The 56,093-nt window shown below is 64.4% G+C and carries 54 protein-coding genes, 1 tRNA gene and 1 pseudogene (2 of these 56 cut by a window edge); 43 read left to right on the top strand and 13 right to left on the bottom strand.

The window, feature by feature from the left end; genetic code table 11:
• Together ihpA and JQ572_RS27775 are read right to left on the bottom strand one after the other, a co-directional pair.
• Positions 1-483: the start of a divalent metal ion exporter subunit IhpA gene (ihpA, locus tag JQ572_RS27770; RefSeq protein ID WP_211386017.1), read on the bottom strand. The gene continues 792 nt to the left of window position 1, outside the view; the window shows 483 of its 1,275 coding nt (coding positions 1-483); the start codon lies at positions 481-483; the stop codon falls past the left edge of the window.
• Between the two features lie 55 nt (positions 484-538).
• Positions 539-904, bottom strand: coding sequence for a hypothetical protein (locus JQ572_RS27775; protein WP_433996207.1), 366 nt, complete (start codon positions 902-904; stop codon positions 539-541).
• Positions 905-1,275: 371 nt separating this feature from the next.
• Between JQ572_RS27775 and JQ572_RS27780 the strand changes: the two genes are divergently transcribed.
• Positions 1,276-2,169, top strand: a complete 894-nt coding sequence (locus tag JQ572_RS27780) for a hypothetical protein (protein WP_211386018.1) — start codon at positions 1,276-1,278, stop codon at positions 2,167-2,169.
• A 54-nt stretch (positions 2,170-2,223) separates the two neighbouring features.
• Here JQ572_RS27780 and pepT read toward each other — a convergent pair whose 3' ends face one another.
• The 4 genes from pepT to JQ572_RS27800 form a co-directional block, all read right to left on the bottom strand.
• Positions 2,224-3,474 (bottom strand): peptidase T, encoded by a 1,251-nt coding sequence (gene pepT, locus JQ572_RS27785; RefSeq protein ID WP_211386019.1) that lies wholly within the window; start codon positions 3,472-3,474, stop codon positions 2,224-2,226.
• A 104-nt stretch (positions 3,475-3,578) separates the two neighbouring features.
• Entirely contained in the window at positions 3,579-3,893 is a 315-nt protein-coding gene (locus JQ572_RS27790) for an HU family DNA-binding protein (RefSeq protein WP_211386020.1), read from the bottom strand.
• Positions 3,894-4,096: 203 nt separating this feature from the next.
• Positions 4,097-4,173 (bottom strand) — tRNA-Asp (locus JQ572_RS27795).
• 159 nt (positions 4,174-4,332) lie between these two features.
• Positions 4,333-4,536 (bottom strand): hypothetical protein, encoded by a 204-nt coding sequence (locus tag JQ572_RS27800; protein WP_211386021.1) that lies wholly within the window; start codon positions 4,534-4,536, stop codon positions 4,333-4,335.
• 258 nt (positions 4,537-4,794) lie between these two features.
• Between JQ572_RS27800 and JQ572_RS27805 the strand changes: the two genes are divergently transcribed.
• On the top strand, positions 4,795-5,703 hold the full coding sequence (locus JQ572_RS27805; RefSeq protein WP_249129428.1) for an alpha/beta fold hydrolase: 909 nt from the start codon (positions 4,795-4,797) through the stop codon (positions 5,701-5,703).
• On the opposite strand, the gene JQ572_RS27810 is transcribed toward JQ572_RS27805, so the two are convergent.
• Together JQ572_RS27810 and JQ572_RS35460 are read right to left on the bottom strand one after the other, a co-directional pair.
• On the bottom strand, positions 5,700-6,992 hold the full coding sequence (locus tag JQ572_RS27810) for a spinster family MFS transporter (protein ID WP_211386022.1): 1,293 nt from the start codon (positions 6,990-6,992) through the stop codon (positions 5,700-5,702). The two genes, JQ572_RS27805 and JQ572_RS27810, sit on opposite strands and share 4 nt — an antisense overlap.
• Before the next feature lie 111 nt (positions 6,993-7,103).
• A pseudogene (locus JQ572_RS35460) lies at positions 7,104-8,301 on the bottom strand (Rieske 2Fe-2S domain-containing protein).
• 184 nt (positions 8,302-8,485) lie between these two features.
• Here JQ572_RS35460 and JQ572_RS27820 point away from each other — a divergent pair.
• From JQ572_RS27820 to JQ572_RS27965, 30 genes are all read left to right on the top strand, one after another.
• The gene (locus JQ572_RS27820) at positions 8,486-9,001 is read left to right on the top strand and encodes a MarR family winged helix-turn-helix transcriptional regulator (RefSeq protein WP_211386023.1); all 516 of its coding nucleotides are present in this window, start codon (positions 8,486-8,488) and stop codon (positions 8,999-9,001) included.
• A gap of 175 nt (positions 9,002-9,176) precedes the next feature.
• Positions 9,177-11,420 carry a TonB-dependent siderophore receptor gene (locus JQ572_RS27825; RefSeq protein WP_211386024.1) on the top strand — a complete coding sequence of 748 codons (2,244 nt, stop codon included), beginning with the start codon at positions 9,177-9,179 and terminating at the stop codon, positions 11,418-11,420.
• A gap of 54 nt (positions 11,421-11,474) precedes the next feature.
• Positions 11,475-11,771, top strand: coding sequence for a hypothetical protein (locus JQ572_RS27830; RefSeq protein WP_211386025.1), 297 nt, complete (start codon positions 11,475-11,477; stop codon positions 11,769-11,771).
• A 306-nt stretch (positions 11,772-12,077) separates the two neighbouring features.
• On the top strand, positions 12,078-12,443 hold the full coding sequence (locus tag JQ572_RS27835) for an NADH-quinone oxidoreductase subunit A (protein WP_007603535.1): 366 nt from the start codon (positions 12,078-12,080) through the stop codon (positions 12,441-12,443).
• On the top strand, positions 12,434-13,021 hold the full coding sequence (locus JQ572_RS27840; RefSeq protein ID WP_211386026.1) for a NuoB/complex I 20 kDa subunit family protein: 588 nt from the start codon (positions 12,434-12,436) through the stop codon (positions 13,019-13,021). The genes JQ572_RS27835 and JQ572_RS27840 overlap by 10 nt, the downstream gene beginning before the upstream one ends.
• A gap of 11 nt (positions 13,022-13,032) precedes the next feature.
• Positions 13,033-13,647 carry an NADH-quinone oxidoreductase subunit C gene (locus tag JQ572_RS27845; RefSeq protein ID WP_211386027.1) on the top strand — a complete coding sequence of 205 codons (615 nt, stop codon included), beginning with the start codon at positions 13,033-13,035 and terminating at the stop codon, positions 13,645-13,647.
• 2 nt (positions 13,648-13,649) lie between these two features.
• Positions 13,650-14,846, top strand: coding sequence for an NADH-quinone oxidoreductase subunit D (locus JQ572_RS27850; protein ID WP_211386028.1), 1,197 nt, complete (start codon positions 13,650-13,652; stop codon positions 14,844-14,846).
• Positions 14,846-15,805: an FkbM family methyltransferase gene (locus JQ572_RS27855; RefSeq protein WP_211386029.1), complete on the top strand. Its 960-nt coding sequence runs from the start codon at positions 14,846-14,848 to the stop codon at positions 15,803-15,805. Before JQ572_RS27850 ends, JQ572_RS27855 begins: the two co-directional genes overlap by 1 nt.
• 12 nt (positions 15,806-15,817) lie before the next feature.
• Positions 15,818-16,429, top strand: a complete 612-nt coding sequence (gene nuoE, locus JQ572_RS27860; protein WP_211386030.1) for an NADH-quinone oxidoreductase subunit NuoE — start codon at positions 15,818-15,820, stop codon at positions 16,427-16,429.
• Positions 16,429-16,635, top strand: a complete 207-nt coding sequence (locus JQ572_RS27865; protein ID WP_211386031.1) for a hypothetical protein — start codon at positions 16,429-16,431, stop codon at positions 16,633-16,635. The genes nuoE and JQ572_RS27865 overlap by 1 nt, the downstream gene beginning before the upstream one ends.
• Positions 16,636-16,650: 15 nt before the next feature.
• Complete coding sequence (gene nuoF, locus JQ572_RS27870; RefSeq protein WP_211386032.1) at positions 16,651-17,976, top strand: NADH-quinone oxidoreductase subunit NuoF; 1,326 nt, start codon at positions 16,651-16,653, stop codon at positions 17,974-17,976.
• 5 nt (positions 17,977-17,981) lie between these two features.
• Positions 17,982-20,057 carry an NADH-quinone oxidoreductase subunit NuoG gene (gene nuoG, locus JQ572_RS27875; protein ID WP_211386033.1) on the top strand — a complete coding sequence of 692 codons (2,076 nt, stop codon included), beginning with the start codon at positions 17,982-17,984 and terminating at the stop codon, positions 20,055-20,057.
• A gap of 10 nt (positions 20,058-20,067) precedes the next feature.
• Entirely contained in the window at positions 20,068-21,135 is a 1,068-nt protein-coding gene (nuoH, locus tag JQ572_RS27880; protein ID WP_211386034.1) for an NADH-quinone oxidoreductase subunit NuoH, read from the top strand.
• A gap of 8 nt (positions 21,136-21,143) precedes the next feature.
• A complete protein-coding gene (nuoI, locus tag JQ572_RS27885; RefSeq protein ID WP_014494864.1) occupies positions 21,144-21,638 on the top strand; it encodes an NADH-quinone oxidoreductase subunit NuoI in 495 nt (164 codons plus the stop codon).
• Positions 21,639-21,647: 9 nt separating this feature from the next.
• On the top strand, positions 21,648-22,286 hold the full coding sequence (locus JQ572_RS27890) for an NADH-quinone oxidoreductase subunit J (protein WP_211386035.1): 639 nt from the start codon (positions 21,648-21,650) through the stop codon (positions 22,284-22,286).
• Positions 22,283-22,591 (top strand): NADH-quinone oxidoreductase subunit NuoK, encoded by a 309-nt coding sequence (nuoK, locus tag JQ572_RS27895; RefSeq protein WP_008547737.1) that lies wholly within the window; start codon positions 22,283-22,285, stop codon positions 22,589-22,591. The genes JQ572_RS27890 and nuoK overlap by 4 nt, the downstream gene beginning before the upstream one ends.
• Before the next feature lie 8 nt (positions 22,592-22,599).
• Positions 22,600-24,678, top strand: a complete 2,079-nt coding sequence (gene nuoL, locus JQ572_RS27900; protein WP_211386036.1) for an NADH-quinone oxidoreductase subunit L — start codon at positions 22,600-22,602, stop codon at positions 24,676-24,678.
• A complete protein-coding gene (locus JQ572_RS27905; protein WP_211386037.1) occupies positions 24,679-26,187 on the top strand; it encodes an NADH-quinone oxidoreductase subunit M in 1,509 nt (502 codons plus the stop codon).
• A gap of 22 nt (positions 26,188-26,209) precedes the next feature.
• On the top strand, positions 26,210-27,646 hold the full coding sequence (gene nuoN, locus JQ572_RS27910; protein ID WP_211386038.1) for an NADH-quinone oxidoreductase subunit NuoN: 1,437 nt from the start codon (positions 26,210-26,212) through the stop codon (positions 27,644-27,646).
• A gap of 1 nt (position 27,647) precedes the next feature.
• Positions 27,648-28,454 carry a biotin--[acetyl-CoA-carboxylase] ligase gene (locus JQ572_RS27915; protein WP_211386039.1) on the top strand — a complete coding sequence of 269 codons (807 nt, stop codon included), beginning with the start codon at positions 27,648-27,650 and terminating at the stop codon, positions 28,452-28,454.
• Entirely contained in the window at positions 28,454-30,124 is a 1,671-nt protein-coding gene (locus JQ572_RS27920) for a ribonuclease J (protein ID WP_211386040.1), read from the top strand. Before JQ572_RS27915 ends, JQ572_RS27920 begins: the two co-directional genes overlap by 1 nt.
• 88 nt (positions 30,125-30,212) lie before the next feature.
• Positions 30,213-30,617: a methylmalonyl-CoA epimerase gene (mce, locus tag JQ572_RS27925; RefSeq protein WP_211386041.1), complete on the top strand. Its 405-nt coding sequence runs from the start codon at positions 30,213-30,215 to the stop codon at positions 30,615-30,617.
• Positions 30,618-30,626: 9 nt separating this feature from the next.
• Positions 30,627-30,902 carry a DUF1467 family protein gene (locus tag JQ572_RS27930; RefSeq protein ID WP_211386042.1) on the top strand — a complete coding sequence of 92 codons (276 nt, stop codon included), beginning with the start codon at positions 30,627-30,629 and terminating at the stop codon, positions 30,900-30,902.
• 72 nt (positions 30,903-30,974) lie between these two features.
• The gene (locus JQ572_RS27935) at positions 30,975-31,322 is read left to right on the top strand and encodes a hypothetical protein (protein ID WP_211386043.1); all 348 of its coding nucleotides are present in this window, start codon (positions 30,975-30,977) and stop codon (positions 31,320-31,322) included.
• Between the two features lie 32 nt (positions 31,323-31,354).
• The gene (gene mtnK / locus JQ572_RS27940) at positions 31,355-32,647 is read left to right on the top strand and encodes an S-methyl-5-thioribose kinase (protein WP_211386044.1); all 1,293 of its coding nucleotides are present in this window, start codon (positions 31,355-31,357) and stop codon (positions 32,645-32,647) included.
• A 131-nt stretch (positions 32,648-32,778) separates the two neighbouring features.
• On the top strand, positions 32,779-34,368 hold the full coding sequence (locus JQ572_RS27945; protein ID WP_211386045.1) for an ABC transporter substrate-binding protein: 1,590 nt from the start codon (positions 32,779-32,781) through the stop codon (positions 34,366-34,368).
• Positions 34,369-34,428: 60 nt separating this feature from the next.
• Positions 34,429-35,352, top strand: coding sequence for an ABC transporter permease (locus JQ572_RS27950; protein ID WP_211386085.1), 924 nt, complete (start codon positions 34,429-34,431; stop codon positions 35,350-35,352).
• Positions 35,349-36,170 (top strand): ABC transporter permease, encoded by an 822-nt coding sequence (locus JQ572_RS27955; RefSeq protein WP_211386046.1) that lies wholly within the window; start codon positions 35,349-35,351, stop codon positions 36,168-36,170. Before JQ572_RS27950 ends, JQ572_RS27955 begins: the two co-directional genes overlap by 4 nt.
• Positions 36,167-37,147, top strand: a complete 981-nt coding sequence (locus tag JQ572_RS27960) for an ABC transporter ATP-binding protein (RefSeq protein ID WP_211386047.1) — start codon at positions 36,167-36,169, stop codon at positions 37,145-37,147. Before JQ572_RS27955 ends, JQ572_RS27960 begins: the two co-directional genes overlap by 4 nt.
• Entirely contained in the window at positions 37,140-38,198 is a 1,059-nt protein-coding gene (locus tag JQ572_RS27965) for an ABC transporter ATP-binding protein (protein ID WP_211386048.1), read from the top strand. Before JQ572_RS27960 ends, JQ572_RS27965 begins: the two co-directional genes overlap by 8 nt.
• Here the strand turns inward: JQ572_RS27965 and JQ572_RS27970 are convergent.
• Positions 38,185-38,814, bottom strand: a complete 630-nt coding sequence (locus tag JQ572_RS27970; RefSeq protein WP_211386049.1) for a LysR family transcriptional regulator — start codon at positions 38,812-38,814, stop codon at positions 38,185-38,187. The genes JQ572_RS27965 and JQ572_RS27970 overlap by 14 nt on opposite strands.
• A 128-nt stretch (positions 38,815-38,942) precedes the next feature.
• Here JQ572_RS27970 and JQ572_RS27975 point away from each other — a divergent pair, with 128 nt between their 5' ends.
• Both JQ572_RS27975 and JQ572_RS27980 read left to right on the top strand, forming a co-directional pair.
• Complete coding sequence (locus JQ572_RS27975) at positions 38,943-39,335, top strand: RidA family protein (protein WP_211386050.1); 393 nt, start codon at positions 38,943-38,945, stop codon at positions 39,333-39,335.
• A 49-nt stretch (positions 39,336-39,384) separates the two neighbouring features.
• Positions 39,385-40,089, top strand: a complete 705-nt coding sequence (locus JQ572_RS27980) for an L-2-amino-thiazoline-4-carboxylic acid hydrolase (RefSeq protein WP_211386051.1) — start codon at positions 39,385-39,387, stop codon at positions 40,087-40,089.
• Positions 40,090-40,394: 305 nt separating this feature from the next.
• Here the strand turns inward: JQ572_RS27980 and JQ572_RS27985 are convergent, their stop codons facing one another.
• From JQ572_RS27985 to JQ572_RS28000, 4 genes are all read right to left on the bottom strand, one after another.
• Positions 40,395-41,423: an ABC transporter permease gene (locus JQ572_RS27985; protein ID WP_211386052.1), complete on the bottom strand. Its 1,029-nt coding sequence runs from the start codon at positions 41,421-41,423 to the stop codon at positions 40,395-40,397.
• Between the two features lie 12 nt (positions 41,424-41,435).
• Positions 41,436-42,938 carry a sugar ABC transporter ATP-binding protein gene (locus JQ572_RS27990; protein WP_211386053.1) on the bottom strand — a complete coding sequence of 501 codons (1,503 nt, stop codon included), beginning with the start codon at positions 42,936-42,938 and terminating at the stop codon, positions 41,436-41,438.
• Between the two features lie 6 nt (positions 42,939-42,944).
• The gene (locus tag JQ572_RS27995; protein ID WP_007610940.1) at positions 42,945-43,967 is read right to left on the bottom strand and encodes a sugar ABC transporter substrate-binding protein; all 1,023 of its coding nucleotides are present in this window, start codon (positions 43,965-43,967) and stop codon (positions 42,945-42,947) included.
• 140 nt (positions 43,968-44,107) lie between these two features.
• On the bottom strand, positions 44,108-44,512 hold the full coding sequence (locus JQ572_RS28000; protein WP_211386054.1) for a globin: 405 nt from the start codon (positions 44,510-44,512) through the stop codon (positions 44,108-44,110).
• 479 nt (positions 44,513-44,991) lie between these two features.
• Here JQ572_RS28000 and JQ572_RS28005 point away from each other — a divergent pair, with 479 nt between their 5' ends.
• The 9 genes from JQ572_RS28005 to JQ572_RS28045 form a co-directional block, all read left to right on the top strand.
• The gene (locus JQ572_RS28005) at positions 44,992-45,366 is read left to right on the top strand and encodes a DUF2946 domain-containing protein (protein ID WP_211386055.1); all 375 of its coding nucleotides are present in this window, start codon (positions 44,992-44,994) and stop codon (positions 45,364-45,366) included.
• Between the two features lie 85 nt (positions 45,367-45,451).
• Positions 45,452-47,908, top strand: coding sequence for a TonB-dependent receptor (locus JQ572_RS28010; RefSeq protein ID WP_211386056.1), 2,457 nt, complete (start codon positions 45,452-45,454; stop codon positions 47,906-47,908).
• Positions 47,909-47,940: 32 nt separating this feature from the next.
• Positions 47,941-48,462: a copper chaperone PCu(A)C gene (locus JQ572_RS28015; RefSeq protein WP_211386057.1), complete on the top strand. Its 522-nt coding sequence runs from the start codon at positions 47,941-47,943 to the stop codon at positions 48,460-48,462.
• Positions 48,463-48,494: 32 nt separating this feature from the next.
• Positions 48,495-49,013 carry a YcnI family copper-binding membrane protein gene (locus JQ572_RS28020; protein ID WP_211386058.1) on the top strand — a complete coding sequence of 173 codons (519 nt, stop codon included), beginning with the start codon at positions 48,495-48,497 and terminating at the stop codon, positions 49,011-49,013.
• Complete coding sequence (locus JQ572_RS28025; RefSeq protein ID WP_211386059.1) at positions 49,013-50,575, top strand: copper resistance CopC/CopD family protein; 1,563 nt, start codon at positions 49,013-49,015, stop codon at positions 50,573-50,575. Before JQ572_RS28020 ends, JQ572_RS28025 begins: the two co-directional genes overlap by 1 nt.
• Before the next feature lie 151 nt (positions 50,576-50,726).
• Positions 50,727-52,046, top strand: coding sequence for a proline--tRNA ligase (gene proS / locus JQ572_RS28030; RefSeq protein WP_211386060.1), 1,320 nt, complete (start codon positions 50,727-50,729; stop codon positions 52,044-52,046).
• A 90-nt stretch (positions 52,047-52,136) separates the two neighbouring features.
• A complete protein-coding gene (locus JQ572_RS28035; RefSeq protein WP_211386061.1) occupies positions 52,137-53,417 on the top strand; it encodes a lipoprotein-releasing ABC transporter permease subunit in 1,281 nt (426 codons plus the stop codon).
• 7 nt (positions 53,418-53,424) lie between these two features.
• The gene (locus JQ572_RS28040; protein ID WP_211386062.1) at positions 53,425-54,126 is read left to right on the top strand and encodes an ABC transporter ATP-binding protein; all 702 of its coding nucleotides are present in this window, start codon (positions 53,425-53,427) and stop codon (positions 54,124-54,126) included.
• Between the two features lie 220 nt (positions 54,127-54,346).
• Positions 54,347-56,093: the 5' portion of an autotransporter outer membrane beta-barrel domain-containing protein gene (locus JQ572_RS28045; RefSeq protein ID WP_211386063.1), read on the top strand. 194 nt of this gene lie beyond the right edge of the window; the window shows 1,747 of its 1,941 coding nt (coding positions 1-1,747); its start codon is at positions 54,347-54,349; the stop codon falls past the right edge of the window.

Genomic DNA, 56,093 nt, shown 5'->3' on the forward strand with positions numbered 1-56,093 from the left:
GTCGATGGCTTCGATCTGCTCGTCGAGGATATGGATCCGCCGCTGGGCGCCGAGCACGCCGAGGAAGGCGATCGCGGTCTCCGACAGCACCTCGAGCCGGACAGCCTTGCGCTGGATCGCGGCGACCTCGATGCCGGCTGCGCCCGCGGCGATCCGCGCATCGCGCTTGCCGAACAGCTCGAAGGCCTGGCTGATCTGGAGCGTTGTTTCGGCGGATTTCGTGCCGCGATAGATGCCCGAGCCGAGCGAATTGTCCTGCTCGTAGGACAGTTCCGGATTGAGCAGGGCGCCCGCCTGGACGCGCTGGCCCGTGGCGATACCGACATCGCGCTCCGCCGCGGTCAGGCGCGGGCTGGCCGCCAGAGCGCGCGACAGTGCGGCGCGCATGGTCAGGGTCTGGGCGTGCGCGTGCTGCGTCAGCCAGGGGCCAACGAGAATCGCCATCGCGCACGCAAGGCGCGCGGCAGTTCGTCTGCAAGACATGAAGATGACCTGTGAACAAAAGCAAGATGGGCGCGTGGGCGCCCGGCTGATCGGTTCAGGTCAGATGTTTGGGGGGTGGGGATGTCGTGTCGGGTGCGATGCCGACGAGCGTCGGCTGCTTCTGCGCGACCGGTGCGGCAACGATGTCGCCCGCGGCTCCTGAATGCAGCGGCTGTGCGACAGCGATCGAGAAGCAGCCATGGCAGTGATGGCCACCGAGCCCCTTGTGATCGCCATGGCCGGCGGAACCGTCGTCGAGGATCGCGGCGATCTCCGAGCCGCCGGAGGGGCTCGTGACATCGATGTCGTGCGCGCCATGGAGCGCGCCCGACAGCAGGTACATGACCGCAACGAGCGCAGCCACCAGCCCGCGCCAGTTGCGCAAGGCGAAGAAGCTGTATGGGCGGCGGATCGCAGTCACGGAGCGGCTCGGGTTCCTGATCCGCCTGCGGTAGCATGGCGGCCGGAACAGTGTCGACCCGCAATAGTGTTACGTCGGGGGAACTCGATGTCGCACGCTGCTGGATACAAAAAGGCCCCAGCCCGGGGCTGACCGGCTGAGGCCTTTTGTGCTCACAATTTTTATCCTTGGGATTCGCACGGGCAACCCGCAGCCAGGCGGCTCGTTCCTGCCGGCGGCAGAAAAATTAGGAACGTTCGGCAGCCCCTCTCATTAGCGCCCCGGAGCATGTGAGGAGGATGGGACTATGGACGGATTGATCTATCTGATCGGCTTGATCGTCGTGATCATGGCGATCTTGTCGTTCTTCGGCCTGCGCTGAGGGAGCGGCGATGGCGATGGAAACTCTCGCGCGGGAAGACATCATGGATGCCGGCGGCGGCGCTGCCGAGGAACGCCGAAGCATCCAGTGGAGCTCGGTCCTCGCAGGCGCGTTGGCCGCCGGTGCGATGTCGTTCATCCTGGTCGGCTTTGGCGTTGCAGTCGGCCTCGGTGTCAGTTCGGCCTCGCCGACCTGGCGCGATGCATCGGCGGCGCTCGCTCTGCTTTCCGGGCTGTATCTGATCGTCCAGGCGATCGTCAGCTTCGGCTTCGGCGGTTATATCGCCGGCCGAACAGCGCGTCCGGCGCCCGCGCTGGCGACGATCGAGGACGACGGCGAGCGCCGGGACGGTCTTCATGGGCTGACGTCCTGGGCCCTGGCCGTGCTGATCGGCGCCGGGCTGCTGGCACTCATCGGCGCATCGGCGATCGACCGTTCGCCGATGCGCATCTCGAGCGCGAATGCGACCCCCGCCGAGCCGCTGTTGAGCTACGAGCTCGACAAGCTGTTCCGCGCGCCGCGGCGGCCTCCCGGCACCGACATGCGGGAAACCCGCGCCGAGGCCGGACGCATCCTGATGACATCGTCGAGCCATAGCGGCGTCAGCACCGATGATCGAACCTATCTCGTGCAGCAGGTCGCCGCGGCGACGGGCTTGGCTGCGCCGGACTCCGAACGGCGGGTCGATGCGGTGGTCGCGGACGCCCACACGGCAATCAGCCGCGCGCGGCGCAACTCGGTCATCGTCGCCTTTTCCGTTGCGGCGGCGGCGCTGATCGGTGCCGCGGTGGCCTGGGCTGCTGCAGTTGCCGGCGGCCGGCACCGCGATGGCGAACCTCTGCCGAACTGGATGGCAAGCTCGAACCGCTTCCATCGCAGTCCGCGCGCGATGCCGGTGCCGTAACCTGCAGGATGATGGCCGGGAGCAATCCCGGCCACATTGCCTTGACCAGCGGCGCTACGCCTTCTCCTCCCAGATCATCGCAAGGTGCACGATGGTCTGCACCGCCTTCTCCATGTCCTGGCGGCTGACCCATTCCAGGCGCGAGTGGAACGCGTGTTCGCCGGCGAAGATGTTGGGGCAGGGCAGGCCCATGAAGGACAGCCGCGAGCCGTCGGTGCCGCCGCGGATCGCGGTGCGCATCGGGCGCAGGCCCGCGCGGCGGATCGCCTCGATGGCGTATTCGAGGATGTGCGGGTGACGGTCGATCACCTGCTTCATGTTGCGGTACTGCTCCCGCACCTCGAATTTGTAGGTCGAGCGCGGATAGTCCTTCATCACGTCCTTGACGATGGTCTCGAGCAGGACTTCCTTTTCCTTCAGTCCCTCCTCGGTGAAGTCGCGTACGATGAAGGAGAGCGTCGCCTGCTCCAGCGCACCGTCGATTCCGATCGGGTGCAGGAAACCCTGCTTGCCCGAGGTCGTTTCCGGCGAGCAGCCTTCCTTGGGCAGACGTTCGACGATGGCGGCCGCGATCTTGATCGCGTGCTCCATCTTCCCTTTGGCATAGCCGGGATGGGCGCTGACGCCGTTGATGGTGATGGTGGCCCCATCAGCCGAGAAGGTCTCGTCCTCGACGGAGCCCGCGCTTTCGCCGTCCATGGTGTAGCCGAAATCGGCGCCGAGTTTCTTGATGTCGACATTGTCGACGCCGCGGCCGATCTCCTCGTCCGGCGTAAACAGGATCTTGATGGTGCCGTGCTTCACGTCGGGGTTGTTGATGAAGAAATGCGCGGCATCCATGATCTCGGCGACGCCCGCCTTGTTGTCGGCGCCGAGCAGCGTGGTGCCGTCGGTGGTGATGATGTCGTTGCCGATCTGGTTCTTAAGCGCGGGGTGCTCGGCGAAGCGGATCACCTGGCTGGTGTCGCCCGGCAGCGTAATGTCGCCGCCGCGATAGTTCTTCACGATTTGCGGCTTGACGTCCTTGCCGGTGACGTCGGGCGAGGTGTCCATGTGCGAGCAGAAGCAGATCACCGGCACCTTCTTCGGTGTGTTGGCCGGGATCGTTCCGTAGACGTAGCCGTAGTCGTCGAGATGGGCGTCCGCGACGCCCATGGCCTGCAGTTCGGCGGCGAGCACGCGGCCGAGATCCTTCTGCTTCTCGGTCGAGGGCGAGGCCGGGGAGTCCGGATCGGACTGGGTGTCGATGGTGACGTAACGCAGGAAGCGCTCGGTCACGGTGTGCGAAAAGGGGAGGGAGGACATTTCTGATCAAACCGCCGGGCGTGAGGGGGAGTAGGCGGTATACCAGAAAAGCGGGCCACGTTGCGGCCGGGGCGACGCCGGATCAGGCTTAACAAAACGTAATATCAGATCGCCTCTTTCAGTTCCTTGACCGGGCGGAAGGCGACCTTCTTGCTGGCCTTGATGTGGATCGGTTCGCCGGTGGCCGGATTGCGGCCGGTGCGGGCGGCGCGCTTGCGGACCTGGAGGATGCCGAGACCCACGATCCGGACGCGGTCGCCCTTCTTGAGGTGCTTGGTGATCAGATCGACCATGTCGGTCAGGACGGCCTCGGCGCGCTTCTTCGACATGTCCTGGCTCTCCGCAATGTCGGCGGCGAGGTGTTTCAGCGTAATGGTGGCGGGAGCGGCTGCTTTCTTCGCCGAATCCTTCTTAGCCATGTCTGGCCTCCTCGATGGTCCAATGACAAGGGAAGCCCGGAAAGGCCGGGAAATCGTGGGGATCCCTCCAAGTCGTGGAAGGCCTAGACGATTCGGGCGCGGGCTGACTATGCCGCGAGTTCCCGACGGACGCCGGCAATCGCCGGCACAGCCGCGAAAGGCGTCGAGAAGTTTGGTCTAAGGCTATGAAGGGATTGCCAAAATGGCGCGAGAGACGGGGCTCGAACCCGCGACCTCCGGCGTGACAGGCCGGCGCTCTAACCAACTGAGCTACTCCCGCGTGGTTCGCTGAAAGCGCGCGGAACGAGGGGGGACTTAAAGGCGGGGCTTGGTGAAGTCAAGGATGTTGCGCTTTGCCGGGGTGCCCCAGCTAAGTATTGCTTTGGAAAACGAAAAGGCCGCCCGGAGGCGGCCATTGGTCAGCCCGGAACAGGGCGTGTCAGCGAATCTCCGACGTCCCCGCGCTGGTCACCGCCACCGGCTTGCCGGCCTTGATGACGTGGGTGGACTGGGCGGTCTGGCTGAGATCGGCATTGGTGCGGGCCGCGATCCCGAAGCCGGTGACCAGAATGCCAGCCACCAGTGCCACCACCACGATCTTCAGGTGGGTACCGCGATCAGCAGAGTGAATTGAGTGGTTCATCTGAGCCTCCCGACGGGCTTTGCCGCCGTCTATGGCTCTTGTCTTAAGGACCGTCTGTTTCCGGATGGTTTCGCGGGTTCCGCAAAATGGTTTCATCTGGCCGATTAGCCGGTTTCTCCCTGGGGGCGGCCGAAGGGCCTTACGCGGTCTTACCTGGCGCGTAATCGCGGAGGCGATCCCGCCTTGTCATGATCGATTCCATCGGCCGCGACCGATGGGCCGACCGATCGGCCAAGAAATCGGCAATGGAGAAGCGCGATGAACCGTCGAACCGTCCTCGAAGCCACTTTGCTTGGGACTGCCCTCGCGGCAGCGTCCGGTGCGAGCACGCCAGCGGCAGCGGCCCAGCAGAATGAACGGCCGTCTTTTGTGACGGCCAGGGACGGCACAAAACTGTTCGTGCAGGATTGGGGCAGCGGACAACCCGTGCTGCTGCTGTCGGCCTGGACATTCGACGCCAGCATCTGGGGCAGCCAGATTGACGCCCTCAACGCAAAAGGCTTTCGCTGTATTGCGCCCGACAGGCGCGGGCATGGCCGGTCCGAGATGCCGTCCGCGGGTTATGACCTGGACACGCTGACCGGCGACGTCGCCGCGTTGATCGAGGCGCGCGACCTGCGCGACGTGACGCTGGTCGGCTTCTCGATGGGGACGGCCGAGGCGGTGAACTATCTCGGACGATACGGATCGGACCGGATCGCAAGGCTGGTGCTGGTTGCGCCGACGACGCCGTTCCTGGTCAAGACCGAAGACAATCCGGATGCGGTTCCGAAGGCGATGATCGAGGCCGACAACGCAGCCATCGCGCGCGACTTCCCGAAATGGATTGCGGCAAACGAAGCGCCGTTCTTCACTGCCGAGACACCCGAGATCACGAGGACCTGGATCCGCGAGATGATGCTGAGCGTGCCGCTGCCGGTGGCGCTGGCCTGCCGCAAGGCCATCGCCTTCGCCGATCTGCGCGCGGAAGCCGCCAGGATCGATCGCCCGACGCTGATCGTCCATGGCGACAAGGATGCCAGCGCGCCGCTGCCATTGACCGGTGCAAAGACCGCGAAGCTGATCAAGGGCAGCAAGCTGACCGTCTACGAAGGCGCCCCGCATCCGCTGCCGCTGACGCACGGCGAGCGCCTGACCGCGGACATGCTGGCGTTCATGGGCGGCTAGCCCGCCCGCTCGATGTCAGTGCGGATGGTTCGCGCCGCCCAGACGAACAGGAGAGCGCCCAGCGTGGTCGTGACGGCCGCCGAGAGCAGCGAATAGCGCACGGCGTCGGCGCCGTAAGCGCCCTTCAGGGCGTCGTTGACCACGCCAACGGCGAGCGGGCCGACGCCCTGGCCGAAGCAGGTCGCGGTGAGTGCGATCAGGGCGGAGGCGAGCGCGCGCATGCTGGGCTTGGCCACCGTCTGGGCGATTGCGAAGATCGGGCCGAGATGGAAGCCGACCAGGAACGAGGTCAGCGCCAGCATCGCCACCATCATCGTGAAATCCTGCGTCAGCATGCAGAGCGCAAACACGGGGCCAGCGAGCCCAGAAGTGATCGCGGGCGCCCACAGCTTCCAGCGATCGTCGCGGCGGCTCACTTGCGCCACCACGAAACCGCCGAGCAGGGTGCCGGCCATGCCGGCGAGCCCCTTGAAAGTGCCGGCATAGGTGCCGATCTCGACGCTCGACAGATGGTGCACGCGGGCCAGGAACGGCGGGATCCAGGCCGCGGTCGCGTAGTTCGTGTAGGTGGTGAGGCAGAAGCCGATCAGCACGATGACGAAGCTCCGCTGCGAGGCCAGGAAACGCAGCGTCGGCCCGAGCGGTTCGGGCACGAAGCTCTCCTGCATGGCGCCGCGCTTCGGCTCGGAGATCGTCATCCACAGCAGCACGGCGAGCAGGATGCCCGGCAGGCCCGCGACATAGAACGCCGATCGCCAGCCATAATGCTGGTTGACGTAGCCGCCGACGAAATAGCCGAGGAAGACGCCGAGATAGGTGCCGATGGCGTAGATGCCGAGCGCACGCGGACGCTCGTTCTTGGCAAAGAGGTCCGCGACGATCGACTGCGAGGCGGGCGAGCCGGCGGATTCGCCGATGCCGACGCCGATACGCGCCAGCGCCAGCGAGGTCACGCTGGAAGCCGCGCCGCACAGCGCCGTCATCGCGCTCCAGAACGCGAAGGCGAGGGCGACGATGTTGCGCCGGTTGAGCCGGTCGGCGACGCGCGCGATCGGAATGCCCAGCAGGGAATAGAACAGCGCGAATCCGAAGCCCGCGAGCAGGCACATCATGGTGTCGCTGAGCTGAAACTCCTTCTTGATCGGCTCAATCAGGACGTTGAAGATCGTGCGGTCGAGGAAGTTCAGCGCATAGATGATGGTGAGCAGGCCCAGCACGTAATAACGCCGCGCCGAGGGCTTTGCCGCGGCGGCCGTCTGCACCGACATTTGTGACGTTACATCGACCATCGCGCCCCCCAATTTGTCTTTGTTATCGTTGTCGGTCCAGCCCTTATTCGAGCCGGCGGCCTTGAAGCGCTTTCGAGCGAAGCGGATGCCGGTTCGCGTAAAGAAAACGCGTCAAGACAAGGAGCTGGAGTTCCGGATGTAGTTCCCCGCTTCGAATTCGACCGCGGGCGCGCTTGCATCGAACGAGACGCCGATCGGATCGCGATCGGCCGCCATCGTGTCGAGCTGCTCGGTCAGCATGCGCCGCAACATCAGGATGCCGCGGTCGCTCTGGCCGAAATGCTCCTCGGAATGGATGGTCTGCGGGCCCTGGCCGACCTGGGCTTCATAGTCGCCGGGGAATTGCTGGTGCTCGGCCTCGGTCATGTCCCACCAGAATTTTCCGTTGAACTTCGAGCGCATGCGGCCGATGTCGCCGGAATTTTTAACGCGGCCGGCGACGTAGATGCGGAAAGACGTGTCGTCGATCGGCAGCGTCCAGCCGATCGACTCGACGCGGGCGAATTGCGCCACGCGCGGGTTCGGCACGACGCGCAGGGTGGGGAGGACGGCTTCGGTGACGCGGTAGAATACCTTGCCGTCATCCTGCTTGCGGATCGAGCGCACCGCGATGCCGCGCGGCGTCTTGTCGAATTTCACCTCGGGCATCGAAGCCATCATGTTGGTGAATTGGGGTCCCGAGAACGAGCCGTGCAGCACCGGCACGTGATAGGGATCGACCACGTTCTCGAAATGCTGCAGCCAGTTGCATGGGATGACCGCCGGCCCGCCGCCGCCGATCGAGGAGTCATCAGCTTCGACGAACTCGCCGTCGTCCATCGTCTCCAGGCATTCGTAAGCCGGCAGCACCGGGCGTTTCTCGGCCGGACCCATATAGGCGAAGATCAGCCCGTAGCGCTCGTCGACCGGATACCAGGGCTGGCGCACCTTGTCCTTGAACTGGCCGCCGTCGGGCTCGCAGGGTTGCTCCAGGCAATGGCCTTCGGTGTCGAACTTCCAGCCGTGATAGCAGGATGCCGTCTTCCTCGACCTTGCCGTAATAGAGCGTGGTGCCGCGATGGCAGCAGCGCGCGTGCAGCAGGCCGACGCGGCCGTGCTTGTCGCGGAACAGGATCAAATCCTCGCCGAGCGCGCGCACCTTCTTCGGCGTGTCGGTGGCATCGCTGGTGAGCCCGACCGGATGCCAGTAGCGGCGCAGCAATTCGCCCATCGGCGTGCCGCGCACGACCGACGTGAGCTCGGTGCGCGTGTGTGGCGGCTTCATCGCATAGGCCGTGCCGAGATCACGATCCCGCTGGGTCGTCGTCATGCTGTTCCTCCCGCCGCGGGCCTTGGTGGCCGGTTCGCATCTTGGTGCGGTGTCCCAGTGAAAAATAATTCGATGACAATGTCAACGATCTTCTGGAATGCCTTTTGGTCGCATTTCGGAAGTGGCGGGGGAGGTTGCGCTACCAGCACTTGGCACACCCCGGCTTTCTTGGCAGAGGTGGATGATGAGCCATACATCGAGCAGGGACGGGCGCGGGTCGTCCGATGCGGACGAAACTCATTCGCCGGCGCCGATCACGGTGATGCTGTCGTCGCGGCTGATGGTGCTGGCCAATCTGCTCAAGCGCGGCGCCATCCTGCGCTACAAGCGCCTCGCCGGATTGTCCTCGGTCGAGTTCGGTCTCGTCGCTTCGCTCGGCCGGCGGCCGCCGATGAGTGTGGCGCGGCTCGCCGAAGCCGTCGGGCAGGACAAGGGACAGATCAGCCGTGCGCTCGCGGAACTCGTTTCGCGCAAGCTGATCGCGAAATCGGCGAACCCGAATGACAGCCGCGAGGTGCTGGTCGCTCTGACCGCGGCAGGGCTCGCCGCGCATGATGCAATCGTCGCAGGTGCGCAGGATCGCAATCGGCAATTGCTCGAGCAGTTGAGCAAGGACGAGTTCGAGACTCTCCTTGCGCAGATCGATCGTCTCACGGCGACCGCCGAGAAGATGCTCGAAGCCGAAAAAGTGTCGCGCTGATCGCTCGGTAACCCCCGGAAACGTTGGATCGTTTCTAAGAGCCTTTCTAAGACCTTTTCAATTAGGGAATTCGCGCGCGCTCCCATAAGCGTCACCGCAAACGCATGCCGTTGGGGGAACGACGGCATGACGTCGCAAACATGCAGCTTCGGGGTGCGCGTTGAACAGTCTTGGAATGCTGCGGTCGGCCGTGCTGGCGACCGCATCCGCTTGGGTTTTGGTGCCGCAGGCATCGTTCGCACAATCCTCCGCGCAGAGCGGCGCGCAGAATCTGCCGTCGGTGACCGTCGCCGCGCCGGAAGCGCGCCGACGTGCTGCCGCGACGCCGCAGCGTCGCGCGCCGCGCTCGGTGCAGAGCGCCAATCGAAGCAAGCCGCAGCCACAGCGCAATGTCGGCTTCGTCGAGACGCCGCGCGGACCGGTGAATGGCTATGTCGCCGGTCGCAGCTCGTCCGGTACCAAGACCAACACGCCGATCATGGAGACGCCGCAGTCGGTGTCGGTGATCGGCGCCGAGCAGATCCGCGACCAGAAGCCGAGCAAGTTCGACGAAGTCCTGCGCTATTCGCCCGGTGTTCGCGGCGAGACGTTCGGCGCCGATACGCGCAACGACTGGTTCCTGATCCGCGGATTCAAGTCTGACGACACCGGCCTGTTCCTCGACGGGCTACAGCTCTTCTACACGTCCTATGCGAGCTGGAAGCTGCAGCCATTCAATCTGGAGCGCGTTGAAATCCTGCGTGGCCCGTCCGCAGTGCTGTACGGCGGGTCGAGCCAGGGCGGCATCGTCAATGCCATTTCGAAGATGCCGCCGGCTGAACCGATCCGCTATGTCGAGGTCGGCGTCAACAATTTCGGCAACGGCTATCTCTCGTTCGACTTCGGCGGACCGGTTGCAACCGCGACGGAGCCGGGCAAGCTGTTCTATCGCATCGTCGGTCAGGTCAAGAATGGCGGCACCCAGGTCGACTTCACCCCCGACAACAACTACTTCATCGCGCCGTCCTTCACCTGGAAGCCCGATGCGGACACCACACTGACGGTTCTTGCCTCCGCTTCCAAGCAGGACACGCGCGGCATCGGCTTCCTGCCCTATGTCGGCACCGTCGTCGACGCGCCCTGGGGGAAGATTCCGACCAGCCGTTTCGTCGGTGACCCCAGCGTCGATAGCTTCAAGCGCGAGCAGGAGATGGTCGGCTATCAGTTCGAGCGCAACTTGTCGGACAGCGTCACCCTCCGTCAGAACGCGCGTTTCGCCCATGTCGACGTGACTTATGCAACGCTCTACGGCCTCGGTTATGCGACGACGGCGGCTGCCGCCAATCTGGCACGCGGCAACTTCTTCACCAATGGCGTTGCCAATCAGGCCAATCTCGACAATCAGGTCGAGTACCGCTTCTCGACTGGTCCGTTCCAGCACATTTCGTTGTTCGGCGTCGACCTCAAGCACTACAAGATCGACGACTATCAGGGTTTTGGCGGGGCGACTTCCCTCAACCTGCTCGATCCCGTCTACACGCAGACAGCGCCTTTCAGCGGCGCTCCGTATCAGAACGCCACGCTGACGCAGAAGCAGTTCGGCGTCTATGCGCAGGACCAGATCAAGCTCGATCGCCTGACGCTGGTGCTCTCGGGCCGCAACGACTGGGTCGACACCTATAACGATAACCACATCGGTGCGAACATGGGGCGCAACGACAGCGCGTTCTCGGGCCGCGCCGGACTGATCTACAATTTCGATGCCGGCCTTGCGCCCTACGTCTCCTACGCGACCAGCTTTAATCCGATCATCGGAACCAATTTTACCCTGAACCAGCTTTATCTGCCGGAGACGGCCAAGCAGGCCGAGGTCGGCGTCAAGTACCAGCCACATGGCTTCGACGGGCATTTTGGAATCGCGTTCTTCGACCTGAAGCGTGAAAATGTGCTCACGACAGATCCGAATAATGCGCTGCTGTCGGTGCAGACCGGCGAAGTGACCTCGCGCGGTATCGAGCTCGAGGCGGTCGCGAACGTCATGCCCGGCCTGAAGGTGATGGCGTCCCACACGGTCTACGACATCTTCGTCAGCCGCGACCTCAATGCCGCGCTGATCGGCAAGCTGCCGACCAATACGCCGAGCCAGCTCACTTCGGGCTGGGCCGACTACACGATCCAATCTGGTCCGTTGACCGGGCTCGGATTTGGTGGTGGCATCCGCTACGTTGGCCGATCATTTGCCGACAATATGAACACGCTGGAGGTGCCGGCCTACGTGTTGGGCGACGCGGCGGTTCACTACGAATGGCAGGGCTGGCGGTACGCGCTCAACGTCTCCAACATCACGGACAAGATATTCGTGGGAAGCTGCTCGTCGGCAAGCGCATGCTTCTACGGCGATCGCCGGCGCGTCACTGCCAGCGTCTCCTACAAATGGTGAGGACGGGCGAGGGGAAACGGCCATCGTAAGAGCCTGACCAGCGAGCCGCTGGTCTTGACCCCAGAGATCGGTGAGCTCGCGGGCTTTGCCCCCCGGCCCGAAGCTCATGCGAGCGCGGCGCGCGTGACGACACTCCACGTCACCGGAGCCGCGCTCGCGGCCAATCCGGGCCGGCGCATTTGTGGATGTATTCGCCAGACGAGCCCCGGTCCGATCGTGGTGCATGGCTCCCGGATCGGCCGCCTGGGGATACGCGTCTTTGCTGAACCTGGCCGGCGCGCGGCAGCGACCGTCACCGGCCTGCTTGCCGCATTGCTGTGGAATGCGGCTGCCTGCATGTCGCTGGGATGACGGTGGGGCACCTGTCCTCGTTGCAATCCGGACTTTGCTGCGGCGCGGCCTGAATAAAGTGAGCTTTCCCAACAGTGGACGTCACGGCCCAGCGCGCTTGGGCTGATCAGGGCGCCCTTGCTGGGGCGGTCGATCTGCTCCATACCAGCCGCGGGGTGATTCCGGGATTTTCACCGTTCTGGGGGCGGCAAAGGGCCTAAAAAGAGCGTGTCTTGCGCCCATTGGTGCACTGCGCTAAGGCTCAGAACAATTCCAAATCGGACGAATCCGTGGCTGTCCCGAGGCTGCGGGAAAAAGGGCTCGTCAATGAGCGGCATTCTGCAGAATTATCTTCCACTCGTGGTCTTTATAGGGGTAGCGGGCCTCATCGGCCTGGTGTTGCTGATCGCGCCGTTCATCGTGGCGTTCCAGCAGCCGGACCCGGAAAAGCTGTCGGCGTATGAGTGCGGTTTCAACGCCTTCGACGATGCCCGCATGAAATTCGACGTCCGCTTCTATCTGGTCGCCATCCTCTTCATCATCTTCGACCTCGAGGTGGCGTTCCTGTTTCCCTGGGCGGTGGCGTTCGGCAAGCTTGGCGCGACCGGCTTCTGGTCCATGGTGGTGTTCCTCGGCGTGCTCACGGTCGGGTTCGCCTATGAATGGAAGAAAGGAGCACTGGAATGGGATTGAACCCAGCATCGTCCGCCGGTCCGGTTCTCGCGCCGGCCCCCAAGGGCATCCTCGATCCGTCGACCGGCAAGCCGGTCGGGGCCAATGATCCGTTCTTCCTCGAGGTCAATTCGAAGCTGTCCGACAAGGGCTTCTTCACAGCCGCGACCGACGACCTCATCACTTGGGCGCGCACCGGCTCGCTGATGTGGATGACCTTCGGTCTTGCCTGCTGCGCGGTCGAGATGATGCAGGTCTCGATGCCGCGCTACGACGTCGAGCGCTTCGGTTTCGCGCCGCGTGCCTCGCCGCGCCAGTCCGACGTCATGATCGTCGCCGGCACCCTGACCAACAAGATGGCGCCGGCGCTGCGCAAGGTCTACGACCAGATGCCCGAGCCGCGCTACGTCATCTCGATGGGCTCCTGCGCCAACGGCGGCGGCTATTATCACTACTCCTACTCGGTCGTGCGCGGCTGCGACCGCATCGTGCCGATCGACATCTACGTGCCGGGCTGCCCGCCCACGGCGGAAGCGCTGCTCTACGGCGTGCTGCTGCTGCAGAAGAAGATCCGCCGCACCGGCACCATCGAACGCTAAGGTTTTACGTCATGGACGACGCCAAGCTCGACGCCCTGGGGCAGACGATCGTGAGCGCGCTTCCGGGCGCCGCCATCGGTCACGCGGTGGCCTTCAACCAGCTCACGGTCGATGTCGAGGTCAGCAGGATCGTCGAGGTGGTCAAGTACCTACGCGACGACCCGAAGTGCCGCTTCATCAACTTCACCGACATCACAGCCGCGGATTATCCGTCGCGCGAAAAGCGCTTCGACGTGATCTATCACTTCCTGTCCCCGACCCTGAACGCGCGGATCCGGCTCAAGGCCCAGGCCGACGAGACCACGCAGGTGCCGTCGCTGATCGAGGTGTTCCCCGGCGCCGACTGGTTCGAGCGCGAGGCCTACGACCTCTATGGCGTGTTCTTCGTCGGTCACCCCGACATGCGCCGCCTTCTCACCGACTACGGCTTCGAGGGCCATCCGCTGCGCAAGGATTTCCCGACCACCGGCTTCGTCGAGGTCCGCTACGACGACCAGGAGAAGCGGGTGGTGTACGAGCCCGTCCGGCTCAACCAGGAATTCCGCAAGTTCGACTTTTTGTCTCCATGGGAGGGGGCCGATTATCCGGTCCTTCCGGGCGATGAAAAAGCAGGGCCGAAGGTCTGATCATGAACGAGCAACCCGAACAGCTTCGCAATTTCACCATCAACTTCGGGCCGCAGCATCCAGCTGCGCACGGCGTGCTGCGCCTGGTGCTGGAGCTTGACGGCGAAGTCGTCGCGCGCGTCGATCCGCATATCGGCCTGCTTCATCGCGGCACCGAGAAGCTGATCGAGCAGAAGACCTATCTGCAGGCGATCCCTTATTTCGACCGCCTCGACTACGTCGCGCCGATGAACCAGGAGCACGCCTTCTGCCTCGCGGCCGAAAAGCTGCTCGGCATCGAGGTGCCGCGCCGGGCGCAGTTGATCCGCGTGCTCTATTGCGAGATCGGCCGCATCCTGTCGCATCTGCTCAACGTCACCACGCAGGCGATGGACGTCGGCGCGCTGACCCCGCCGCTGTGGGGTTTCGAAGAGCGCGAGAAGCTGATGGTGTTCTACGAGCGCGCCTCGGGCAGCCGCATGCATGCGGCCTACTTCCGCGTCGGCGGCGTGCATCAGGACCTGCCGCAGAAGCTGGTCGACGACATCGAGGCCTGGTGCGATCCGTTCCTGAAGGTGGTGGACGACCTCGACCGCCTGCTCACCGCCAACCGCATCTTCAAGCAGCGCAACGTCGACATCGGCGTGGTGCCGCTGAAGGAAGCCTGGGAGTGGGGTTTCTCCGGCGTGATGGTGCGCGGTTCGGGCGCGGCCTGGGATCTGCGCAAGTCGCAGCCCTATGAATGCTACGCCGAGTTGGATTTCGACATCCCGATCGGCAAGAACGGCGACTGCTACGACCGCTATCTGATCCGCATGGAAGAGATGCGCCAGTCCGTGCGCATCATGAAGCAGTGCATCCAGAAGCTGAACGCGCCTGACGGGAAGGGTCCCGTCGTCGTCGAGGACAATAAGGTCGCGCCGCCGCGCCGCGGCGAGATGAAGCGCTCGATGGAAGCGCTGATCCATCACTTCAAGCTCTACACCGAAGGCGTTCACGTGCCGGCCGGCGAGGTCTACACCGCGGTCGAGGCGCCCAAGGGCGAGTTCGGCGTCTATCTGATCTCGGATGGCACCAACAAGCCCTACAAGTGCAAGATCCGCGCGCCGGGCTTTGCCCATCTCCAGGCCATGGATCACATCTGCCGCGGCCATCTGCTCGCCGACGTCTCGGCGATCCTCGGCTCGCTCGACATCGTGTTCGGAGAGGTCGATCGGTAATGGGCCAGCAGGCGCCGATCCAGTTTGACCGTGCCTCGGGGGCCCTCGAAGGGGCCAACCTGTGGGAGCGGACGGCTGCCTTGGCGCTGGTGACGGGCTCGAAGATCTCGTCGCACTTCTCGCATATGGGCTACATCGCCTGCGCCAACCTGCTGCGCAAGACGCTGCCGGAGCGCAACATCGCGATCAGGCTCAATGCCGACGCCGTGTTCGAATTCCCCTACGGCGACGGTTACTGGAGCAAGCTGCTCAATCGCTCCTATAATTACGAAGATGAGCTAGAGCTCTTGTTCGCCAACGCCGCCGATGTCGACTACACGCTGATCGATTGCGGTGCGAACTACGGCTACTGGTCGGTATTGGTCTCGAGCGCGCCGTTCGGTGCCCACAAGGCGATCGCGATCGAGCCGTCGTCGGACAATTTCGCAAAACTGTCCAACAACGCCGCGGTGAATGGCCGTCGCTTCGAATGCATGCGCGTGGCAATCGGCTCCTCGCGCGGCACTGCGCGGCTGTCCGGCACCAAGCACGAGAAGTTCAGCATCGCGGGTCCCGGCGGCGGCGAGGAAGTGCCGGTCATCGCGCTCGACAATCTCATCGATGACGGCAAGGTCGCTCCGAACGGTAAATATCTGATCAAGCTCGACGTCGAAGGCGTCGAGATCGAGGCGATCAAGGGCGGCGCCCGGCTGCTCGAGGCCGACAGCGTCATCATGTGCGAGGAGCACGGCAGCGACCGCAGCCACGCGGTGTCGCGCTTCATCCTGGAACAGACCCCGCTGAAGCTGATCGTCTACGATCCCAGCTCGAAGCGTATGGAAACGGTGACCGAGCTGTCGATCCTCGATCGCATCAAGGTCTCGACCCACGTCGGCTACAATGTTTTCGGCACAGCAAGCGCATTCTGGCAGGACAGGATCAACGTCCTGAATGCCAAGACCGCGCGCCGTATGCAGTGAGAGATTGAACAGATGTCCGTTCGCCGATTAGCACCGAAGGAAGTCCAGCCCGCGAGCTTTGCGTTCACGGAGGAGAACCTCGCGTTCGCCAAGCAGCAGATCGCGAAATATCCTGCCGGCCGGCAAGCCTCCGCGGTCATCGCCATCCTCTGGCGCGTTCAGGAACAGCACGACGGCTGGGTTTCGGAGGCCGCGATCCGCGCCGTCGCCGACTTGCTCGACATGCCCTATATACGCGTGCTGGAAGTGGCGACCTTCTACACGATGTTCCAGCTCGCACCCGTGGGCAAGAAGGCCCACGTCCAGGTCTGCGGCACCACGCCGTGCCGCCTGCGCGGCGCCGAGGATCTCATCCACGTCTGCGAGCACCGCATCCATCACGATCCGTTCCATCTGTCCAAGGACGGCAATTTCAGCTGGGAAGAGGTGGAGTGCCTCGGTGCCTGCGTGAACGCGCCGATGGTGCTGATCGGCAAGGACACCTATGAGGATTTGACCAAGGAAAGCTTTGGCAAGGTGCTCGACGGCTTTGCGTCGGGCAATCCGCCCAAGCCCGGCCCGCAGAACGGCCGCCAGTTCTCGGCGCCGACCGGCGGGCCGACCACGCTGAAGGAAGTCACCTGATGCGTGATCTCTTGCCGCCGGCAGTGGAGGGACGTGCTGCCATGAAGAAGTGGGGCTTCATCGCCATGCATGCCGCCGTGGCGGCCACATTCATTTTCCTGCTGCAGCGTTTCAGTCTGAACGCGTCGCTGGAATCCAGCCTGCTCTGGGCGCTGACCTTCGCCGTCTGCGCCGCCGGACTTGCCTACAAGCAGTCCAATCGTTGATCGGAAAGCACTGACATGCTCGAGGACAAGGACCGCATCTTCAAGAACCTCTACGGCCTCCATGATTGGGGGCTCGAGGGCGCGCGGCGCCGCGGCGCCTGGGATGGTACGAAGAACATCATCGACAAGGGCCGTGACTGGATCATCAACGAGATGAAGGCCTCGGGCCTGCGCGGCCGCGGTGGCGCCGGCTTCCCGACCGGTCTCAAATGGTCGTTCATGCCGAAGGAATCGACCGACGGCCGGCCGAGCTATCTCGTCGTCAACGCCGACGAGTCCGAGCCCGGCACCTGCAAGGACCGCGAGATCATGCGGCACGATCCGCATCTGTTGATCGAGGGCTGCCTGATCGCCAGTTGCGCGATGAACGCGCATGCCTGCTACATCTATGTCCGCGGCGAGTTCATCAGGGAGCGCGAGCATCTCCAGGCCGCGATCGACCAGGCCTATGAGGCCAAGCTGGTCGGCAAGGACAACGTCAACGGCTGGCCGTTCGACATCTTCGTCGCGCACGGCGCCGGCGCCTATATCTGCGGCGAGGAAACCGCGCTGCTCGAAAGCCTCGAAGGCAAGAAGGGCCAGCCGCGCCTGAAGCCGCCATTCCCGGCCAATGTCGGCCTGTTCGGCTGCCCGACCACCGTCAACAACGTCGAGTCGATCGCGGTTGCGCCCGACATCCTGCGCCGCGGCGCCGCGTGGTTCGCCGGCATCGGCCGTCCGAACAATGTCGGTACAAAGCTGTTCTGCATCTCCGGCCATGTCGAGCGGCCCTGCAACGTCGAAGAGGCCATGGGCATTCCGTTCCGTGAGCTGATCGAGAAGCATTGCGGCGGCATCCGCGGCGGCTGGGACAACCTCAAGGCCGTGATCCCCGGCGGCTCGTCGGTGCGCATGGTGCCGGCCGAGCAGATCATCGACACGCCGATGGATTTCGACAGCTTGAGCAAGCTGCGCTCGGGTCTCGGCACCGCGGCCGTGATCGTGATGGACAAGTCCACCGACCTGATCCGCGCGATTGCCCGCATCTCCTACTTCTACAAGCACGAGAGCTGCGGCCAGTGCACGCCGTGCCGCGAAGGCACGGGGTGGATGTGGCGTGTGCTCACCCGCATGGCCGACGGCCGCGCCCACAAGCGCGAAATCGACATGCTGCTGGAAGTCACAAAACAGGTCGAAGGCCACACCATCTGCGCGCTCGGCGACGCTGCGGCGTGGCCGATCCAGGGCCTGATCGCGCATTTCCGTCATGAGATCGAAGCGCGCATCGACCAGTATTCGCACAAGGCTGACATCGACGATATCGGCGTCCGCGATCCCGTGAACATGGTCGCGGCGGAGTAAGAGAAATGACCAAGCTCATCATCGACGGCAAAGAGATCGATGTCCCGCCGGAGTACACGCTGCTTCAGGCGTGCGAAGCGGCCGGCGCCGAGATTCCGCGCTTCTGCTATCACGAGCGGCTGTCGATCGCCGGCAATTGCCGGATGTGCCTCGTCGAAGTGAAGGGCGGCCCGAAGCCGGTCGCGAGCTGCGCCTGGGGCGTGCGCGATTGCCGTCCGGGCCCCAAGGGCGAGCCGCCGGAAATCTCGACGCGTTCGCCGATGGTGAAGAAGGCGCGCGAAGGCGTGATGGAATTCCTTCTGATCAACCATCCGCTGGACTGCCCGATCTGCGACCAGGGCGGCGAGTGCGATCTTCAGGACCAGGCGATGGGCTATGGTGTCGACACCAGCCGCTTCGCCGAGAACAAGCGCGCGGTCGAGGACAAATATCTCGGCGCGCTGGTCAAGACCTCGATGAACCGCTGCATCCAGTGCACGCGCTGCGTCCGCTTCTCGGCGGAAGTCGCCGGCGCTCCCGAGATGGGCGCCACCGGCCGCGGCGAGGACATGGAGATCACCACGTATCTCGAGCACGCGCTGACGTCGGAATTGCAGGGCAATCTCGTCGACATCTGCCCGGTCGGCGCGCTGACCTCGAAGCCCTATGCTTTCGCCGCGCGCCCCTGGGAGCTCGGCAAGACCCAGTCGGTCGACGTGATGGACGGCGTGGGATCTGCGATCCGCGTCGACACCCGCGGCCGCGAGGTGATGCGCGTGCTGCCGCGCATCAACGAGGCCGTGAACGAGGAGTGGATCTCGGACAAGACCCGTCACGTCGTCGACGGCCTGCGCACCCAGCGGCTCGACCGGCCCTATATCCGCGAGGCCGGCAAGCTTCGCGCGGCAAGCTGGCCCGAGGCCTTCGCAACCATCGCGGCCAAGGCGGCGCGCACCGACGGCAAGCGCATCGGCGCCATCGCCGGCGATCTTTCCGGCGTCGAGGAGATGTTCGCGCTGAAGGATCTGCTTGCCAAATACGGCTCGGCCAATCTGGCAGTGCAGGGCGGCGACGCCTTCGATCCCGCGCTCGGCCGCGGTTCCTACATCTTCAATCCGACGCTTGCAGGCGTCGAGCAGGCCGACGCGCTGCTCATCATCGGCGCCAATCCGCGCAAGGAAGCGGCGGTGTTCAACGCCCGCATCCGCAAGCGCTGGCGTGCCGGCGGCTTCAAGGTCGGCGTGATCGGCGCGAAAGCCGATCTGACGTACGACTATGACCATCTCGGTGCGGGTACCGAGACGCTCGGCGAACTTGCCGCCGGGAAGCACTCCTTCATGGACGTGCTGAAGAACGCCAAGAACCCGATCATCCTCGTCGGCGCGGGTGCAGCCTCGCGTCACGACGGCGCCGCCATTCTTGCAGCCAGCGCCAAGCTCGCGCTCGACGTCGGTGCGATAAAGGACGGCTGGAACGGCTTCGGCGTGCTGCACGAGACCGCCTCGCGCGTCGGAGCGCTGGATATCGGCTTTGTCGCCGGTCAGGGCGGATTGAACGCCGCGCAGATGACGACGTTCGGCACGCTCGACCTCTTGTTCCTGCTCGGCGCCGACGAGATCAAGGCGCCGGACGGCACTTTCGTCGTCTATATCGGCACCCATGGCGACCGCGGCGCGCATCGCGCCGACGTCATCCTGCCGGCGGCCGCCTACACCGAGAAATCCGCGATCTACGTCAACACCGAAGGCCGCGTGCAGATGACAGGCCGTGCCGCATTCCCGCCGGGCGAGGCCCGCGAGGACTGGGCGATCGTGCGCGCGCTCTCGGAGGCGCTCGGCAAGAAGCTCGGCTATGACTCGCTGTCGGCGCTCCGCCAGGCGATCTTCAAGGCTGTGCCGCATCTGATCCGTCTCGACCAGATCGAGGCCGGATCCGCCGACCAGGTCAAGAAGCTGGCGGGGAAGGGCGGCTCGCCCGAGAAGGCGCCGTTCAAGCCGCTGGTCGAGGACTTCTACCTGACCAACCCAATCGCGCGTGCGTCCGCCGTGATGGCGGAATGCTCGCGGCTTGCCTCCGGGCAGATGCTGACCGCAGCGGAGTGAGCGTGATCTGATGGAATTCTTCGAAAGCGCATTCTGGACCGGGTTCCTCTGGCCGCTGATCATCATGATCGCGGAGAGCGTTCTGGTGCTCGTCGTCCTTCTGATCGCGATTGCCTACATCCTGCTCGCCGACCGCAAGATCTGGGCGGCGGTGCAGATTCGCCGTGGCCCGAACGTGGTCGGACCCTGGGGCCTGCTGCAGTCCTTCGCCGACCTGCTGAAATTCGTGCTGAAGGAGCCGATCATCCCGGCCGGCGCCAACAAGGGCGTGTTTCTCCTTGCTCCCTTGGTCTCGTGCGTCCTGGCGCTCGCGGCCTGGGCGGTGATTCCGACCAATCTCGGCTGGGTGATCTCCGACATCAATGTCGGCATCCTGTTCATCTTCGCGATCTCGTCGCTGTCGATCTACGGCATCATCATGGCCGGCTGGTCGTCGAACTCGAAATATCCGTTCCTGGCGGCGCTGCGCTCGGCGGCGCAGATGGTGTCCTACGAGGTCTCGATCGGCTTCGTCATCATCACCGTGCTGCTCTGCGCCGGCACGCTGAACCTCTCGGCCGTGGTCGAGGCTCAGCATGTCCGCGGCCTGGCCAGCCTGATCGGGCTGCCGCAGCTGACGATCCTGAACTGGTACGTCTGGCCGCTGTTCCCGATGTTCGTGATCTTCTACGTCTCGGCGCTGGCGGAGACCAACCGTCCGCCCTTCGACCTCGTCGAAGCGGAATCCGAACTGGTCGCCGGCTTCATGGTCGAATACGGATCGACGCCGTATCTGCTGTTCATGCTCGGCGAGTATGTCGCGATCGTCACGATGTGTGCGATGGCGACGATCCTGTTCCTCGGGGGCTGGCTGCCGCCGGTCGACCTGCCGCCTTTCAACTGGGTGCCGGGGATCATCTGGTTCTCGCTCAAAGTGTTCTTCATGTTCTTCCTGTTCGCGATGGCAAAGGCGATCGTGCCCCGCTACCGCTACGATCAACTGATGCGCCTCGGCTGGAAAGTGTTCCTGCCGCTGTCGCTGGCGATGGTGATCGTGGTGGCCGGTGTGCTGCACTTTGCCGGCATCGCGCCGAAGTGAGGGCCGTCATGGGTATCAACGTCAACGCCACTGCACGCTCGCTTCTGCTGTCGGAATTCGTCTCGGCGTTCTTCCTCGCCATGCGCTATTTCTTCCAGCCGAAGCCGACGCTGAACTATCCGTTCGAGAAGGGCCCGATCTCGCCGCGCTTCCGCGGCGAGCACGCGCTGCGCCGCTATCCGAACGGTGAAGAGCGCTGCATCGCCTGCAAGCTGTGCGAAGCGATCTGCCCGGCGCAGGCGATCACCATCGAGGCCGGTCCGCGCCGCAACGACGGCACCCGCCGCACGGTGCGCTACGACATCGACATGGTGAAGTGCATCTATTGCGGCCTCTGCCAGGAGGCCTGCCCGGTCGACGCCATCGTCGAAGGTCCGAACTTCGAGTTCGCGACCGAGACCCGCGAGGAACTGTTCTATGACAAGGCCAAGCTGCTCGCCAATGGCGACCGCTGGGAACGCGAGATCGCCAAAGCGATCGAGCTCGACGCGCCGTACCGGTGAGATGAGAGCATGATCCTTCCCGCGCTGTTCTTCTATCTCTTCGCAGGCGTCTGCGTCGCCTCGGCGGTGATGGTGATTGTCTCGCGCAATCCCGTGCACTCCGTGCTGTACCTGATCCTGGCCTTCGTCAACGCCTCCGGCCTGTTCGTGCTGATGGGTGCCGAGTTCCTGGCGATGATCCTGATCGTCGTCTATGTCGGCGCGGTCGCGGTGCTGTTCCTGTTCGTGATCATGATGCTCGACGTCGACTTCCTCGAGCTGCGCGAGGGTTTCATCGAGTACCTGCCGGTCGGCCTCGTGATCGGCGGCATCTTCCTGTTCGAGCTGCTGCTCACCGTGGGCTTCTGGGTCATCAATCCCGGCGTCGCCAAGACGATCACGGCGGCGATCCCGACCAATGTCAGCAACACCGAATCGCTCGGCCTCGTGCTCTATACGAAGTACATCCACTACTTCCAGCTCTCGGGCATGGTGCTTCTGGTTGCCATGATCGGCGCCATCGTGCTGACGCTGCGCCACAAGGCGAGCGTGAAGCGGCAGGACATCAACGTTCAGAACGCGCGCACGCCCGAGATGGCGATGGCGATGCGCAAGGTGGCGCCGGGGCAGGGGCTCCAGGACAGCGACGCGGCGGAGTGGGTGAAATGACGATCGGGCTCGGACACTATCTGGCGGTCGGCGCGATCCTGTTCACGCTCGGCATCCTCGGCATCTTCCTGAACCGCAAGAACATCATCGTCATCCTGATGTCGATCGAGCTGATCCTGCTCTCGGTCAACATCAACCTCGTGGCGTTCTCGACCTTCCTCGGCGACATCGTCGGCCAGGTCTTCGCGCTCCTGGTGCTCACCGTCGCGGCCGCTGAAGCCGCGATCGGTCTCGCCATCCTGGTGGTCTATTTCCGCAACCGCGGCTCGATCGCGGTTGAGGACGTCAATCTGATGAAGGGCTGATCTCAGTCATGGTCCAGGCGATCGTTTTTCTGCCTCTGCTGGGCGCCATTCTGGCCGGCCTGATCGCGCTGTTCGGCGCGCATGCCCGCAACCCCTCGGGCGACGAAGTGGAGCATCACGGCGACCACGGTCACGGCCATGGCGACGCCCACGCGGCGGCGGCCCATGACGACCATGGTCACGACGATCATGCTCACGACGACCACGGTCCGGCCGAGCCGCCCGCGGCCGGCTCGCGCGGCGCCGAGCTGATCACCACGGCGCTCCTGTTCGTGTCGGCGGCCCTGTCATGGATGACGCTGGTCGACGTCGGCTTCATGCATCACGACATGCGCATTCCGCTGATGCCGTGGATTCTCTCCGGCGATCTCCAGGTCTACTGGACGCTTCGGGTCGATACGCTCACGGCCGTGATGCTGGTGGTGGTGACGACCGTGTCCTCGCTCGTGCACCTCTATTCGATCGGCTACATGGACGAGGATCCGAACCGGCCGCGCTTCTTCGGCTATCTCAGCCTGTTCACCTTCGCCATGCTGATGCTGGTGACCGCGGACAATCTCGTGCAGCTGTTCTTCGGCTGGGAAGGCGTCGGTCTGGCGAGCTACCTCCTGATCGGCTTCTGGTACCAGAAGCCGTCGGCGAACGCCGCCGCCATCAAGGCCTTCGTGGTCAACCGCGTCGGCGATTTCGGCTTCGCGCTAGGCATCTTCGCGATCTTCCTGCTGGTCGGCTCGACCGATTTCGAGACCATCTTCCACACGGCGCCGGGCCTCACCGGCAAGACCATCGACTTCCTCGGCTGGCACGCCGATGCGCTGACCCTGACCTGCCTGCTGCTGTTCATGGGCGCGATGGGCAAATCGGCGCAGTTCCTGCTGCACACCTGGTTGCCGGACGCGATGGAAGGCCCGACCCCGGTCTCGGCACTGATCCACGCCGCGACCATGGTCACCGCCGGCGTCTTCATGGTGGCGCGCCTGTCGCCGCTGTTCGAGCTGGCGCCGAACGCGCAGGCCGTCGTGATGTTCTTCGGCGCGACCACGGCGTTCTTCGCCGCGACCATCGGCCTCGTCCAGAACGACATCAAGCGCATCGTCGCGTATTCGACCTGTTCGCAGCTGGGTTACATGTTCGTGGCGATGGGAGCGGGGGCCTATTCGGTCGGCATGTTCCATCTGTTCACGCACGCCTTCTTCAAGGCGCTGCTGTTCCTGGGCTCCGGCTCGGTGATCTACGCGATGCACCACGAGCAGGACATCCGCAACATGGGCGGCCTCTGGAAGAAGATCCCCTACACCTACGCGGTGATGGTGGTCGGCACGCTGGCCCTGACCGGCTTCCCGCTGACCGCGGGCTATTTCTCCAAGGACGCCATCATCGAGTCCGCCTACGCCTCGCACAATCCGTTCGCGATGTACGGCTTCCTGATGACGGTCGTCGCCGCCGGCCTGACCTCGTTCTACTCCTGGCGCCTCATCTTCAAGACCTTCCATGGCGAGCCGCATGACGAGCATCATTACGAGGCGGCGCACGAGGCCCCGATCTGGATGCTGATCCCGATCGGCGTGCTCGCGGTCGGCTCCATCATGGCCGGCTTCCCGTTCAAGGAACTGTTCGCCGGTCACGGCATCGAGGAGTTCTTCCGCGAATCCGTGAAGATGAATCCGCACATCATCGAGGAAATGCACCACATCCCCGAGAGCATCGCGTTCCTGCCGACGGTGATGATGGTGCTGGGCTTCCTGGTGTCGTACCTGTTCTACATCCGCCGGCCCTATCTGCCGGTCGAACTCGCGAAGACGCAGCCGATGCTGTACCAGTTCCTGCTCAACAAATGGTACTTCGACGAGCTCTACGACCTCATCTTCGTCCGTCCGGCGAAGTGGATCGGCTACCAGCTCTGGAAGAAGGGCGACGGCGTCATCATCGACGGCCTGGGTCCCGACGGCATCTCGGCCCGCGTGCTGGACGTCACCCGCAACGTCGTGAAGATCCAGACCGGTTATCTCTATCACTACGCGTTTGCCATGCTGATCGGCGCCGCCGGCCTGATCACCTGGTTCATGTTCGGCTTTGGAGGCCAGTAAATGACGACCTGGCCCATCCTTTCGGTCACGACGTTCCTGCCCTTGGTCGGCGCGCTGATCGTCTATCTCAGCCGCGGCGACGACGAGGCGGCCCGGCGCAACTCGCGCTGGATCGCGCTGTGGACCACGCTGATCACCTTCGCGGTGTCGGTGATCCTGGTCATGCGCTTCGATGCGTCGAACCCCGACTTCCAGTTCGTCGAGAAGGCGAACTGGCTCGCCACCGGTATCACCTACCACATGGGCGTGGACGGCATCTCGCTGCCGCTCGTGATCCTGACCACCGCCATCATGCCGTTCTGCATCATCGCGAGCTGGAAGGCGATCACCAACCGCGTCCGCGAATACATGATGGCGTTCCTGATCCTGGAAACGCTGATGATCGGCACCTTCTCGGCGCTCGATCTCGTGCTGTTCTACCTGTTCTTCGAGGGCGGCCTGATCCCGATGTTCCTGATCATCGGCGTCTGGGGCGGTCCGCGCCGGGTCTACGCGTCCTTCAAGTTCTTCCTCTACACGCTGCTCGGCTCGGTCCTGATGCTGCTCGCCATCATGGCGCTGTACTGGAACGGCGGCACCACCGACATCCCGACCCTGATGCACACCGCCGTGCCGCGGTCGTTGCAGACCTGGGCGTGGCTGGCCTTCTTCGCCTCCTTCGCGGTGAAGATGCCGATGTGGCCGGTGCACACCTGGCTCCCCGACGCGCACGTCGAGGCGCCGACCGCAGGCTCGGTGGTGCTCGCCGCAATCCTGCTGAAGATGGGCGGCTACGGCTTCCTGCGCTTCTCGCTGCCGATGTTCCCGCTGGCCTCGCACGACTTCGCGCCGCTGGTCTTCACGCTCTCCGCCATCGCCATCATCTACACCTCGCTGGTGGCCTTGATGCAGGAGGACATGAAGAAGCTGATCGCGTACTCGTCGGTCGCGCATATGGGCTTCGTCACCATGGGCATCTTCGCCGGCACCATGCAGGGCGTCGCCGGCGGCGTGTTCCAGATGATCTCGCACGGCATCGTCTCCGGCGCGCTGTTCCTCTGCGTCGGCATCGTCTACGACCGCATGCACACCCGCGAGATCGCGGCCTATGGCGGCCTCGTCAACCGGATGCCGCTCTACGCGCTGACCTTCATGGTCTTCACCATGGCCAATGTCGGCCTGCCCGGAACGAGCGGCTTCGTCGGCGAGTTCATGACGCTGCTTGGCACCTTCAAGGTCTCGATCCCGACAGCGTTCTTCGCGACCTTCGGTGTGATCCTGTCGGCGGCCTATGCGCTGTGGCTTTACCGCAAGGTCGTGTTCGGGGCGCTGGTCAAGCCGTCGCTGATGAGCATGAAGGATCTCACCCTGCGCGAGTGCGTGACGCTGTTCCCGCTGATCGCGCTGACGATCCTGTTCGGCGTTTACCCGAAGCCCGTGCTCGACATGTCGGCCGCCTCGGTCCAGCAACTCGTCAACAATTACAACACCGCTGTGACGGCCGTGAAGGCCGCCGCACTGCTCCAGTGAGCGGGCAGGTCAGGATATCGCCATGAGCTTTGAGACTGCAGGTTATCAACTGGCGCCGGTGCTGCCCGAGCTCGTGCTCGCGGTCGGCGCCATGGCGCTCCTGATGCTCGGCGCCTATCGCGGGCAGGAGACCACCAGGACGGTGACCTCGCTCGCGGTCCTGCTCCTGGTCGCGGTCGGCGTGCTCGTCTACCTTCAGCCCGCGGGCAAGCAGGTGACCTTCGGCGGCAGCTTCATCGTCGACGATTTCGCCCGCTTCATGAAGATCCTGGCCCTGATCGGCTCGGCGGTGACGCTGGTGCTGTCGACCGAGTTCCTGTCCGACCCGTCGCGCCGCATCTTCGAATACGCGATCCTGGTGCTGCTCTCGACGCTCGGCATGATGGTGCTGATCTCGGCCGGCGACCTGATCTCGCTCTATCTCGGCCTCGAATTGATGTCGCTGGCGCTCTATGTCGTGGCGGCCTCGAACCGCGACAACGCGAAATCGACCGAAGCCGGCCTGAAGTACTTCGTGCTCGGCGCGCTGTCGTCGGGCATGTTGCTGTACGGCTCCTCGCTGATCTACGGCTTCACCGGAACGGTCTCCTTCACGGGCATCGCGGCAGCCGCGACGGTCTCGAATGTCGGCCTGGTGTTCGGCCTGGTCTTCCTGCTCGCCGGCCTCTGCTTCAAGGTCTCGGCCGTGCCGTTCCACATGTGGACGCCCGACGTGTACGAGGGCGCGCCGACCCCGGTCACCGCGTTCTTCGCCTCGGCTCCGAAGGTCGCCGCGCTCGCCGTCTTCACCCGCGTCACGCTCACCGCATTCCCGGGCATCGTCTCGCAGTGGCAGCAGATCCTGGTGTTCGTCGCCATTGCGTCGATGGCGCTGGGTTCGTTCGCTGCGATCGGCCAGAGCAACATCAAGCGCCTGATGGCCTATTCCTCGATCGGCCACATGGGCTTTGCCCTGGTCGGTCTTGCCTCCGGCACCGTCGAGGGCGCGCAGGGCGTGCTGATGTACATCGTGATCTATGTCGCGATGACGCTGGGCTCGTTCTCGATCATCCTGGCCATGCGCCGCAACGGCCAGGCGGTCGAGCAGATCAGCGATTTCGCGGGCCTGTCGCGCACCAATCCGCTGCTCGCCTTCATGTTCGCGATGCTGCTGTTCTCGCTGGCCGGCATCCCGCCGCTCGCGGGCTTCTTCGCCAAATGGTACGTCTTCGTCGCCGCGATCAAGGCCAATTTGTTCACGCTTGCGGTGGTCGGCGTGCTGACCAGCGTGGTCGGCGCCTACTACTATCTCACCATCGTCAAGACGATGTATTTCGACGAGCCGGCCGGGCAGGTCGATCCGGTGCGCGTCGAGGTGAAGACGGTGCTGGCGGTCGCGGGCCTGTTCAACATCCTGTTTGCGCTGTTCGCAGGGCCAGTGGTGAGCGTCGCCTCCGCCGCGGCAAAGTCGCTGTTCTAGGATGGGATTCGCGCTCGGTCCTCGCGCACTCTCGGCGGGCTACAAGCTCGCAGCGTTCGACCGGACCGGCTCGACCAATACCGAGGCGATCGCGCATGCCAGGGGCGGCGAGCGCGGCCCGATGTGGTTCGTGACATCCGAGCAGACCGCTGGCCGCGGCCGCCGCCAGCGCTCCTGGATCGCGCCGCGTGGTAACCTTGCGGCCAGCGTCCTCGAGGTTCTGGACATTGCGCCCGCCGTCGCCGCCACGATCGGCTTCGCGGCGGGGCTGGCGGAGGAGGCTGCCCTCGAGAAGGTCAGCCTCGAGGCCGCTTTGCGCCTTGGCGAGGGCCGTCCCCGCTACGCCCTGAAATGGCCGAACGACGTGCTTGCGGGCGGCAGGAAGCTGGTCGGCATCGGCCTCGAGGCCGAGGCCATCGGCGATCGCCTGGCCGTTGTCGTCGGCATCGGCACCAACGTCGTCGCAGCACCCGAGGGCACCCCGACGCCCGCAGTGTCGCTCGCCGCGCTCGGCGTCCAGATCAGCGCGGAAGAGCTGTTTGCGGCGCTATCCGATGCCTGGGTGGAGTTCCGCGGCATCTGGGACAATGGCCGCGGCTTTGCCGAGATCCGCAAGCTCTGGCTGGAGCGCGCGGCCGGGCTTGGCGCGCGGGTCGCGATCAACACGGGAACGATGACACTGGAAGGCATTTTTGACACGATCGACGATACCGGTTGCCTGATCGTCCGCACCACTGACGGCCGACGCCTGCCGGTGGCGGCCGGCGAGGTGTTCTTCGGCTCGGCCGCCTCCGTGGGAGCTGCGTGATGGCGAAACCTGAAGAACTGGTCTTTGCGCCGCTCGGCGGCGTCGGCGAGATCGGCATGAACCTGTCGATCTACGGCCTCGGCAACCGCCAGCAGCGGGCCTGGCTGGCGATCGATCTCGGCGTCTCCTTCGGCGACGAGGAGCATCTGCCGGGCATCGACCTGATCATGCCCGACATCAGCTTCCTGGAGAAGGAGCGCAAGAACCTGATGGGGCTGGTGCTGACCCACGCCCATGAGGACCATTTCGGCGCCATCATCGATCTCTGGCCCAGGCTGAAATGCCCGATCTATGCGACCCAGTTCAGCGCGGCGCTGTTCGAGGCCAAATGCGCCGCCGAGCGCAACGCGCCGAAGATCCCGGTGACGGTGGTGCCGTCGGGCGGCCGCATCGATGTCGGCCCATTCAACGTCGAGTTCATTCCCGTCGCGCATTCGATCCCGGAGTCGCATGCGCTGGCGATTCACACCGACGTCGGCACGGTGCTGCACACCGGCGACTGGAAGATCGATCCGACCCCGATCATCGGCCGCCCGACCGACGAGAAGCGGCTGCGCGAACTGGGTGATCAGGGGCTGCTCGCCTTGATCGGCGATTCCACCAACGCCGTGCGCGACGGCCGCTCACCCTCGGAAGCCGAGGTTGCCCGATCCATTACCGAACTCGTCAAGGCCGCCAAGGGCCGCGTCGCAGTCACGACCTTTGCCTCCAACGTCGCGCGCCTCAAGGCCGTCGCCATCGCTGCGAAGGCCGCCGACCGTGAGGTCGTCGTGGTCGGCCGCGCCATGGAGCGCGTGGTGCAGGTCGCGCGCGAGACCGGCTATCTCGACGGCGTGCAGAGTTTCCGCTCCCCCGAGGTCTACGGCCATCTGCCGCAGGACAAGGTGCTGGCGCTCTGCACCGGCAGCCAGGGCGAGCCGCGCGCGGCGCTGGCGCGCATCGCCAATGACGACCATCCCGAGATCACGCTCAACCGCGGCGACAGCGTGATCTTCTCCTCGCGCACCATTCCCGGCAACGAGAAGGCGGTCGGCGCAATTATCAATGGCCTGGTTTTACAGGGTGTCGAGGTCATCACCGACCGCGACCATCTGGTTCACGTCTCCGGCCATCCCCGCCGCGACGAGCTGCGCGACATGATCGCCTGGACCAGGCCGCAGCTCCTGATCCCCGTCCACGGCGAGGCGCTGCACCTGAACGAGCACGCCAAGCTCGCGCGCGCCGCCGGCGTGCCGCGCGTGCTGGTCGTCCGCAACGGCGATCTCGTCAAGCTCGGCCCCGGCGATCCCGGCATCATCGGGGAAGTGCCCTCGGGCCGTCTCTACAAGGACGGCACGATCCTGGAGGATTCCAAGTCCCGTGCCGTGGTCGAGCGCCGCCGCATGGCGTTTTCGGGCTGTGCCTTCGTCGCCATCGCCATGACCGACCAGGGCGAGCTTGCCGACGATCCCGAGGTCGATCTCGTCGGCATCCCCGAGAAGAACAGGGCGGGCGAACCCTTCGACGACATCGTCTTCGACGCCGTGGTCTCCACCGTCGAGGGCCTGCCGAAGGCGCGCCGCCGCGATGCGGATGCGCTGGCCGAGTCGGTGCGGCGCGCCGTCCGTGCCGTGATCAACGAACATTGGGGCAAAAAGCCTCCCTGTCTGGTACACATCCTGACAGTCTGATTTGGGCACGATCTTTTCGGAAGACCGCTTCACACTTTGCGCTACCGCGGCCCTTCGGGTCCGGATCATGCCTTAAGGGAGAAGAAACATGCTGGGCCGGCTCAACCATGTCGCGATCGCGACCAAGGACGCCGTCAAGGCCGCGAAGATCTATGGCGCCGCCTTCGGGGCGCAGATCTCGGAGGCCGTCGCGCTGCCCGATCATGGCGTCACCACCGTGTTCGCGACGCTCCCCAACACCAAGATCGAGTTCATCGAGCCGCTCGGCGAGGCCTCGCCGATCGCAAAATTCCTCGAGCGCAATGCCGACGGCGGCATCCACCACGTCTGCTACGAGGTCGTCGACATCATCGCCTCGCGCGACACGCTGGTGAAGGAGGGCGCGCGGGTGCTCGGCGACGGCGTGCCGAAGATCGGCGCGCACGGCAAGCCGGTGCTGTTCCTGCACCCGAAGGATTTTTCCGGTGCCCTGGTCGAAATCGAGCAGGCGTAAGGCCGGACCATGGCCATCCAGATCTCAACCGCAATCGCGATCTACTTCGTCATCTGGTGGATCGCGCTGTTCCTGACGCTGCCCTTCGGCGTGCGCAGCCAGCACGAGGACGGCGTCGGCGCACCCGGCACCGACCCCGGTGCGCCGATCCTGACGCGGATGAGGAGCAAGCTGATCTGGACCACGATCCTCTCGGCGATCATCTACGGGATCGCCATGGTCGCCTATCACGCCGGCTATCTCTCGATCGAACGCCTGTCGAAATTGATGGGCATGCCGTTCTAGGTTTTCTGCTAGGTTTTTTGCCGGGTTTTTGCCGGGTTTTTCGGTGTTGCGTCGTTGTTTTTGGGGGAACGAATGACTTTTCAGAGGATCGTCGTCGCGCTTCTGTTTCTGATCGTCGTTGGCCTCGGCGCCATCGGCTATTTTGAATGGAAGATGGCCGTGCAGGCGCGGACGCTGAAGGCGTTCGTCGAGGGCTACGTCTTCAACGAGGCCGTGATCGCCTGCGAGCAGGCCAAGAGCTCGACGCCGTTCAAGTGGAACGGGGGCAAGAGCACCTCGGTGATCGGCCTGAACTCGGTCAAGCTGGACAAATACAACGTCAGTGCCAGCTACACGCTGGTGGCGGACAGCGTCTATTGCGATTACGATCCGATCAAAAGAAAGGCCGAGATCGGCTCGAGCTTCCTGGAGCGGGAGTAACGATCCGGCCATGCAAATGGGATGGGATCGTCATGGCGCAGGGGCAGGCGGGAGGCTACCGGATCTTGCATGAGGCGGATCTGCGGGATTATCTCGCGGCCGCTCCGGACCTTGGGGCGATCCTCGGCGGCGAGCCGGCCGCCTGGCCCATCACCGAAGTCGGCGACGGCAACCTCAACCTCGTCTTCATCGTCAAGGGCGCGCGCGGCGGCGTCGCCCTGAAGCAGGCGCTGCCTTACGTCCGCCTCGTCGGCGAGAGCTGGCCGCTGCCGCTGTCGCGCGCCCATTACGAATTTCTGGCCTTGTCCCGGCAGGCCGAGCTCGCACCCGGTCTCGTGCCGGCTTTGCTGCACCACAACGAGACCTTGGCGCTGACGGTGATGGAGCTGCTCGAGCCCCACATCATCATGCGCAAGGGGATGGTCGCGGGCACGCAATATCCGCGCTTTGTGGACGACATCACCACCTTCATGGCGCGGACGCTGTTCTTCACCTCCGACCTCGCGCTGTCCGCCGCCGAGAAGAAGGAAGGCATCGCGGCCTTCGCCGGCAACCATGCGCTCTGCAAGATCACCGAGGATTTGATCTTCACCGATCCCTACCGGATCGCCGAGCAGAACCGCTGGACCGCGCCGTATCTCGACGGTCTGGCCGCTGAACTGCGCGACGACATGGACCTGCACGTCGCCGTCTCCCGGCTGAAGCTGAAGTTCATGGCGAGCCCCGAGGCGTTGCTCCATGGCGACCTCCATACCGGCTCGATCATGGTCACGGACAGCCAGACGCGGGTGATCGACCCCGAATTCGCATTCTACGGCCCGATGGGATTCGACATCGGCGCGGTGCTGGCCAATCTCCTGATGGCCTATTTCGCCTCCGCCGGCCACGAGCGCTCGCCCGGCGAGCGGCGCGCGTTCGAGGCTTGGGTGCTCGAAACGGTGGAGCAGGTCTGGAACGAGTTCGCCCGCAAGTTCCTTGACCTCTGGCGCGCAAGCGCGGCGGGGGATGCCTATCCCGCCTCGCTCTTCGCCGGCGAGAAGGGCGCCGCCCGCCTCGAGGCGGAGCGGCATGCCTACATGCAGCGCCTCTTCGCCGATACGGTCGGCTTCGCCGCCGCAAAAACCATCCGCCGCATCTTCGGTCTCGCCCACAATATCGACTTCGAGCTGATCGAGGATCCGAAGAGGCGGGCGATCAGCGAGGCGCGAGCCGTGCGGCTGGCGAGGGCGATGATGGTGGAGGCGGGGGCATTTCCGGCGATCGCGGACGTCACCGCTGCAGCGCGGAAGCTGCGGGATTGGAAGCCGGAGTTCACGGCCGGCTAGACGCGTCCCAACAGATCGGCGGAGCCCGGGCGCCGCGCCAGCATATGTCAACCGCTTCAAGGCGCTTGCATTCGACGTGCCGCGAATGGTCAACTCTCGGACCGGAGCACGCCTGCATTGTCGGAGGGACCATGATGTTCAGGATAGTGGCGATCGTTGCTGGTTTGGGCCTGGCGCTCGCCGGTGCGGCGGAGGCCCAGACCCCGCGCAGGGGCGGAACCATCCGTATGACCGCGCCTTATGGTTCGAGCTTCACAAGCCTGGACATCCATACGACCCAGCGCGCCCAGGACGAGATCTACGCCAAGGCCTTGCACCGGTCGCTCTACATCTGGAATTCCGCGGAAGGCAAGCCGGTTCTGGAACTCGCCAAGGAGGATGTGGTCTCGGGCGGTGGCTTCGTTCACACCTTCAAGCTGCGCGACGACGCCTATTTCCACAACGGCCGCAAGATGACGGCCGACGACGTCATCTGGTCCTACAACCGCATCATGGATGGCACCAAGGCCTATCCCGGCGCACGTTACGTCCGCATCATCGAGGGCGCGGCCGCGGTCGAGAAGGGCCAGGCCAAGGAGATATCCGGCCTGAGGAAGATCGACGACTTCACCCTCGAAATGAAGTTGACCGAAAAAGTCGATCCCGGATTCTACTTCTTCACCGCGCTGACCTCGATCTATCCCGCCGATGAGGGAGCAAAGGAGACCTTCATCCAGCATCCGATCGGCCTTGGGCCGTTCAAATTCGTCGAGCACGTGCCGGGATCGCGCATCGTCCTGGAGCGGTGGGACCGGTTCTACAAGCCCGGCAAGCCCTACGCCGACAAGGTCATCGTGTCGGTCATGGGCGAGGCCGCGGCCCGCGATGTCGCCTTCCGCAACAAGGAGATCGACACCTCGGTGCTGGGACCTGCGCAATATGTCGCTTATCAGAACGACGCCGACCTCAAGGGCACCGTCGTCGAAGTCGCCGAGGTCTTCACCCGCTACATGGGGATGAATCCCTCGTTCAAGCCGTTCGCCGACAAGCGCGTCCGGCAGGCGATCAACTACGCGATCGACACCGACCTGATCATCAACAAGCTGGTGAAGGGCAAGGCCTATCGCGCCACCAGCTGGCTGCCGCTGACCTCGCCCGCCTACGACAAGGCCATGAAGCCCTACGCGTTCGATCCCGCCAAGGCCAGGCAGCTGCTCGCAGACGCCGGCTACCCTTCAGGCTTCGAGTTCGAGTGGACCACCAGCCAGAACGAGAGCTGGGGCTTGCCGATCGTTTCGGCCGTCATCCCGATGCTGGACAAGGTCGGCATCAAGGCGAAGGTCAAGCAGGTCGAAACCGCGGTATTGGCGGAGGTAGTTCGCAGCGGCGACTACCAGGCCTTCATCTATTCCCAGGCGACCGGCCCGGATCCCCAGGCCGCGCTCAAGTGCTTCCACTCCGCGACGCCACAATCGGCCTGCAACTACATGAACTACAAGAACCCCGAGTTCGACAAGCTGATCGACGAGGCCGGACAGACCGACGACGCTGCAAAGCGCATCCAGCTGCTGCAGAAGGCCAATGCGCTGCTGTACGAAGAGGCTCCGGTCTGGTTCTTCAACTACAACAAGGCGGTCATGGCCGTGCAGCCCTGGCTCAAGGGGATCCAGCTGAACGCGACGGAGCTGACCCATCAGAACGTCGAAGACCTCTGGGTCGACGAGACCTCGCCCGCGAAGTGACATGCGCTGTCGCGCTCCCTCCATCGCGACCAACGACGGAGGGAGAGAGGAAAAGTGCCGATGCTCTCCTTCCTGTTCCGCCGTCTCGTGCAGACCATTCCGACCGTGCTCGCCGTCGTGCTGCTGGTCTTCGTGCTGTTCAGCGTCGTGCCCGGCAGCATCGTCTCGAGCATGAGCGACGATGCCGATCCGCAGGTCGAGCTACGCATGAAGAAGCAGCTCGGCCTAGACGATCCCGTTTATGTGCGCTTCGGCGCCTACATCGCCAAGCTCGCGACCGGTGATTTCGGCACGTCATTCCGGACGCGCGAGCCTGTCACGACCATGATCGCCAAACGGATGTGGCCGACGCTGCAGCTCATCTTCGCCGCCATGGCGTTTTCCGTCGTGATCGGCGTGCCGCTTGGTTTCATCGCCGCCCTGAAGCCCGGGGGCATCGTCGACACGCTCGCAATGGTCGTGGCGGTATCGGGCCTTTCGATCGCCAAATTCTGGCTCGGGCTGGTGCTGATGTACTTCTTCGCGTTGAAGCTCGGCTGGCTGCCGAGTTTCGGCTATGGCGACGGGGGATTGAAATATCTGATCCTGCCGGCCGTGACGCTCGGCGTCTCGCCGATGGCGTTGTTCGCCCGGACGACACGCGCTGCTGTGCTCGAGATCATGACGGCCGATTTCGTCCGCACCGCGCGCTCCAAGGGCATGAGCGAGACGCGAGTCGTGAAGTGGCATGTGATGCGCAACGCGCTCGTCATCATTCTCACCACCGTCGGCCTGCAGTTCGGCGCGCTGATGGGGCAGGCGGTCGTGGTCGAGAAGTTGTACTCCTGGCCGGGCATCGGCTCGCTGCTCGTCGACAGTGTCCTGCAGCGCGACATTCCGGCGGTCCAGGGCTCCATTCTCGTCGTGGTGCTGGCCTTTCTGGCGATCAATCTGCTGATCGACGTGCTCTACGGCGTGATCGATCCCAGGATCAGATACGCATGAAGCTCCGCGCCAATCTCATCATCGGTGGCGCGCTGTTCGCGCTTGCGATCCTGGTCGGCCTGCTCGCGCCCTGGCTGGCGCATACCGACCCTGTCCTCGACGCCAATCTCATGAACGCGGAGGAGCCGCCAAGCTGGACTTGGTGGTTCGGCACCGACGACCAGGGCCGCGACATCTATTCTCGCGTCGTCTACGGTGCGCGCGTCTCGCTGACGGTCGGCATCGTCTCGCAGCTCATCAACAGCGTCATCGGCGTGGCGCTGGGCCTGAGTGCCGGCTATTGGGGCGGCTGGTGGGACGATGTCGTCAACGGCCTGACCAACGTCATGCTCGCGATCCCCTCGCTGATCTTCGCGCTCGCCATCATGGCGGTGCTGGGCCCCGGCCTGACCAGCCTGCTGATCGCGCTCGGCTTGACCAACTGGTCCTTTACTTGCCGCATCGCGCGGGCCTCGGCGCTGTCGCTGCGAAGCCAGGGCTATGTGCAGGCCGCGACCGTGCTCGGCTATGGCGATCTGCGCATCATGATTACGCAGCTGCTGCCGAACATGCTGGGACCGATCGTCGTCATCGGCACGCTCGGCATGGGCAGCGCGGTCCTCTCCGAGGCCGCATTGTCGTTCCTTGGCCTCGGCGTCCGTCCGCCGTTTCCGAGCTGGGGCAGCATGCTGTCGGATGCCCGCGACCAGATCACGACGGCGCCGTGGCTCTCGGTCTTTCCGGGCCTCGCCATCTTCCTGACGGTGCTTGGTCTCAATCTGCTCGGCGACGGCCTGCGCGACATCCTCGATCCCCAATCGCGGAGCCGGCGGACATGACCGGCGCGCCGCTGATCGAAGTCCAGGATTTGCGTATCGACCTTCACGACGGATCGCGGCGCGTTGCGGCGGCCGAGGGCGTTTCATTCCGGATCGATCGCGGCGAGACGTTCGGTCTCGTCGGCGAATCCGGTTGCGGCAAGAGCATCACGGCGCTCGCCCTGATCGGCCTGTTGCGGCCGCCGCTGTCGATCGGCAATGGCGTCATCCGCTTCGAGGGGAATCAGATCCAGCACCTTTCGGCGGCCAGGCAGCGGGAGCTCCGCGGCAACCGCATCGCCATGATCTTCCAGGAGCCGATGACGGCGCTCAATCCGGTTTCGCCGGTGGGACGGCAGATCGCCGAGATGTTCGTGCTGCACAAGGGCAAGAGCTGGCGGGAGGCCAACCGGCTGGCGGTCGAGGCGCTGGCGAACGTTCGCGTCCCCGCGCCGGAGCGCCGCGTGCACGATTACCCGCACCAGCTGTCGGGCGGCATGCGCCAGCGCGTGATGATCGCCATCGCGCTGGCCTGCGGTCCGGACCTGCTGATCGCCGACGAGCCGACCACCGCGCTCGACGTGACCGTGCAGGCCGAGATTATCGAGCTGATGCGCAATCTGTGCGCCGAGCGGGGGACGGCGATCCTGATGATCAGCCATGACCTTGGCCTCGTCGCCAATGTCTGCCGCCGCGTGGCCGTCATGTATGCCGGCCGCATCGTCGAGGAGCGCGGCTCGGCCGATATTTTCCGTGCCCCCTCGCACCCCTATACGCAGGGCCTGGTCGACTCGCTGCCGCGGCTGGGCAGTCGTGCCGCGCTCGGCCGCAGCAGGCTCAAGGAGATCGCGGGCGTGGTCCCGGCCATCACGAATTTCCCTGACGGCTGCAGGTTCAACCCGCGCTGCGCGCAGGCGACCAATATTTGCCGGACCGTCGTGCCGGAGACGGATTTGTTGAGTGCCGGCGGTCTGGTCAGGTGTCATCATCATGCATGAACCGCACGACGGTCTGGGTGTGGCGGGGCAGGCCGACGATGTCATTCTCAGCGTCGAGGATCTTGCGGTTCATTTTCCGCTGGGCGGCGGCTTGCTCGGCCGCAGCCGGCGCCTGTTGCGCGCCGTCGACGGTGTCGATCTCAGGCTGAAGCGCGGCGAATGCCTCGGCCTCGTCGGCGAATCCGGCTCCGGCAAGTCGACGGTCGCATTGTCGATCCTCGGCCTCTTGACGCCGACGCGCGGCCGCATCGTTCTGGACGGGCAGGTTGTGACGAACCGGCAATCCGGCGATCGCAAGGCGCTGGCCCGCACCGTGCAAATGGTGTTTCAGGATCCCTACGCCTCGCTCAATCCGCGCCAGACCGTGCGCCGCACGCTCGAGGATCCCCTGCGTGTGCACGGCGTGACCGCCGCAAGCGAGATCGAGGACCGCGTTGCGACGATGCTTCGGCATGTCGGCCTGCGGCCCGAACAGTCTGGCCGCTACCCGCACGAATTCTCCGGCGGCCAGCGCCAGCGTATCGGCATTGCGCGCGCCCTGATCCTCAATCCCAGGATCGTCATCTGCGACGAGCCCGTGTCGGCGCTCGACGTCTCGATCCGCGCCCAGATCATCAATCTGCTGCTGGAATTGAAGGACACCCTCGGTCTTTCCTACATCATGATCAGCCACGACCTCGGTGTCGTCGAGCACATGAGCGACAAGGTCGCCGTGATGTATCTCGGCCGGATCGTGGAGAACGGCGGCTGGCGCGAGATCTTCGAGCGGCCTGCGCACCCCTACACGCAAGCCCTGATCGCCGCCATTCCCGATCCGCTGCACCATGCGCCGCTGGCGACGACAGGAGGCGACCTTCCCAATCCGCTCAATCCGCCGAACGGATGCGCGTTCAGTCCACGTTGCCGCCACGCGGAGGATGTGTGCCGTCACGAGCCGGGGCCGATGCTGGAAACGCGCCCCGATGGGCACGCGGTGGGGTGTTGGCGGAGTGAGGAGATTGCGGGGCAGGCGGCGTTGGCATCGTCTGACGGCCGCCTCAACTTCCCATGATGCCGACCAGCCGAGGGCGCCGGTGGTTTGCGAGCCGGTTCTCGGCTGGCAGCGCGCGCAGCCAATCGCGGAAGCTGACGATTTCGGGGCAATCCGCGGTGCCTTGAGGCGCAATCAGCCAATCGCCGACGCCCGATCCCTCATCGACCCGGTCGCAACGATAGCCCGGATGATGGCGGAGGCCCCGGGCGATCAGCAGGTCGACCTTGCCCTCGACCAATTCGTGCAAGCCGGCCGGCTGCAGCACCCGCAGGCCGATCTCCGCATGCGTGCTGCGAAACTCCTCCAATTGGAGGCGGCGCAAGTCGACGCCGCCATGGACGCCCAGCTGCAGGAGTGCCGCACCTGCCGGTTTCAATTGCGAGGTGGCCTCCGCAATGTGGCGGAAGCCTTCGGAGACCCCGGGAAGATAGGCCCGACCGGCCGCGGTGAGGATGAGCTGCTTATGCAGCCGCTCGAACAGCTGCACGCCGAGGCGCGCCTCCAGCGCTTTCACCTGCTGCCCCACGGCGGCGGGCGTCACGTGCAGCTCGTGCGCGGCCAGCTTGAAGCTGAGATGCCGGGCGGCGGCCTCAAAAGCGCGGAGCGCGTTGAGTGGTGGCAGGATGTAGGTCATCGCGCACCATTTTGACACTGATGGGCCTCGGCCTTGCAATAGATTTTCTTGCGCTGAGCCGCAGGAATGATGCTTTGCGAAGCAGCGATGTCGCCGGATACGGTCGGCCCGCAATCCGGAGAAACTCCATGCCCCCAGCTCATGTCGTCAGCCACAATCCCGCAACGGTCCACGCGCCCGCCGGCGGCTACTGCATGGGACTTGAACTGAAGCAGCATCGCCGCCTGTTGTTCATCAGCGGCCAGGTGCCGGAACGATCCGACGGTACCGTGCCCGAGGGTTTCGAGGCGCAATGCGAGCAGGCCTGGCGCAACGTCATCGAGGTGCTCGCCGCCGCGGACCTTGGCGTCGGGCATCTGGTCAAGGTCACCACGTTCCTGACCGACCGCAATCAAGTCGTGCCTAACCGCATCATTCGCCGCACGATGCTCGGGGAACACCAGCCCGCGCTGACGGTCGTGATCGTCGAGACCGTCGACAGCAAATGGCTGCTGGAGATCGAGGCGATCGCCGCGGCGTGAAGCCGGTGTCGCCGGCCTTGCAATGAACCAATCATATCGGGTGTATCCAATGGCTGAGAACATTCATGCTTTCTACGAGACGCATCGGGACGCCATGGAGGCCGCCATGCGCGATCGCCTCGACCTTGCCGAGGCGATGTTGCGCGAGCGCGCGCATCTATCCGACATCGACGGGATCGGGCGGGAGGTGATGGCCGAATTCGAGATCGTGCTCACCCAGATGCCCTATGTCGGCGGTGCGGCAAGCCGCATGAGCGATTTCTTCATGCGTCTCATGGGCTTCATGGCTATCAGCCGCGTGCTGCGACGCCACGGCGTGCCGCCGCCTGTGATCGGCGAGATCGAGCGCGAAACCTACAAGGCGCAATTGCTGACTACGCCCGAAACGGAACGTCTCGCCTCGGGGCGCCATTTCATGTCGCTGGAGAACCAGGCCGTGCTGCGCCAGCACGCGGCGAAGAGCGTTACTGAAAGCCATCAGAAGGATTTTCCGGAGGATTTCGTCTACGATTTTGTCGAGCCGGATACGGGCGACAGCTTTGAATTCGGCATCAACTACAAGGCTTGCGGCTTCTGCAAACTCGCGGCGCGCCACGGCGACAAGGAAATTTTGCCGAACATTTGCGGGCTCGATTTCGTCGCCTACGCAGCGCGAGGCATTCGCCTGGAAAGGACACAGACGTTGGCGGGCGGCGCGAGCCACTGCGATTTCCGGTTCTCGCGGCTTGCGCCGGATAGGAAGGCGGCAAGCTGAGCCGCCTTCTCATGCCCTGCGATCGTATCGGTCCTTGATTGCCCCCGTTGACGTATCGTCATTGCGAGCGCAGCGAAGCAATCCAGAATCTTTCCGCGGCGGCAGCCTGGATTGTTTCGCTGCGCTCGCAATGACGGGGTAGGCAACGGCTTTTCGAAGCAACCGCCCATGATGACATCGTGCACCTGTTTTGCCCGACGTGTCAAACGCTCGTCTCGCTGCGGCTCAAGTCAAGCCGATCTGGATTCCTCAGCGATTTCTACTGTGCATGGGGTTGTTTTCGCGCTTTTTGTTTTGAGGCTTGTCTAATCCACCGCCTTCTCCCTCAGCCGCTGCGCATAGACGTTGATCACCAGCGCCGCCAGCAGGATCAGGCCGCGGATCAGGATCTTCAGGAAGCTGTCGATGTTGACGTGGTCGAGGCCGTTGTTGAGCACACCGAGAACGAAAAGCCCGACGATGGTGTTGCCGATGCCGCCGCGGCCGCCGAACAGGCTGGTGCCGCCGACCACGACGGCGGCGATGGAGTCGAGCAGATAGGTGTCGAACTCGTTCTGCTGCGCGCTGCCGAAATGGGCGACGCCGAGCATGCCGCCGATGCCGGAGCAGACCGCCGAGATCACCATGACGGCGCCGAGGATCAGCTTGACGTTGAGGCCGGAATATTCGGCCGCCTCGCGGTTGCCCCCGACCATGTAGACGTAGCGGCCGAAGCGCGTGTAGGTCAGTACCAGATGGCCGCCGAGCAGCATGATCGCGGCGACGATGACGATCCAGGGGATGCCGCCGATCGAGCCGGAGCCGAGCGTGGTGATCAGGCCGGGCACCTTGTAGGCGATCTGGCCGCGCACCAGCATCGCCGAGATGCCGGCGGCGATCTGCATCATCGCCAGCGTCATGATGAAGGAGGGGATGCCGATCACGGTCAGCCCCAGCGCATTGACGAGGCCGAGCGCTGCGCAGAGCAGGATGGCCATCAGGATCGCCGCGGCCCCGGGCAGGGGGATGTTGGGAATGTTGACGTAGGATTCCTGCAGCGTGAAGTAGGCGACCGCGATGCCGGTGACGTTGGCGATGCTGGCGATGGAGAGGTCGATCTCGGCGCAGAGGATCACGAAGGTGAGGCCGACCGCGATGATGCCGGTCACCGACACCTGGGTCAGGATGTTGCCGAGATTGTCGAGCGTGGCGAAGGAGGGGCTGGCGAAGGCGAAGAAGCCGGACAGGAAGATCAGCGTCAGGAACGGCGCGATGTTGCGCATCTGCGAGCGCAGGAAGGGCGCAAGACCACGCGCCCGCTGTCCTGCCGCCACTGCCGTCTCACTGCTCGCCATGGTGATTCTCCGTCACGCCGCTTCCAGCAGGCGGTCCTTGCTGACCGGCTCGTTCTTGAATTCCCGCACCAATGCGCCGCGCTTGAGCACGAGGATGCGGTCGGCCAGCGACAGCACCGTCTCCGGCTCGGTCGACAGCACGATGATGGCGAGCCCCTTGGCGCGGAGATCGCGGACGATGTTGATGACGTCGTTCTTGGCGCCGACATCCATGCCGCGGGTCGGCTCGCACAGCACCAACAGCTTTGGCGGATAGGTCAGCCACTTTGCCAGCGCGACCTTCTGCTGGTTGCCGCCGGAGAGCATGCCGAGGTCGAGGCCGACCACCGGCGGCCGGATCTGCAACTGCTCGACCTGCCGCTGGGCGATGTCGCGCTCCTGCGCCGGCTTGAGCAGCAGGGACGAGATGCGGTCCAGAATGCTGATCGAGATGTTCTTGTAGACCGGCTCCTGGTGAAACAGCATGGCGCGCCGGCTCTCCGGCACCAGCGCCACGCCGGCGCGTCGCGCCGCTGCCGTGCTGGCGAAGGTTTTGGGCGTGCCGCCGACGGCGAGCGTGCCGCTGTCCGGCTGCAGCTTGCCGAACAGGATTCGTGACAGCTCCTGCTGGCCGCAGCCCATGAAACCGTAGATGCCGAGCACTTCGCCCGCGCGGGCCTCGAACGAGATGTCCTTCAGGCTGCGCGCCAGCGAGAGCTGATCGACCTTCAGGATCACCGAGCTGTCGCTCGGCTGGGGAAGCATCAGATCGTCGCTATAGCTGTGCTCGAGCGCTTCGCCGCCGCGGCCGATCATGGCCTCGATCAGCGCGCCCTTGCTGGTTGCGGTGGAAGGCGTTTCGGCGACCTTCCGCCCATTGCGGAACACCGTCACCATGTCGGACACGAGCAGGATGTCCTCGATGAAATGCGAGATGAAGACGATGGCAGTGCCTTCCTCGCGCAGCCGCCGAAGCGTTGCGAACAGCCGCTCGACCTCGGGCGGCGAGAGCGCGGAGGTCGGCTCGTCCAGGATGACGATGCGGGCGCCGGAGAACAGCACGCGCGCGATCTCGATCAGTTGCTGGAGCCCGATCGGGAGGTCGCCGAGCCTGCTCATCGGGTCGACGTCGATGCCGAAGCGGGCGAGCTGCTCGCCGGCCTCGCGCGCCATGCGCCGCCATTGCACCAGGCCGAGCCGGTTGGTCGGCTGATTGCCCAGGAACACGTTCTCCGCGACCGTCAGGTCCGGCGCGACGCTGAGCTCCTGGTGGACCATGGCGATACCGGCCGCATGCGCGTCGCGCGCCGAGCGGAAATGAGTCTCCTTTCCATCGATCAGGAAGCGGCCGGAGAATTCGCTGTGCACGCCGGCGATGATCTTCATCAGCGTGCTTTTTCCCGCGCCGTTCTCGCCGACGAGACCGTGGATCTCGCCGGGATGAAGCGCGAAGTCGACACCACGAAGCGCTTCGACGCCGCCGAAGCTCTTCGTGATGCCCTGCAGTTCCAGGATAGGCGAACGATCCTCTCGCATGGAGGCTCAGATCAGGAAGTGATCCTGCATCCACTGCATCCCGGCGGCGTTGGCCTTGGTCACGACCGGGCCGTCGGTGACGACGTTCTTCGGAATGCCCTGTCCGCTCTTCTCGCCGCCGACCACGGCAGAGACGCCCGCGATGATGGCGCCACCGTGGATGCGGCAGGACGGATTGCGAACCGTGGCGAACATGCGGCCTTCGCTGACCGCCTGGATCGCCGGCGGCATGGCGTCGACGCCACCGATCAGGATATTGGTGCGGCCCCGCGCCTTCATGATGTTGGCGGCGGCCAGCGCCATGTCGTCATTGTGGAAGAACGCCGCGTCGATCTGCGGGTACTTCGTCAGGTAGGTTTCCCATAGCCGCGCGGTCTTCGACACGTCCCAGTCGGCGGGCTGGGTGTCGAGCACCTCGATGCCGGGGAATTGCTTGACGACATTGTTGAAGCCCTTTGCGCGGCCCTGCGCGCCGGTGTGGCCGAGTGCGCCCTGGGTCATGATGATCTTGCCCTTGCCGCCCATCGCGTTGCACAGCGCCTGCGTCACCGAGGCGCCCATGAACTCGTTGTCGGGGGCAAGGAAGGAGTGGACGTTGATCTGGTCGAGCGGCGCAATCAGCGTGTCCATGTCGATCACCGGCGTGCCGGCGTCGATCATCTTCTGCACGGGCTGGGTGAGGGTGCCGATGCCGAAGGCCTGGATGGCGACGAAATCCCATTTCTGGGAGGCCATGTTGTCGATCGCCGCGCGCTGCTTCACCGCATCGAGCTGGCCGTCGAACCAGGTGACCTCGACGTTGAACAGCTTGCCCCAGAATTCCGCGGCCTGCTTGCCCTGCGCGCACCAGGTCGCCTGGAGGCCCGCATTGGAGAAGGCCGCCTTCAGCGGCTTCTCGCTTCGTCCGACTTCGGCTGCAAGGGCGGGGTTTATGCCCATGCTGCCGAGGATGGCAGTCGCGGCGCCGGCGGTCGCTGCCGCCTGAAGAAGATCGCGCCTCGTCGTCGAGAAATCTTTCGTCCCGGACATCGCTCGCTCCCATAAAATCTTAGCGTCGGCGCGTCATTGATTGCGCGACCGATCTCCGAAAGTGTCTCACAAGAGTTGATGCCACTCAATCTGCAATCAACGCGAGATCGCCGCAGTCTGTGTTGGTGCAGCGCAAAGTGTCAGGCCTGGACGGCTGCGAACGCGTCGATCTCCACGAGCAGTTGATCCCAGGCCTGCGCGATCTCCGGCGACCATTCATCGCGGAGGAGATCGCGCAGCGTATCCCTGATGACGGCGAAGAACGCGAGGAAGAGCTCGCGTGGCGTGCCATAGGCGTCGTGCGAGGCGATCTCGCAGGCGATCAGCCGAAAATGCCCGCGACGTTCGCCGGCAAGGTCGAGAATTGCCTCGATCGTCAGTGCGAGCATCGATCCCTTCACGAGCTCGCTGCCTTGCGAGCGGAACATCGCCTGCGTTTCCGGATGCTCTTTGGACAGACGTTGATAGACGAGCGGCGTGAGATCGGCGCAGCACGTCGCCGCGATCTCGAAACTCTGTTCGACCGGATTGGGAGAAGCGTTCATCGGCAGTTCAGCCACGCAGACAAAAAAAGAGCGGGGCCCTAGCCCCGCTCGAAAATTGTGTCGACCCTATTATCCCCGATTCTAAGATTTGATCTTGATTGGCGGGGCGACGCTGCGTTTTGCGCGTCAGGGGCTCCTCCCGAGACTTGGACCACCAGACTTCGACCTCGCGGCCAGCCTGAGCAAGGGTGATGCTAGATCAACTTTTCTCACTTGTCATCATTTTCGGCAACGAATGTTCAAAATTCGAGCAATTGACGAAATGATCGGGCTTTTGGCCGCCTAAGCATATGACAAATATATGAAATCTTTGGATGGGTGGGGTGGTCTATCTGCCTCAAATGCCGGACGGCCGCGCGGCGGGGGGCCCCGATCACAGTTTTCGAGAAATTTGCGCTGGGCCAAGAAGGCGGCGGAACTGACCTCGACTTGGGTCCCCGCGCGGTGTTTAGTTGGCAGACGAACGAATGGTTCGGCGGATGCGCGCACGGCTGCAAAAATTCCTACCCCTGGTCCTGCTCGCTTTGGCGATGCAGGTGCTGGCGCCGATTGCTGCCTGTCTGGCGGCTGGCCAGGCCGTGGCCGATCCGTTGTCTGCCGGCATCATCTGCCACAGCGCGAGCGAGCTGGGCGGCCTGGACGATCAGACCGGCACGCCGACGGCGCATGGCGCCGCCTGCGCGCTCTGCTGTCTGGCACAGGCGGGCGCGTCGCTCGATTCGCCACGGCACGCTGCACTCTCCGTTCCCTTCCGCCACGCCGAGCGCGTGATCTGGCACGCGGCGGAGGTGTCTGCCGTCGCGGCGCATAGAGGCACCAGCGCCCAGGCGCGCGCGCCGCCTCAGTTCTCCTGACGACCCCAGTGTCGCCGCGGTTCGTCCGCTGGCGACGGATGCTGTCGAACAGCCGGGAAGAAAGCCGGCGTCAGGAATGCCCCCAATGTTACATTGTCATGCCCGCCGTGGCGTGAGCGTCGTTGCCGTTCAGGCCGCGCTGCTTGCATCATCGAGCGGAGTTTTTGCCCAAAGCAGCGGTGCGGTGCTGCCGCCGGTAACCGTCGACGCGCCCGCCGCAGTGAAACCCAAGCCGCGCAAGCCGGCGGTACCCATTGCTGCCGCCAGGAGCCGCTCCGCAAAGCCCGCCAGCGAGCGGGCCGCTTCCGCTCCCACCGGCGAGCAGGGAGCGGGCAGCGCCCGCGCGTCGCTGGATCCGCCGGCCGCCGTGGCGCGCTATCAACTACCCCAGCGCTCCTTCAGCGTTACGGCGAAGGAAATCGACGAGACGATCAACCTCAAGGACCCTGAGGATGCCGTCAAATACATGCCGAGCCTGTTCGTGCGGAAGCGCAACGACGGCGACAACCAGGCGGTGCTGGCGACGCGAAGCTGGGGCCTGAACTCCAGCGCGCGCACGCTGATCTACTACGACGACCTCCTGATCTCGGCGCTGATCGGCAACAACAACACCAATTCGTCGCCGCGCTGGAACCTGATCTCGCCGGAAGCGATCGGGCGGGTCGATTACCTCAACGGCCCGTTCGCCGCGGCCTATCCCGGCAATTCGATCGGCGGCGTCCTCTTGATCACTTCCAAGATGCCGGACAAGCCGTTTGCGGTCGCCAAGGAAACGGTTTCGGTGATGCCGTGGAATCAGTACGGCACCAAGGACACCTATGTCACAAGCCAGACCAGCGCGGCGGCGGGTAACCGCGAAGGTGCGCTGTCCTGGCTTGTCAGCGCCAACTACCTCGACAGCTACCAGCAGCCGCTGACCTACACGACGAGCAGCGCAAACCAGGCTGGTACAACCGGCGTGTTTCCCGCGCTGAACAAGCAAGGCGTTCCGGCCAACGTAGTTGGCACGGGAATCCTCGCTCATTCGCAGCAGAGCTCCGGCAATATTCGCCTTGCCTATGATTTGACGGCGCAGGTGCAGGCGACTTATTCGTTCGGTATCTGGAATAACCACCAGGTCTCCGATCCCCAGACCTACCTGCGGTCGACCGCGACAGGGCTGCCGACGTTCAACAACATCACGACGTTCGCAAACGCCAAATATATCTGGGACGAGACCCACCTAAGCAACGCGGTCGCGATCAAGAGCGATACCAAGGGCATCTTCGATTTCGATCTGTCCGCATCGAGCTACAATTATCTCGAGGATACCCAGCTCAATCCATACACGGTGACGTCGGGCGTGGGCTTCTCGCAGAACGGCAGGGTCCAGCGCATGGACGGCACCAACTGGCAGAACGCCGACGCCAAGGGAATCTGGCGTCCGCTGGGGTACGGCGGGGCACACGAGATCAGCTTTGGTATTCACGGCGATCGGTACCGCCTGGAAAATCCGACCTATGGGTCGTCGGTCTGGTATCAGGCTGCGACCGCTACGGGACAGCGTTACGCCAACAGTCAGGGCGAAACGCGCACCGGAGCGCTCTGGCTTCAGGATGCCTGGAAAATCCAGCCCAATCTGAAGCTGACCCTGGGGGGGCGGCTGGAGACCTGGCAATCGCTCGATGGTCAGAACGTCGTGACCCTGGCAAACGGCGCGGGCGCGATCACCTCGTCATTCACGACCAACCAGCCGGGTCTTGCTTCGACGAATTTCTCGCCGAAGGCCTCGCTCTCCTACGATCCGAACAAGGATTGGAATGTCACGGTCAATTTCGGCGAGGCCTATCGCTACCCGACCGTTCTGGAACTCTATCAGAACGTGACCGTCGGCAATACGATTACGGTGGCCAACCCTTTCCTGAAACCCGAGCAGGATTTCACCGGCGAGTTCAACATCGAACGGCACTGGAATGATGGCAGAGTCCGGTTGACCCTGTTCAGGGAGCGGACCAACAACGCGATCATCGCGCAGACCAACATGATCAACGCGACCCAGAGCGCGACCACGTTCAGCAATGTCGATGCGATCAGGATGCAGGGTGTAGAGTTGTCCGCCGACAAGGACAACGTTCTCATGAACGGTCTACAGCTGTTCGGCAGCATAACCTATGTCGACTCGCGCATCCTTGCCGACGCGAGTTGGGCCGGCATTGATCCTCTGACCAATCAGGCCACGACCGCCGTCGGCAAGCGCGTGCCATACGTACCCGACTGGCGCGCCAAGTTCGGCGTCACCTATCGGCCGAACGAAAGCTGGGCCTACACGGTTGCCGCACGTTTCAGCGGCAAGCAGTACTCGACACTGGACAACACCGATCGCGTCGCCCACGTCTACGGCGCCTTCGATAACTTTCTCGTTGTGGACTTGAAGATGCACTATAACGCGACGAAGAATTTCGCGTTCGACTTCGGCATCGATAATCTCTTCAATGAGCAGTATTTCCTGTTTCATCCTTTCCCGGGCCGTACCTTCGTTCTGGCCGGCAAGTACACGTTCTGACGATGTTGACGACGACAAGAAAGGCAAACGACATGAACAAGCTCTCACGCATACTGGCGCTCGCAGCGCTCTCGGTCGCGATGTTCGCAGCACCCGCATCGGCCGACGATGTCAAGGCCGGCGATCTCGTCATCTCGCAGGCGTGGAGCCGGGCGACGCCGGGCGGCGCCAAGGTCGCGGGCGGTTATCTCACCATCGAGAACAAAGGAGCGGCGGCCGACAAGTTGGTCAGCGTGTCCGCCGACATCGCGGGGAAGGCGGACGTCCATGAGATGGCGATGGAGAACGGCGTGATGAAGATGCGCCCGCTCGACAAGGGCCTCGTGATCGATCCCGGCAAGACGGTGAAGCTCGCTCCCGGCGGCTATCATCTGATGCTCCAGGAGCTGAAGGGCCCGTTCAAGCAGGGCGACAAGGTACCGGTGACGCTCCAGTTCGAGAAGGCCGGCAAGGTCGCCGTCGCCCTCGACGTCCAGGGCGTCGGCGCGCAGGCGCCCGGCGACGGTGGTCACATGATGAAGAAAATGCCGGATCATTCGGGAATGAAGATGTGATGAGCATGATCTGGACCTTCGGGAGACCGAACATGTCGAAGCGAGCTGGGCTTAGTCTTCTGTGCGTACTTGCGGCAGCGCCGGCCAGTGCGCACGTCTTCCTCGAAGGCAAGCAGGCGAGTGTGGGGGGATCGTACAAGGCCGTCTTCGCCGTGCCGCACGGCTGCGCGGGCTCGCCCACGGTGAAGATCCGCGTCCAGATCCCGGAAGGGGTGATAGCGGTGAAGCCGATGCCGAAGGCGGGCTGGAGCGTCGATGTCGTCGAGGGCAAATATGCCAGCGAGTACGACTATCACGGCAACAAGCTCTCCTCCGGCGTCAAGGAGGTCGCGTGGTCCGGCGGCAAGCTGCCGGACAAAAATTATGACGAGTTCGTCATGCACACGGTCCTGACCGACAAGCTCAAGCCGAACACGACCCTGTACTTCCCCGTCGTCCAGGAGTGCGAGACCGGCGTCAGCCGCTGGATCGAAATTCCGGCGGAGGGGGCGGAGCATTCGCACGAGGGCAAGTCGCCGGCGCCCGGCGTGAAGCTGTTGCCAAAGCCCTGATGCGCCGGCTCGCCGCACTCGCGACGATGCTCCTCGTTGTCGGGTTCGCGACCGGCGCCTTTGCCCATGCGGCGCTCGTCGCGGTCGAGCCGGCGAGCGGCAGCAAGCTTGCGGCCGCACCGAAGGCGGTGGAGCTGCGCTTCAACGAGGCTGTGACGCCGGGCGCGATCCGCCTGATCGATGGCGCGGGCAAGGCGCGGGATGATGCGCGTGTCAGCGCATCTGGCGAGACGATCTCGGTCGCGATGCCGCCGGAGCTGCCGCAGGGCACGGCGGTCGTGAGTTATCGCGTGATCTCGCAGGACGGTCATCCCGTCGCGGGATCGGTGATTTTCTCGATTGGCATGCCGACAGGGACGCGACCGCCCGCCAATACGGACAACGGATTGAACGTGCTGATCTGGCTGGCGCGAGTCGGTCTCTATCTCGGGCTGTTCGTCGGCGTTGGGGGCGTGTTCTTTGCGCGCTGGGTTGCCTGGTCGATGGCCGGCACGACCATAGCGCGCGTAGCGCTCGCTATCGGCCTTGCGAGTGCCGTTGGATCACTCGGTCTGTTGGGCCTCGATCTCCTCGGCCTGCCGCCAGCGGCCCTCGTCACAATCGCCCCCTGGAAGGTGGCGTTCGCGACCAGCGCGGGTCCCGCAATGCTGGTTGCGATCACCGCGATGCTGTTCGCGCTGATAGCGCTGCGTGGCGGATGGTACGCGCGGGCTCTCGCGCTCATCGCGTTTGTCGGCGTCGGCATGTCGCTGGCCATGACCGGCCACGCGGCGACGGCGCCGCCCGAGGCGTTGACACGCCCTGCGATCTTCCTGCATGGCCTGTCCGTTGCTTTCTGGATTGGCGCGCTGGCCCCGCTCGCGGCACTTGTGTCGAAGCCGTTGGCCGCGGCATTGCCTGTCGTGAACCGCTTTTCTCGCCTCGCCGTGCCGGTCGTCGGCGTTCTCGCATTTACCGGCCTTGCGCTAGCCATCGTCCAGCTTGAAAGGCCGTCCGCATTGGTCGAGACCCGCTACGGCCTGATCCTCTCGATCAAGCTCGGGCTCGTCCTTGCGCTGCTGGTGCTCGCCACGCTCAACCGCTTTCGCCTGACCCCGGCGCTCGCGGGCGATCACAAGGCCGCGCCGGCCTTGAAGCGCTCGATCCTGCTCGAATGCGCTATCGCGCTCTGCATCCTTGCCGTCGTCGCCGGCTGGCGCTTCACGCCGCCGCCGCGGACCATCGTTCCGGAGACGCCGCTGGCGATCCACATTCACACCGACAAGGCGATGTTCCAGGTGCTGGTCTCGCCGGGCAGGGCCGGCGTCGATGATTTCGTGCTCCAGCTCATGACCGGTGAAGCGGCGCCGCTTGCGGCCAAGGAGGTGACACTGACCCTGAGCCTGCCCGAACGCGGCATCGAACCGATGGAAAGGGACGCCTTGTTCGGCTCAGACGGCTATTGGCATGTGCGCAAGGTCGCGCTGCCCTTTGCCGGTCGTTGGCATCTGCGGATCGACGCGCTGGTGAGCGACTTCGAGAAGGTCACGCTGGAGGACGAGTTCGAACTGGCGCCGCTTTGACGCGCGCCGGTGCGGTTCAAGCTGAACCTCAAGTCGACGGAAAAATGACAGGAATTCCGCCGCGTTAGCGGCTTTTCCTCATTCTCGGTCTTGTGTTTTCGCTCCCAATCCGGTTTCACTGCAAGCCGTCACTGATTCCTCGAGTATTGCCATGCGGTTGTCGCGGTTCTTCCTGCCCATCCTGAAGGAAAATCCGAAAGAGGCGGAGATCGTCTCGCATCGGCTGATGTTGCGCGCGGGCATGATCCGGCAGGAGGCCGCCGGCATCTATGCCTGGTTGCCGCTCGGCTTCCGTGTCTTGAAGAAGATCGAGCAGATCGTGCGCGAGGAGCAGGACCGCTCGGGCGCGCTGGAACTGTTGATGCCGACGCTCCAGCTCGCCGACCTCTGGCGTGAGAGCGGCCGCTACGACGCCTATGGCCCGGAGATGCTGCGCATCGCCGACCGCCACAAGCGCGAGCTGCTGTACGGGCCGACCAACGAGGAAATGATCACCGAGATCTTCCGCGCCTATGTGAAGTCCTACAAGAATCTGCCGCTCAACCTCTATCATATCCAATGGAAGTTCCGCGACGAGCAGCGTCCGCGTTTCGGCGTGATGCGCGGCCGCGAGTTCCTGATGAAGGACGCCTATTCGTTCGACCTCAACGAGGCGGCGGCGCGGGTTGCCTACAACAAGATGTTCGTCGCCTATTTGCGCACGTTTGCGCGCATGGGGCTGAAGGCGATCCCGATGCGCGCCGAGACCGGCCCGATCGGCGGCGATCTCAGCCACGAATTCATCGTGCTTGCCGAGACCGGCGAATCCGGCGTTTTCATCAATCGCGACGTGCTTGACCTGCCGGTGCCGGGCGAGGACGTCGACTATGAGAGCGACCTGACGCCGATCATCCAGCAATGGACCTCGGTCTATGCGGCGACGGAAGATGTTCACGACGCCGCGCGTTTCGAGCAGGAAGTGCCCGCGGAGAAGCGCGTGAACACCCGCGGCATCGAGGTCGGGCAGATCTTCTATTTCGGCACGAAGTATTCCGACGCGATGAAGGCGCTGGTGGCCGGCCCCGACGGCGTCGACGTGCCGATCCACGGCGGCTCCTACGGCGTCGGCGTGTCCCGCCTGCTCGGCGCCATCATCGAGGCCTGCCATGACGATGCCGGCATCAAATGGCCGGAGGCCGTTGCCCCGTTCCGGGTGTCGATCCTCAACCTCAAGCAGGGCGATGCGGCGGTCGATGCCGCCTGCGAGAAGCTCTATGCGGAGCTTACCGCCAAGGGTGTCGACGTGCTCTACGACGACACCGACCAGCGCGCCGGCGCCAAATTCGCCGCCGCCGACCTGATCGGCATCCCCTGGCAGATCATGATCGGGCCGAAGGGGCTTGCCGACGGCAAGGTCGAGATCAAGCGGCGAAGTGACGGCGCCCGCGAGACCATGTCGCCTGCGGACGCGGTCGCAAGACTTGTGGGCTGACAAGGCTGGTCGGCTGAATATTGTTCATCGCCCGATGCAGAGGCCGCCAATCCGGCCACAATTGACCCCGAATCATGGGATTATCGAGCGATGGATGAGACCATGACCGAAACAGTTCAAACCGCGCCTTTCGCGCCATTCGAGTGGATGTTGTCGGCGCGCTATTTGCGGGCGCGCCGCAAGGAGGGATTCATCTCGGTCATTGCCGGGTTCTCCTTTCTCGGCATCATGCTGGGCGTGGCGACGCTGATCATCGTCATGGCCGTCATGAACGGCTTCCGCAAGGAACTGCTCGACAAGATCCTGGGGCTGAACGGCCACATCCTGGTCCAGCCGCTGGAATCGCCGCTGACCGACTGGAAGGACGTCGCCGACCGTCTCAGCCAGGTCAAGGGCATCCGGCTCGCTGCGCCCGTGGTGGACGGTCAGGCACTGGCGTCCTCGCCGTGGAACGCCTCGGGCGTGCTGGTGCGCGGCATCCGCTCCGAGGACCTCAACAACCTCACCTCGATCGCCAAGAACATCAAGCAGGGCTCGCTCGAGGGCTTTGACGACGGGCAGGGCGTCGCGATCGGCCGGCGCCTCGCCGACCAGCTCTCGCTGCACGCCGGCGACAGCATCACGCTGGTGGCACCGAAGGGCGCAGTCACGCCGATGGGCACGACACCGCGCATCAAGCCGTACAAGATCGTTGCGGTCTTCGAGATCGGCATGTCCGAGTATGATCTCGGCTTCGTGTTCATGCCGCTCGCGGAGGCGCAGGCCTATTTCAACCGCAGCAACGACGTCACCTCGATCGAGGTCTTCACCACCAATCCGGATCAGATCGTCGCTTTCCGCCAGGCCGTGACGGAGGCGGCCGGCCGGCCGGTGTTCCTGGTCGACTGGCGCCAGCGCAATTCGACCTTCTTCAACGCGCTCCAGGTCGAACGCAATGTCATGTTCCTGATCCTGACCATGATCGTGCTGGTCGCGGCGCTCAACATCGTCTCCGGCCTGATCATGCTGGTGAAGGACAAGGGCAGCGACATCGCCATCCTGCGCACGATGGGAGCCTCGCAAGGTTCGATCATGCGCATCTTCCTGATCACGGGAGCGTCCATTGGCGTGGTCGGCACGCTGGTCGGCTTCTTCGTCGGCCTGGTGATCTGCCTCAACATCGAGTCGATCAGGCAATTCCTGTCCTGGCTGACCAGCACCGAGCTGTTCTCGCCGGAACTCTATTTCCTGTCGAAGCTGCCCGCCGAAATCGACGTCGGCGAGACCACGGCCGTCGTCGTCATGGCGCTGACGCTGTCGTTCCTTGCGACGCTGTATCCGTCCTGGCGTGCCGCGCGCCTCGATCCCGTCGAAGCGCTGCGGTACGAGTGAGGGGCTGATGGAGCAGCAGGGGGCGGAAGATGTACCGGTCATTTATCTCCACGAGATAAAGCGGCAGTACCTGCAGGGCGAGGTGCCGCTGACGATCCTCGACGGCGCCAAGCTCGCGCTGTGGGCGGGGCAATCCGTCGCGCTGGTGGCGCCGTCTGGCTCGGGCAAGTCGACGCTGCTGCATATCGCGGGGCTGCTCGAAGCCCCCGATTCCGGCGAGGTCTATGTCAACGGCGCGCCGACCTCGCAACTGCCCGACATCGAGCGCACGCAGCTGCGCCGCACCGATATCGGCTTCGTCTACCAGTCGCACCGGCTGCTGCCGGAGTTCTCGGCGCTGGAGAACGTCATGCTGCCGCAGATGATCCGCGGCCTGAAGAAGTCCGAGAGCGTCAAGCGCGCGAAAGAGATTTTGGGCTATCTCGGCCTCGGCGAGCGCGTCACGCACCGTCCCGCGGAGCTGTCGGGCGGCGAGCAGCAGCGCGTTGCGATCGCGCGCGCGGTGGCCAACGCGCCGCGGGTGCTGTTTGCGGACGAGCCGACCGGCAATCTCGATCCGCATACGGCGGACCACGTCTTCCAGGCCCTGATGCAGCTCGTCAAGGCGACCAAGGTGTCGATGCTGATCGCGACCCACAACATGGAGCTGGCCGGCCGCATGGACCGGCGCGTGTCGCTGTCGAACGGCCAAGTGGTCGAGCTCGACTAACAAACGCGAAAACAACCCCATGCACAGTAGCCGGGTTCGCCGCAACGACGCGCGGGGTCCCCCGCAACGCCGTTGATAATTCGAATGAATCCGCGCAGCCGCGCACTCGCCGGCGGGTGCGGCACGTTGGCCCTTTTTCAACCGAATGTTGCGATTCCGCCACCCCGGGAACGTTGCTCGTGATGTACGATCGACCCCATTTCCAGGAATCGATGTGGGAATGAACATGTTGCGCGGGGTCTGCGGCGGCTTGTTGCTCGGCTTGATCTTGATACCGCTGGATGCGGCGTCGGCCCAGCCGTGCCAGACAACAGGCACCGACCAGACCTGCACCAACTCGGTCTTCCTCTCGGCAGGGGCCGCCGGGCTGTCCGACCTGGGCACTGTGACGGTTGCCAACACGAGTTCCGGCAGCATCGTCGGAACGGGGGTCTCGGTCGTCGGCATCGTGGCCAACGTGGATGCCAATGTCACGAACGGCGGATCCATATCCGGCGTCGGCACGAGCAGTGCCAACGGCATTGAGACGCTGCGCGACAGCAACGTGACGAACTCCGGCACGATCTCCGCGACGGGTGGAATGTTCGGCAATGCCATTGTCGCCGGTCGCAACGCCAACATCACGAATTCCGGCACCATCTTCGGAAGCGGAGGCACCTCCGCGGCAGGCATCTCGGCGACCGCTGCGGCGAACGTGGTGAACTCGGGCCGGGTATCGGCATTTTCGTTAGGAGGCAGCGCCTACGGCGTGCTCGCCAGTTCGGGCACGGTGACCAATTCAGGCACAATTACAGCCACCGGCTTTTCGGGCTACGGCATCCTCATCTTCAATACCGCGCAGGTGACGAACTCCGGCACCATTTTCGGCAACACAGCCGCTCTGCAGTTCGGCGGCAGCCCCGACAGCCTGACCGTGCTGCCAGGCTCCCGCATCATCGGCGCGATCAACCTCGGCGGTGGCGGTGACACCGTCAACTTTCGCGGTGGCAATCACAATCTCACCTTTGACACCCTGGCAGGCGCCACCGTGACCGGCACGACGCCGTTCGCCGTGTCCGGAAATCAGGCGGCCGCGGTCGATCTCACGCCGTTCGCATCGAACTGGCGAACGCTGACCGACTTCACGCGGGGCGTGGCCGATGCCGTGCCGGTGTTTTCGGGGAGCGCAGGCGGCGGCGCGGCGCCGCTCGCCTTTGCGGGTCCGGACGGCGCCTCTCGTTTCGACGATGCCTTTGCCGCGATCCCGGGGCTTACGTCGGCCTATGCCGGCGAAGCTGCCGTGTTCAAGGCGCCGGCGATGCGCTACGCCGACGGCACCACCGTGTGGACGCGCGGCTTCGCCGGCCAGCGCATCCAGCAGCAGGACGGCGTGCTGCTCCGCACCGCCAACCTGTTCTATGGCGGCATGCTCGGCGGCGACTGGCAAACGCGCCCGGACCTGCGCGTGGGTGCGTTTCTCGGCGGTGGCAAGACGCGCACCAGCATCGATCCGAACCAGGGTGCGCTCGATTCCGATCTCTTCTTCGGCGGCGCCTATGCCCGCTACGACATCGGGCAAACCTTCCTGCACGGCGCCGTGCAGGCCGGCGGCTCACGCAACGCGAGCGCGCGCACCGTCAACAACAATCTCGTCGCCGGCGGTCTTGAGACCGCAACGGCCAGCTACAACGGCTGGTATGTCAGCCCCGAGGCGACGATCGGCCAGCGCATTGGGCTCGGCCAACTCGCCGACGCCGCCTACACCCTGACGCCGTCATTTCGGTTGCGCTATCTCTATGGTGCCTTTGACGGCTACACCGAGGCCGGCACCACCGCTCCTCTGACGCTAGGAAGCCAGACCGTGAGCACGCTGGAGGAGCGAGGCGAGGCCAAGCTGACGCGTTCCGTCAGCTTCACGCCGAGCGACGTTCTCTCGGCCAGTCTCACCGCCGGCCTGCTCGGCACCCAGCGCGTCGGCGGCTCCACCA

The sequence above is a fragment of the Bradyrhizobium sp. SZCCT0153 genome, assembly GCF_018129995.1.
Lineage (GTDB): Bacteria > Pseudomonadota > Alphaproteobacteria > Rhizobiales > Xanthobacteraceae > Bradyrhizobium > Bradyrhizobium japonicum_G.

What these genes read in the sequence shown, in the direction of transcription:
- JQ572_RS27780 (WP_211386018.1), top strand. Translation starts at nt 1,276, where the DNA reads ATGGCGATGGAAACTCTCGCGCGGGAAGACATCATGGATGCCGGCGGC.
- pepT (WP_211386019.1), bottom strand. Translation starts at nt 3,474, where the DNA reads ATGTCCTCCCTCCCCTTTTCGCACACCGTGACCGAGCGCTTCCTGCGT.
- JQ572_RS27790 (WP_211386020.1), bottom strand. Translation starts at nt 3,893, where the DNA reads ATGGCTAAGAAGGATTCGGCGAAGAAAGCAGCCGCTCCCGCCACCATT.
- JQ572_RS27800 (WP_211386021.1), bottom strand. Translation starts at nt 4,536, where the DNA reads ATGAACCACTCAATTCACTCTGCTGATCGCGGTACCCACCTGAAGATC.
- JQ572_RS27805 (WP_249129428.1), top strand. Translation starts at nt 4,795, where the DNA reads ATGAACCGTCGAACCGTCCTCGAAGCCACTTTGCTTGGGACTGCCCTC.
- JQ572_RS27810 (WP_211386022.1), bottom strand. Translation starts at nt 6,992, where the DNA reads ATGGTCGATGTAACGTCACAAATGTCGGTGCAGACGGCCGCCGCGGCA.
- JQ572_RS27820 (WP_211386023.1), top strand. Translation starts at nt 8,486, where the DNA reads ATGAGCCATACATCGAGCAGGGACGGGCGCGGGTCGTCCGATGCGGAC.
- JQ572_RS27825 (WP_211386024.1), top strand. Translation starts at nt 9,177, where the DNA reads ATGCTGCGGTCGGCCGTGCTGGCGACCGCATCCGCTTGGGTTTTGGTG.
- JQ572_RS27835 (WP_007603535.1), top strand. Translation starts at nt 12,078, where the DNA reads ATGAGCGGCATTCTGCAGAATTATCTTCCACTCGTGGTCTTTATAGGG.
- JQ572_RS27840 (WP_211386026.1), top strand. Translation starts at nt 12,434, where the DNA reads ATGGGATTGAACCCAGCATCGTCCGCCGGTCCGGTTCTCGCGCCGGCC.
- JQ572_RS27845 (WP_211386027.1), top strand. Translation starts at nt 13,033, where the DNA reads ATGGACGACGCCAAGCTCGACGCCCTGGGGCAGACGATCGTGAGCGCG.
- JQ572_RS27850 (WP_211386028.1), top strand. Translation starts at nt 13,650, where the DNA reads ATGAACGAGCAACCCGAACAGCTTCGCAATTTCACCATCAACTTCGGG.
- JQ572_RS27855 (WP_211386029.1), top strand. Translation starts at nt 14,846, where the DNA reads ATGGGCCAGCAGGCGCCGATCCAGTTTGACCGTGCCTCGGGGGCCCTC.
- nuoE (WP_211386030.1), top strand. Translation starts at nt 15,818, where the DNA reads ATGTCCGTTCGCCGATTAGCACCGAAGGAAGTCCAGCCCGCGAGCTTT.
- JQ572_RS27865 (WP_211386031.1), top strand. Translation starts at nt 16,429, where the DNA reads ATGCGTGATCTCTTGCCGCCGGCAGTGGAGGGACGTGCTGCCATGAAG.
- nuoF (WP_211386032.1), top strand. Translation starts at nt 16,651, where the DNA reads ATGCTCGAGGACAAGGACCGCATCTTCAAGAACCTCTACGGCCTCCAT.
- nuoG (WP_211386033.1), top strand. Translation starts at nt 17,982, where the DNA reads ATGACCAAGCTCATCATCGACGGCAAAGAGATCGATGTCCCGCCGGAG.
- nuoH (WP_211386034.1), top strand. Translation starts at nt 20,068, where the DNA reads ATGGAATTCTTCGAAAGCGCATTCTGGACCGGGTTCCTCTGGCCGCTG.
- nuoI (WP_014494864.1), top strand. Translation starts at nt 21,144, where the DNA reads ATGGGTATCAACGTCAACGCCACTGCACGCTCGCTTCTGCTGTCGGAA.
- JQ572_RS27890 (WP_211386035.1), top strand. Translation starts at nt 21,648, where the DNA reads ATGATCCTTCCCGCGCTGTTCTTCTATCTCTTCGCAGGCGTCTGCGTC.
- nuoK (WP_008547737.1), top strand. Translation starts at nt 22,283, where the DNA reads ATGACGATCGGGCTCGGACACTATCTGGCGGTCGGCGCGATCCTGTTC.
- nuoL (WP_211386036.1), top strand. Translation starts at nt 22,600, where the DNA reads ATGGTCCAGGCGATCGTTTTTCTGCCTCTGCTGGGCGCCATTCTGGCC.
- JQ572_RS27905 (WP_211386037.1), top strand. Translation starts at nt 24,679, where the DNA reads ATGACGACCTGGCCCATCCTTTCGGTCACGACGTTCCTGCCCTTGGTC.
- nuoN (WP_211386038.1), top strand. Translation starts at nt 26,210, where the DNA reads ATGAGCTTTGAGACTGCAGGTTATCAACTGGCGCCGGTGCTGCCCGAG.
- JQ572_RS27915 (WP_211386039.1), top strand. Translation starts at nt 27,648, where the DNA reads ATGGGATTCGCGCTCGGTCCTCGCGCACTCTCGGCGGGCTACAAGCTC.
- JQ572_RS27920 (WP_211386040.1), top strand. Translation starts at nt 28,454, where the DNA reads ATGGCGAAACCTGAAGAACTGGTCTTTGCGCCGCTCGGCGGCGTCGGC.
- mce (WP_211386041.1), top strand. Translation starts at nt 30,213, where the DNA reads ATGCTGGGCCGGCTCAACCATGTCGCGATCGCGACCAAGGACGCCGTC.
- JQ572_RS27930 (WP_211386042.1), top strand. Translation starts at nt 30,627, where the DNA reads ATGGCCATCCAGATCTCAACCGCAATCGCGATCTACTTCGTCATCTGG.
- JQ572_RS27935 (WP_211386043.1), top strand. Translation starts at nt 30,975, where the DNA reads ATGACTTTTCAGAGGATCGTCGTCGCGCTTCTGTTTCTGATCGTCGTT.
- mtnK (WP_211386044.1), top strand. Translation starts at nt 31,355, where the DNA reads ATGGCGCAGGGGCAGGCGGGAGGCTACCGGATCTTGCATGAGGCGGAT.
- JQ572_RS27945 (WP_211386045.1), top strand. Translation starts at nt 32,779, where the DNA reads ATGATGTTCAGGATAGTGGCGATCGTTGCTGGTTTGGGCCTGGCGCTC.
- JQ572_RS27950 (WP_211386085.1), top strand. Translation starts at nt 34,429, where the DNA reads ATGCTCTCCTTCCTGTTCCGCCGTCTCGTGCAGACCATTCCGACCGTG.
- JQ572_RS27955 (WP_211386046.1), top strand. Translation starts at nt 35,349, where the DNA reads ATGAAGCTCCGCGCCAATCTCATCATCGGTGGCGCGCTGTTCGCGCTT.
- JQ572_RS27960 (WP_211386047.1), top strand. Translation starts at nt 36,167, where the DNA reads ATGACCGGCGCGCCGCTGATCGAAGTCCAGGATTTGCGTATCGACCTT.
- JQ572_RS27965 (WP_211386048.1), top strand. Translation starts at nt 37,140, where the DNA reads ATGCATGAACCGCACGACGGTCTGGGTGTGGCGGGGCAGGCCGACGAT.
- JQ572_RS27970 (WP_211386049.1), bottom strand. Translation starts at nt 38,814, where the DNA reads ATGACCTACATCCTGCCACCACTCAACGCGCTCCGCGCTTTTGAGGCC.
- JQ572_RS27975 (WP_211386050.1), top strand. Translation starts at nt 38,943, where the DNA reads ATGCCCCCAGCTCATGTCGTCAGCCACAATCCCGCAACGGTCCACGCG.
- JQ572_RS27980 (WP_211386051.1), top strand. Translation starts at nt 39,385, where the DNA reads ATGGCTGAGAACATTCATGCTTTCTACGAGACGCATCGGGACGCCATG.
- JQ572_RS27985 (WP_211386052.1), bottom strand. Translation starts at nt 41,423, where the DNA reads ATGGCGAGCAGTGAGACGGCAGTGGCGGCAGGACAGCGGGCGCGTGGT.
- JQ572_RS27990 (WP_211386053.1), bottom strand. Translation starts at nt 42,938, where the DNA reads ATGCGAGAGGATCGTTCGCCTATCCTGGAACTGCAGGGCATCACGAAG.
- JQ572_RS27995 (WP_007610940.1), bottom strand. Translation starts at nt 43,967, where the DNA reads ATGTCCGGGACGAAAGATTTCTCGACGACGAGGCGCGATCTTCTTCAG.
- JQ572_RS28000 (WP_211386054.1), bottom strand. Translation starts at nt 44,512, where the DNA reads ATGAACGCTTCTCCCAATCCGGTCGAACAGAGTTTCGAGATCGCGGCG.
- JQ572_RS28005 (WP_211386055.1), top strand. Translation starts at nt 44,992, where the DNA reads ATGCGCGCACGGCTGCAAAAATTCCTACCCCTGGTCCTGCTCGCTTTG.
- JQ572_RS28010 (WP_211386056.1), top strand. Translation starts at nt 45,452, where the DNA reads ATGTTACATTGTCATGCCCGCCGTGGCGTGAGCGTCGTTGCCGTTCAG.
- JQ572_RS28015 (WP_211386057.1), top strand. Translation starts at nt 47,941, where the DNA reads ATGAACAAGCTCTCACGCATACTGGCGCTCGCAGCGCTCTCGGTCGCG.
- JQ572_RS28020 (WP_211386058.1), top strand. Translation starts at nt 48,495, where the DNA reads ATGTCGAAGCGAGCTGGGCTTAGTCTTCTGTGCGTACTTGCGGCAGCG.
- JQ572_RS28025 (WP_211386059.1), top strand. Translation starts at nt 49,013, where the DNA reads ATGCGCCGGCTCGCCGCACTCGCGACGATGCTCCTCGTTGTCGGGTTC.
- proS (WP_211386060.1), top strand. Translation starts at nt 50,727, where the DNA reads ATGCGGTTGTCGCGGTTCTTCCTGCCCATCCTGAAGGAAAATCCGAAA.
- JQ572_RS28035 (WP_211386061.1), top strand. Translation starts at nt 52,137, where the DNA reads ATGGATGAGACCATGACCGAAACAGTTCAAACCGCGCCTTTCGCGCCA.
- JQ572_RS28040 (WP_211386062.1), top strand. Translation starts at nt 53,425, where the DNA reads ATGGAGCAGCAGGGGGCGGAAGATGTACCGGTCATTTATCTCCACGAG.